General features: G+C 71.4%; 56 protein-coding genes, 1 pseudogene and 1 riboswitch (1 of these 58 running past the window's edge). Of the genes and pseudogenes, 15 read left to right on the top strand and 42 right to left on the bottom strand.

Annotated features, from left to right (window positions below):
* Positions 1-828: the 5' portion of a gamma-aminobutyraldehyde dehydrogenase gene (locus SRB17_RS36645; protein WP_153545183.1), read on the bottom strand. The gene continues 708 nt to the left of window position 1, outside the view; only the first 828 of its 1,536 coding nucleotides appear in the window; the start codon lies at positions 826-828; its stop codon lies off the left edge, out of view.
* A gap of 209 nt (positions 829-1,037) precedes the next feature.
* Between SRB17_RS36645 and SRB17_RS36650 the strand changes: the two genes are divergently transcribed.
* Entirely contained in the window at positions 1,038-1,607 is a 570-nt protein-coding gene (locus SRB17_RS36650) for an NADAR family protein (RefSeq protein ID WP_153545185.1), read from the top strand.
* 66 nt (positions 1,608-1,673) lie between these two features.
* Here SRB17_RS36650 and SRB17_RS36655 read toward each other — a convergent pair whose 3' ends face one another.
* Together SRB17_RS36655 and SRB17_RS36660 are read right to left on the bottom strand one after the other, a co-directional pair.
* Positions 1,674-2,123, bottom strand: coding sequence for a DUF4190 domain-containing protein (locus SRB17_RS36655; protein ID WP_153545187.1), 450 nt, complete (start codon positions 2,121-2,123; stop codon positions 1,674-1,676).
* A gap of 107 nt (positions 2,124-2,230) precedes the next feature.
* Positions 2,231-2,968 carry a DUF4190 domain-containing protein gene (locus tag SRB17_RS36660; RefSeq protein WP_153545189.1) on the bottom strand — a complete coding sequence of 246 codons (738 nt, stop codon included), beginning with the start codon at positions 2,966-2,968 and terminating at the stop codon, positions 2,231-2,233.
* Positions 2,969-3,191: 223 nt separating this feature from the next.
* On the opposite strand from SRB17_RS36660, the pseudogene SRB17_RS36665 reads away from it, so the two are divergent.
* Both SRB17_RS36665 and SRB17_RS36670 read left to right on the top strand, forming a co-directional pair.
* Positions 3,192-4,383 (top strand): annotated as a pseudogene (locus SRB17_RS36665) (adenosine deaminase).
* A gap of 37 nt (positions 4,384-4,420) precedes the next feature.
* Positions 4,421-5,107: a glycerophosphodiester phosphodiesterase gene (locus tag SRB17_RS36670; RefSeq protein WP_153545193.1), complete on the top strand. Its 687-nt coding sequence runs from the start codon at positions 4,421-4,423 to the stop codon at positions 5,105-5,107.
* Positions 5,108-5,358: 251 nt separating this feature from the next.
* Here the strand turns inward: SRB17_RS36670 and SRB17_RS36675 are convergent, their stop codons facing one another.
* The 3 genes from SRB17_RS36675 to SRB17_RS36690 all read right to left on the bottom strand — a co-directional run bounded on the left by SRB17_RS36675 (position 5,359) and on the right by SRB17_RS36690 (position 12,564).
* Positions 5,359-5,835, bottom strand: a complete 477-nt coding sequence (locus SRB17_RS36675) for a hypothetical protein (protein WP_228396499.1) — start codon at positions 5,833-5,835, stop codon at positions 5,359-5,361.
* 308 nt (positions 5,836-6,143) lie between these two features.
* On the bottom strand, positions 6,144-6,671 hold the full coding sequence (locus tag SRB17_RS36685; protein ID WP_153545195.1) for a hypothetical protein: 528 nt from the start codon (positions 6,669-6,671) through the stop codon (positions 6,144-6,146).
* 58 nt (positions 6,672-6,729) lie between these two features.
* Entirely contained in the window at positions 6,730-12,564 is a 5,835-nt protein-coding gene (locus SRB17_RS36690) for a TIR domain-containing protein (RefSeq protein WP_153545196.1), read from the bottom strand.
* 101 nt (positions 12,565-12,665) lie between these two features.
* Between SRB17_RS36690 and SRB17_RS36695 the strand changes: the two genes are divergently transcribed.
* The gene (locus SRB17_RS36695) at positions 12,666-13,949 is read left to right on the top strand and encodes an SLC13 family permease (RefSeq protein WP_323376905.1); all 1,284 of its coding nucleotides are present in this window, start codon (positions 12,666-12,668) and stop codon (positions 13,947-13,949) included.
* On the opposite strand, the gene SRB17_RS36700 is transcribed toward SRB17_RS36695, so the two are convergent.
* The 7 genes from SRB17_RS36700 to SRB17_RS36730 all read right to left on the bottom strand — a co-directional run bounded on the left by SRB17_RS36700 (position 13,946) and on the right by SRB17_RS36730 (position 19,558).
* On the bottom strand, positions 13,946-14,152 hold the full coding sequence (locus tag SRB17_RS36700) for a DUF397 domain-containing protein (RefSeq protein WP_153545198.1): 207 nt from the start codon (positions 14,150-14,152) through the stop codon (positions 13,946-13,948). The genes SRB17_RS36695 and SRB17_RS36700 overlap by 4 nt on opposite strands.
* Positions 14,124-14,963, bottom strand: coding sequence for a helix-turn-helix transcriptional regulator (locus SRB17_RS36705; RefSeq protein WP_323376907.1), 840 nt, complete (start codon positions 14,961-14,963; stop codon positions 14,124-14,126). Before SRB17_RS36705 ends, SRB17_RS36700 begins: the two co-directional genes overlap by 29 nt.
* A 149-nt stretch (positions 14,964-15,112) precedes the next feature.
* Positions 15,113-16,087 (bottom strand): inositol monophosphatase family protein, encoded by a 975-nt coding sequence (locus tag SRB17_RS36710; RefSeq protein WP_153545200.1) that lies wholly within the window; start codon positions 16,085-16,087, stop codon positions 15,113-15,115.
* Complete coding sequence (locus SRB17_RS36715; protein ID WP_153545202.1) at positions 16,071-16,727, bottom strand: hypothetical protein; 657 nt, start codon at positions 16,725-16,727, stop codon at positions 16,071-16,073. Before SRB17_RS36715 ends, SRB17_RS36710 begins: the two co-directional genes overlap by 17 nt.
* Before the next feature lie 52 nt (positions 16,728-16,779).
* The gene (locus SRB17_RS36720) at positions 16,780-17,736 is read right to left on the bottom strand and encodes a hypothetical protein (protein WP_323376909.1); all 957 of its coding nucleotides are present in this window, start codon (positions 17,734-17,736) and stop codon (positions 16,780-16,782) included.
* A gap of 120 nt (positions 17,737-17,856) precedes the next feature.
* Complete coding sequence (locus SRB17_RS36725; RefSeq protein WP_153545204.1) at positions 17,857-18,270, bottom strand: hypothetical protein; 414 nt, start codon at positions 18,268-18,270, stop codon at positions 17,857-17,859.
* 94 nt (positions 18,271-18,364) lie between these two features.
* On the bottom strand, positions 18,365-19,558 hold the full coding sequence (locus SRB17_RS36730; RefSeq protein ID WP_153545206.1) for an extracellular solute-binding protein: 1,194 nt from the start codon (positions 19,556-19,558) through the stop codon (positions 18,365-18,367).
* A 723-nt stretch (positions 19,559-20,281) separates the two neighbouring features.
* Between SRB17_RS36730 and SRB17_RS36735 the strand changes: the two genes are divergently transcribed.
* Positions 20,282-20,524, top strand: coding sequence for a hypothetical protein (locus SRB17_RS36735; protein ID WP_153545208.1), 243 nt, complete (start codon positions 20,282-20,284; stop codon positions 20,522-20,524).
* A gap of 123 nt (positions 20,525-20,647) precedes the next feature.
* Positions 20,648-20,878, top strand: a complete 231-nt coding sequence (locus SRB17_RS36740; protein WP_153545210.1) for a hypothetical protein — start codon at positions 20,648-20,650, stop codon at positions 20,876-20,878.
* A gap of 93 nt (positions 20,879-20,971) precedes the next feature.
* Here SRB17_RS36740 and SRB17_RS36745 read toward each other — a convergent pair whose 3' ends face one another.
* The gene (locus SRB17_RS36745) at positions 20,972-22,411 is read right to left on the bottom strand and encodes a gamma-aminobutyraldehyde dehydrogenase (protein ID WP_323376912.1); all 1,440 of its coding nucleotides are present in this window, start codon (positions 22,409-22,411) and stop codon (positions 20,972-20,974) included.
* Positions 22,412-22,581: 170 nt separating this feature from the next.
* Between SRB17_RS36745 and SRB17_RS36750 the strand changes: the two genes are divergently transcribed.
* The 7 genes from SRB17_RS36750 to SRB17_RS36780 all read left to right on the top strand — a co-directional run bounded on the left by SRB17_RS36750 (position 22,582) and on the right by SRB17_RS36780 (position 29,514).
* Entirely contained in the window at positions 22,582-23,103 is a 522-nt protein-coding gene (locus SRB17_RS36750; RefSeq protein WP_323376913.1) for an Lrp/AsnC family transcriptional regulator, read from the top strand.
* Positions 23,104-23,122: 19 nt separating this feature from the next.
* The gene (locus SRB17_RS36755) at positions 23,123-24,487 is read left to right on the top strand and encodes an aspartate aminotransferase family protein (RefSeq protein WP_323376915.1); all 1,365 of its coding nucleotides are present in this window, start codon (positions 23,123-23,125) and stop codon (positions 24,485-24,487) included.
* A gap of 190 nt (positions 24,488-24,677) precedes the next feature.
* Positions 24,678-25,418 carry an ABC transporter ATP-binding protein gene (locus SRB17_RS36760; RefSeq protein ID WP_153545214.1) on the top strand — a complete coding sequence of 247 codons (741 nt, stop codon included), beginning with the start codon at positions 24,678-24,680 and terminating at the stop codon, positions 25,416-25,418.
* Positions 25,400-26,998, top strand: a complete 1,599-nt coding sequence (locus tag SRB17_RS36765) for a hypothetical protein (RefSeq protein ID WP_323376917.1) — start codon at positions 25,400-25,402, stop codon at positions 26,996-26,998. The genes SRB17_RS36760 and SRB17_RS36765 overlap by 19 nt, the downstream gene beginning before the upstream one ends.
* A gap of 116 nt (positions 26,999-27,114) precedes the next feature.
* Positions 27,115-27,522 carry a VOC family protein gene (locus SRB17_RS36770; protein WP_153545216.1) on the top strand — a complete coding sequence of 136 codons (408 nt, stop codon included), beginning with the start codon at positions 27,115-27,117 and terminating at the stop codon, positions 27,520-27,522.
* Positions 27,523-27,538: 16 nt separating this feature from the next.
* Entirely contained in the window at positions 27,539-28,657 is a 1,119-nt protein-coding gene (locus SRB17_RS36775; RefSeq protein ID WP_323376920.1) for an LOG family protein, read from the top strand.
* A 167-nt stretch (positions 28,658-28,824) separates the two neighbouring features.
* The gene (locus SRB17_RS36780; protein ID WP_153545218.1) at positions 28,825-29,514 is read left to right on the top strand and encodes an LAETG motif-containing sortase-dependent surface protein; all 690 of its coding nucleotides are present in this window, start codon (positions 28,825-28,827) and stop codon (positions 29,512-29,514) included.
* 85 nt (positions 29,515-29,599) lie between these two features.
* Here SRB17_RS36780 and SRB17_RS36785 read toward each other — a convergent pair whose 3' ends face one another.
* From SRB17_RS36785 to rlmN, 5 genes are all read right to left on the bottom strand, one after another.
* The gene (locus SRB17_RS36785; protein WP_153545220.1) at positions 29,600-30,397 is read right to left on the bottom strand and encodes a maleylpyruvate isomerase family mycothiol-dependent enzyme; all 798 of its coding nucleotides are present in this window, start codon (positions 30,395-30,397) and stop codon (positions 29,600-29,602) included.
* Between the two features lie 25 nt (positions 30,398-30,422).
* Positions 30,423-31,442: an ABC transporter ATP-binding protein gene (locus SRB17_RS36790; RefSeq protein WP_153545222.1), complete on the bottom strand. Its 1,020-nt coding sequence runs from the start codon at positions 31,440-31,442 to the stop codon at positions 30,423-30,425.
* Positions 31,443-31,470: 28 nt separating this feature from the next.
* Positions 31,471-33,072, bottom strand: coding sequence for an ABC transporter permease (locus tag SRB17_RS36795; protein WP_153545224.1), 1,602 nt, complete (start codon positions 33,070-33,072; stop codon positions 31,471-31,473).
* A gap of 47 nt (positions 33,073-33,119) precedes the next feature.
* Complete coding sequence (locus tag SRB17_RS36800; RefSeq protein WP_323376925.1) at positions 33,120-34,196, bottom strand: thiamine ABC transporter substrate-binding protein; 1,077 nt, start codon at positions 34,194-34,196, stop codon at positions 33,120-33,122.
* An 81-nt stretch (positions 34,197-34,277) separates the two neighbouring features.
* Positions 34,278-34,386, bottom strand: a riboswitch (TPP riboswitch).
* Positions 34,387-34,421: 35 nt separating this feature from the next.
* Positions 34,422-35,528, bottom strand: coding sequence for a 23S rRNA (adenine(2503)-C(2))-methyltransferase RlmN (gene rlmN / locus SRB17_RS36805; RefSeq protein ID WP_153545228.1), 1,107 nt, complete (start codon positions 35,526-35,528; stop codon positions 34,422-34,424).
* Positions 35,529-35,682: 154 nt separating this feature from the next.
* Here rlmN and SRB17_RS36810 point away from each other — a divergent pair, with 154 nt between their 5' ends.
* Positions 35,683-36,339, top strand: coding sequence for a YceI family protein (locus SRB17_RS36810; RefSeq protein ID WP_153545230.1), 657 nt, complete (start codon positions 35,683-35,685; stop codon positions 36,337-36,339).
* 21 nt (positions 36,340-36,360) lie between these two features.
* On the opposite strand, the gene SRB17_RS36815 is transcribed toward SRB17_RS36810, so the two are convergent.
* The 6 genes from SRB17_RS36815 to rpsB form a co-directional block, all read right to left on the bottom strand.
* Positions 36,361-36,807: an SRPBCC family protein gene (locus SRB17_RS36815; protein WP_153545232.1), complete on the bottom strand. Its 447-nt coding sequence runs from the start codon at positions 36,805-36,807 to the stop codon at positions 36,361-36,363.
* A 161-nt stretch (positions 36,808-36,968) separates the two neighbouring features.
* A complete protein-coding gene (locus SRB17_RS36820; protein WP_153545234.1) occupies positions 36,969-38,132 on the bottom strand; it encodes a phosphatidate cytidylyltransferase in 1,164 nt (387 codons plus the stop codon).
* Positions 38,132-38,689, bottom strand: coding sequence for a ribosome recycling factor (frr, locus tag SRB17_RS36825; RefSeq protein ID WP_228623033.1), 558 nt, complete (start codon positions 38,687-38,689; stop codon positions 38,132-38,134). The genes SRB17_RS36820 and frr overlap by 1 nt, the downstream gene beginning before the upstream one ends.
* A 175-nt stretch (positions 38,690-38,864) precedes the next feature.
* Positions 38,865-39,623: a UMP kinase gene (gene pyrH, locus SRB17_RS36830; protein WP_153545236.1), complete on the bottom strand. Its 759-nt coding sequence runs from the start codon at positions 39,621-39,623 to the stop codon at positions 38,865-38,867.
* A 204-nt stretch (positions 39,624-39,827) separates the two neighbouring features.
* A complete protein-coding gene (gene tsf, locus SRB17_RS36835; RefSeq protein WP_153545238.1) occupies positions 39,828-40,664 on the bottom strand; it encodes a translation elongation factor Ts in 837 nt (278 codons plus the stop codon).
* Positions 40,665-40,838: 174 nt separating this feature from the next.
* A complete protein-coding gene (gene rpsB, locus SRB17_RS36840) occupies positions 40,839-41,759 on the bottom strand; it encodes a 30S ribosomal protein S2 (RefSeq protein ID WP_153545240.1) in 921 nt (306 codons plus the stop codon).
* A 275-nt stretch (positions 41,760-42,034) separates the two neighbouring features.
* Between rpsB and SRB17_RS36845 the strand changes: the two genes are divergently transcribed.
* The gene (locus tag SRB17_RS36845) at positions 42,035-42,616 is read left to right on the top strand and encodes a murein hydrolase activator EnvC family protein (protein ID WP_153545242.1); all 582 of its coding nucleotides are present in this window, start codon (positions 42,035-42,037) and stop codon (positions 42,614-42,616) included.
* 256 nt (positions 42,617-42,872) lie between these two features.
* On the opposite strand, the gene SRB17_RS36850 is transcribed toward SRB17_RS36845, so the two are convergent.
* The 17 genes from SRB17_RS36850 to SRB17_RS36930 all read right to left on the bottom strand — a co-directional run bounded on the left by SRB17_RS36850 (position 42,873) and on the right by SRB17_RS36930 (position 55,990).
* Complete coding sequence (locus tag SRB17_RS36850) at positions 42,873-43,430, bottom strand: helix-turn-helix domain-containing protein (RefSeq protein ID WP_323377088.1); 558 nt, start codon at positions 43,428-43,430, stop codon at positions 42,873-42,875.
* Between the two features lie 85 nt (positions 43,431-43,515).
* Positions 43,516-44,358 carry an RNA polymerase sigma factor WhiG gene (whiG, locus tag SRB17_RS36855; RefSeq protein WP_153545244.1) on the bottom strand — a complete coding sequence of 281 codons (843 nt, stop codon included), beginning with the start codon at positions 44,356-44,358 and terminating at the stop codon, positions 43,516-43,518.
* 322 nt (positions 44,359-44,680) lie between these two features.
* Positions 44,681-45,838, bottom strand: coding sequence for a DNA-processing protein DprA (dprA, locus tag SRB17_RS36860; protein ID WP_153545246.1), 1,158 nt, complete (start codon positions 45,836-45,838; stop codon positions 44,681-44,683).
* On the bottom strand, positions 45,835-47,460 hold the full coding sequence (locus SRB17_RS36865) for a YifB family Mg chelatase-like AAA ATPase (RefSeq protein WP_153545248.1): 1,626 nt from the start codon (positions 47,458-47,460) through the stop codon (positions 45,835-45,837). The genes dprA and SRB17_RS36865 overlap by 4 nt, the downstream gene beginning before the upstream one ends.
* Entirely contained in the window at positions 47,461-47,856 is a 396-nt protein-coding gene (locus tag SRB17_RS36870; protein WP_323376928.1) for a YraN family protein, read from the bottom strand.
* A gap of 58 nt (positions 47,857-47,914) precedes the next feature.
* Entirely contained in the window at positions 47,915-48,223 is a 309-nt protein-coding gene (locus tag SRB17_RS36875; protein WP_003965949.1) for a DUF2469 domain-containing protein, read from the bottom strand.
* 56 nt (positions 48,224-48,279) lie between these two features.
* Complete coding sequence (locus tag SRB17_RS36880; RefSeq protein ID WP_323376950.1) at positions 48,280-48,804, bottom strand: NUDIX hydrolase; 525 nt, start codon at positions 48,802-48,804, stop codon at positions 48,280-48,282.
* Positions 48,794-49,579 carry a signal peptidase I gene (lepB, locus tag SRB17_RS36885; RefSeq protein ID WP_153545252.1) on the bottom strand — a complete coding sequence of 262 codons (786 nt, stop codon included), beginning with the start codon at positions 49,577-49,579 and terminating at the stop codon, positions 48,794-48,796. Before lepB (SRB17_RS36885) ends, SRB17_RS36880 begins: the two co-directional genes overlap by 11 nt.
* A 117-nt stretch (positions 49,580-49,696) precedes the next feature.
* A complete protein-coding gene (lepB, locus tag SRB17_RS36890; protein ID WP_323376952.1) occupies positions 49,697-50,683 on the bottom strand; it encodes a signal peptidase I in 987 nt (328 codons plus the stop codon).
* The gene (lepB, locus tag SRB17_RS36895; RefSeq protein WP_153545256.1) at positions 50,571-51,662 is read right to left on the bottom strand and encodes a signal peptidase I; all 1,092 of its coding nucleotides are present in this window, start codon (positions 51,660-51,662) and stop codon (positions 50,571-50,573) included. The genes lepB (SRB17_RS36890) and lepB (SRB17_RS36895) overlap by 113 nt, the downstream gene beginning before the upstream one ends.
* Positions 51,655-52,350 (bottom strand): signal peptidase I, encoded by a 696-nt coding sequence (lepB, locus tag SRB17_RS36900; RefSeq protein WP_153545258.1) that lies wholly within the window; start codon positions 52,348-52,350, stop codon positions 51,655-51,657. The genes lepB (SRB17_RS36895) and lepB (SRB17_RS36900) overlap by 8 nt, the downstream gene beginning before the upstream one ends.
* A gap of 45 nt (positions 52,351-52,395) precedes the next feature.
* The gene (gene rplS / locus SRB17_RS36905; RefSeq protein WP_153545260.1) at positions 52,396-52,746 is read right to left on the bottom strand and encodes a 50S ribosomal protein L19; all 351 of its coding nucleotides are present in this window, start codon (positions 52,744-52,746) and stop codon (positions 52,396-52,398) included.
* Positions 52,747-52,879: 133 nt separating this feature from the next.
* Positions 52,880-53,713: a tRNA (guanosine(37)-N1)-methyltransferase TrmD gene (trmD, locus tag SRB17_RS36910; RefSeq protein ID WP_153545262.1), complete on the bottom strand. Its 834-nt coding sequence runs from the start codon at positions 53,711-53,713 to the stop codon at positions 52,880-52,882.
* Positions 53,710-54,267 carry a ribosome maturation factor RimM gene (gene rimM / locus SRB17_RS36915; RefSeq protein WP_323376954.1) on the bottom strand — a complete coding sequence of 186 codons (558 nt, stop codon included), beginning with the start codon at positions 54,265-54,267 and terminating at the stop codon, positions 53,710-53,712. The genes trmD and rimM overlap by 4 nt, the downstream gene beginning before the upstream one ends.
* A 111-nt stretch (positions 54,268-54,378) precedes the next feature.
* Entirely contained in the window at positions 54,379-54,618 is a 240-nt protein-coding gene (locus SRB17_RS36920) for an RNA-binding protein (protein ID WP_003973401.1), read from the bottom strand.
* Positions 54,619-54,623: 5 nt separating this feature from the next.
* Positions 54,624-55,043, bottom strand: a complete 420-nt coding sequence (gene rpsP, locus SRB17_RS36925; protein WP_208898581.1) for a 30S ribosomal protein S16 — start codon at positions 55,041-55,043, stop codon at positions 54,624-54,626.
* A gap of 350 nt (positions 55,044-55,393) precedes the next feature.
* The gene (locus SRB17_RS36930) at positions 55,394-55,990 is read right to left on the bottom strand and encodes a hypothetical protein (RefSeq protein WP_076091312.1); all 597 of its coding nucleotides are present in this window, start codon (positions 55,988-55,990) and stop codon (positions 55,394-55,396) included.
* Between the last annotated feature and the right edge of the window lie 78 nt (positions 55,991-56,068).

Below are 56,068 nucleotides of genomic sequence, written 5' to 3' on the forward strand. Positions count from 1 at the left end.
GAAGACGACGAAGGGCGCCTTGCCGCCGAGCTCCAGATGCAGCCGCTTGACCGTGGCGGTGGCGACCTCGGCGACGCGCTTGCCGACGGCGGTGGACCCGGTGAAGGAGGTCATGGCGACATCCGGGTGGCCGACCAGCTGCTCCCCCGCCTCCCTGCCGGTCCCGGTGACGATGTTGATCACACCGTCGGGGACACCGGCGTCGGTGGCGGCCTGGGCGAAGAGCAGCGAGGTGAGCGGGGTCAGCTCGGCGGGCTTCAGCACGATCGTGTTGCCCGCGGCGATCGCCGGGAGGATCTTCCAGGCGGCCATCTGGAGGGGGTAGTTCCACGGCGCGATCGACCCGACGACGCCGATCGGCTCGCGCCGGACGTACGACGTGTGGTCGCCGGAGTACTCACCCGCGGACTGCCCCTGCAGATGCCGGGCGGCACCCGCGAAGAAGGCGGTGTTGTCGATGGTCCCCGGCACGTCGAACTCGCGGGTGAGCTTCAGCGGCTTGCCGCACTGCAGGGACTCGGCGCGGGCGAGGTCCTCCGCGCGGTCGGCGAGGGCGGCGGCGAACCGGTGCAGGGCGTCGGAACGCTCACCCGGCGTGGCCGAGGCCCAGCCCGGGAAGGCCTCGCGCGCGGCGGCGACGGCCGCGTCGACGTCGTCGGTGCCGGCCAGCTCGTAGGTGTACACCTCCGCGCCGGTGGCGGGGTCGACCACGGCGTGGGTACGGCCCGAGGTGCCCTTCGTCAGCCGGCCGGCGATGAACTGCGCGCCCTCGGCGAATCGCTCCTGTGCGGGGAATCGTTCCGGGGTGGCGGTGCCCGGGTTGTGCATGTCGCTCTCCTCCGCCGTTCGCCCCGTCCCGGGGGGTGGGTGGCGTAGCTCCAGCTCGATTTGAGTGCCGATCCTGACAGAGCAAGAGGACGCCAACAAGTGATTCCGTTGTTGCCTTTTGGTTACGCGACGGAATCTGTCGACCAGGTGTCGAGTCGGCGAGGAAAAGGGCGGACGGAGTGTCAGTGGTGCGTGCCAGACTCGCGTGCATGGGGAAGATCGACGGGGTGGAAGCCCTGATCAGGGAGGTCCGGGCGGGCAGCCGGATCAAGTACCTCCACTTCTGGGGGCACCGGCCGAGGCCGGACGGCAGCATCGGCGCGAGCTGTCTGAGCCAGTGGTGGCCGTCGCCGTTCACGGTGGACGGCGTGCAGTACGCGACGGCCGAGCACTGGATGATGGCCGGCAAGGCGCGGCTGTTCGGGGACGCGGAGGCGGAGCGCAGGGTGCTGGCCGCAGAGCACCCCTCCCAGGCCAAGAAGGCCGGCCGGCTGGTCCGGGGTTTCGACGAGGCGGTGTGGGAGCGGGAGCGGTTCCGGATCGTGGTCGAGGGGAGCGTCCACAAGTTCGCGTCGGACGACGAACTGCGCGTGTTCCTGCTGGGGACGGGCGACCGGGTCCTGGTGGAGGCGAGCCCCGTGGACCGTATATGGGGCATCGGCCTCGCGGCGGACGACGAGGCGGCCTCTGATCCGCAGCGGTGGCGTGGACCGAACCTGCTGGGCTTCGCGCTGATGGAGGCGCGTGAGCGGTTGTCGGGGGCCGGGCCCTGGGTCTGAAGGGGGCCTGCCCGATGGCCGGCCCCCGCTGTCGGCTCCCGGCCCGTCGCGGCGCCGGGGCCGTCGTCAGAACGTGCCGGCGCTGAACATGCTGGCGAAGAACACGAAGACCAGCAGCGGCAGAAGCACGGTGGCGACGATGCCGCAGACGAGACCGGCGGTCGCCGCGCCCCTGTTGGTGGCCTCACCCCGATTGGCCTTGCCCCGGCCGATGGCCCCGAAGATGATGGCCAGGATGCCCAGGATCATCCCGAGGATCTCCATGGCGATGGTGAGGCTGCAGACCACGCCGATGATGCCCAGCACGAGTCCCGTGGTCCCCATGCCGTTGCTCGGCTGCATCGGCATCCCATAGCCGGGGCCCTGCGGATATGCCGCGGGCGGCGCGGCCGGGTACGACGGCCCCGACTGGGGGTAGCCGTACCCGGGCCCCGGCTGCTGCGGGTATCCGTATCCCGGCGGCTGCTGCGGGCCCGGCTGACCGAACCCGCCTGCTTCGGGGTTGATGTTGGACATGAAGTGGTTTCCCCTCCGTTTGTGATCAAGGCATCGTAATGGCCGCACGCAGGAGGGGGAGCGGGTTCCGGCCGACGGGTGCCGGAAAGAGCAGGGCGCTGACCGATTCAGCGGCCGCCGGCCACCGTCACCGAGACGCCGCGGGCGGAGTCGTCGTACGGGTCGGGGTTCGAGCTGTCGTGGATGGCGGCGGTGATGCCGATCGCGAGCAGGACGATCACGACGATGCCGAGCACGATGCCGATGACGCCCATGATCAGGCCCGCCTGGGCCTGGCCGTGGTTGGTGGCCTCGCCGCGATCGGCCCGCCGGCGGCCCTTGATGCCGAAGACCACCGCGAGGATGCCCAGCACCACCGAGACCACGCCGTACAGGCAGAACAGGCACAGGGAGAGGATGCCGAGCACCATCGCCGCGGTGCCCATGCCGTTCTGCGGGGCCATCGGCATGCCGGGCCAGCCGTAGCCGGCGGGGTAGCCGGGGTAGCCGTAGCCGCCGGAAGCGGGCGGTGCGGGTATACCGGGGCCCGTGGGCGCGATCGGCGGGGGCGGTACCGCCGCGCCGCCCGTCGGGGCCGTGCCGGGCACGCCGAAACCGGGGGCCGCGGGCGGAGGGAAGCCGGGTGGAGCCGCGGGCGGAGTGAGGCCTGGGGCCGGCGGGGCGAAGCCGTCGCTCGGCAGGGAGATCTGGGTCGCCTGGTCGTGCACGGACGGCGGCTGCGCGGGCGGCTGATCCTGCTGCTCGAGCGGCTTCTTCTCCAGTGAAGGCCGGTGCTCGGGCGGCGCCCACGGGTTGTAGTCGCCTCCCGAGGCTCCGCCCGGCTGCGCTCCGTCGCTCACGTGCATGTCCCCCTAGGTCGTTCGTCCCGCCATGCTACGGCCTCGACTGCGCACCCCTGCGGCCCGGTCCCAGAACTCCCGCAGGGCACGGACCGCGGGCGGATCCCGCGTGCGCATCGATCCGGAGGCGAGACCTCCGCCGCATGACCGGTCCGCCGAGCGGGCGCCGCCGCGCCGTTCTCGCCGCGCACCGCACCCTCGGGCCGGGCCCGGCGCGGGTACCTGCCGCATCGCCCCACCGCGGGCCGGCCCACACCCGTCGCCCGCCTACGATGTCGTCCGTACCACCGATCAGCCGATCACCCGCGCCGCGCCCGCTCCGGGCCGCCGGCGCCCTGCACGGGGAGGACCCCATGACCGCCCGTTCCGTACCCGCCGCCGGCACCGCCGACCGCGATCTGCGGACCTTCATCGCCGGACTGCCCAAGGCCGAGCTGCATGTCCATCACGTCGGCTCCGCCTCCCCGCGCATCGTCTCCGAACTGGCCGCCCGGCACCCCGACTCCAAGGTGCCGACGGACCCCGAGGCCCTCGCCGACTACTTCACCTTCACCGACTTCGCGCACTTCATCGACGTGTATCTGTCGGTGGTCGACCTCATCCGCACCCCGGAGGACGTCCGGCTGCTGACCTACGAGGTCGCCCGCGACCTGGCCCGGCAGCAGGTGCGCTACGCCGAGCTGACCGTCACCCCCTTCTCCTCCACCCGGCGCGGCATCGACGAGCTGGGCTTCATGGCCGCGATCGAGGACGCCCGCAAGGCCGCCGAGGCCGAGTTCGGGACCGTGCTGCGCTGGTGCTTCGACATCCCGGGAGAGGCGGGGCTGGAGTCGGCCGAGGAGACGGCACGGCTGGCCACGGACGACCGGATCCGGCCGGAGGGACTGGTGTCGTTCGGGCTCGGCGGGCCCGAGATCGGCGTGCCCCGGCCGCAGTTCAAGCCGTACTTCGACCGGGCCGTCGCCGCCGGTCTGCGCTCGGTACCGCACGCCGGCGAGACGACCGGCCCGGAGACGGTCTGGGACGCGCTGACCCATCTGCGCGCCGAGCGCATCGGCCACGGCACCAGCTCGGCGCAGGACCCGAAGCTGCTGGCCCATCTCGCCGAGCACCGCATCCCGCTGGAGGTCTGCCCGACCTCGAACATCGCCACCCGCGCGGTCCGCACCCTGGACGAGCACCCGATCAAGGAGTTCACGCGGGCGGGGGTGCTGGTGACCATCAACTCCGACGACCCGCCGATGTTCGGCACCGACCTCAACAACGAGTACGCGGTGGCCGCCCGGCTGCTCGACCTGGACGAGCGGGGCCTCGCCGACCTCGCGAAGAACGCCGTGGAGGCGTCGTTCCTGGACGCCGGCGGCAAGGCCCGGATCGCGGCGGAGATCGACACGTACACCGCCACCTGGCTCGCCTCCTGACGCGGCCCGCACGCGGGGGCACCCCACAATGGGCGTCATGCAGACCGTGACCGCCGTGGCCCATCGCGGCGACCCCTACCGTGTCCGTGAGAACACCATCGACTCGCTGCGTTCCGCGCTCGGCCGGGGCGCGGACGCGGTCGAGATCGACGTACGGCTCACCCGCGACGGCGTCCCCGTGCTGCTGCACGACGAGACGCTGGAGCGGCTGTGGGAACTCGGCCGGCCGCTGGGCGCACTGTCCGCCGAGGAGGTGCGCGGGCTGACGGCGGGCGGTGTGCCGACGCTGGCGCAGACGCTGGCCGCGACCGGCGACTGCCGGGTGATGGTGGACCTGTGCGGGCGGGTCGGGCGGCGGATGGTGGACCGGGTCATGGACGTGGTCCGGCGGAGCGGGGCCCAGGAGCGCGTCTACTACTGCGCGGGCGCCGAGGCGATGCTCGCCGTCCGCGCCGCCGACCCGGCCGCCGAGATCGCACTGACCTGGACGAGCCTCGCCCCGCCCCGGCCCGTGCTGCTGGACGCGGTCCGCCCGCGCTGGCTCAACTACCGCTTCTCCCTGGTGAGCCGGGAGCTGGCGGCCCGGGTCCACCACGACGGCTACCTGCTGTCCGTCTGGACCCCCGACACCCGCCGCTCGATGACCCGCCTGCTGGACCTGGGCGTCGACTCGATCACCACGAACCGGGTCGACGTCCTGCACGCCCTGCGCAACGGCGGCTGAGCGCTCCGCCGGCACGGCCGCGATGTGCCGTCGTTCGCGTGCGGCGCCGTCGTGGCTGCTCGCTCAGGAGCGCTACACCCGGGACCGCTGAGGGACCGTCGCCGCGTCGGCCGGGGTGGTGCGGGTGAGGCACTGCGGGACGGGCGCGGAGTCGGTGCCGGTGTCGCGGACCAGGCCGAAGCGCTCGACGCCCTGCGCGGGGCCGGTCGTGACGTCCTTCTCGACCGCGTCTCAGGTGGTCGGGATGACGCTCAGGCCGTAGTCGGCACCGCGTTCGTTCTGGGTGAGCGTGGCGCTGCCGTCGAGGTGGAAGTACTCGTTCTGCCACAACTGCTGGGTGCCGGGCGGCAGCACGTCGTAGCCGACGGTCGGATTGCCATGCCGGTGACGGCGGCGTCGGTGCCGAGGGGGTCGTCCATGCGGCGGCCGCCGCCCGAGGCCACGTGGAAGAGCTTGCCCGTCAGGCCGGTCCAGGCCGGCATGACCAGGCTGCCGGACCGGTACTGCGGCGAGATCTGCCGGCGGACCAGCACATAGCCCGTGCCGCGCGGGGTCACGCTCCCCCCACGGTGGTTCATGACGGCGTGGGCGCCGCCGCTGCTGGTGAGGCCGGTCTCGGGCCGGTGCGGCAGGGCCGCGGGCGGCGTGTCCGGATCCGGCGCCCGGTCCACGGCGTCGACGACCGTGCCGTACAGGTCGGCCGAGGGCGTCGGGGACGCGGTGGGCACGGCGCGGGGCGCCGGCGCTCGCCGTGTACACGGGTGCGGGCGTCTGCGGCATGCCCTGGTTCGCCGGCGGCGCGTCCGGCGCGGCCATGCCCGCCTTCGGTTGTCTGCTCGGCCTGGTCCTGGCCGCTGCCGTGGTCGGCGGCCCGGCGCGGCGCGGCGGCGACCACGGCCCGCTGCGCACGGCCGGTGTCGTCGTCCGCCCGGAGGGCCGGCCTCACGCCCGCCACGGAGCGGCTGTGTACGTCGTAGGTGCGTGCTCTGGGGGTCCCCCCGGCCGAGAGCTGGGGGAGGGAGTTTGCCGACAGGGCCTAGGCCGCCGCGGTGCTCGGCACGGGCTGCGTGGCCCCCAGGGCCTCAAGCCGCTTGATCTTCCTGCGTACGACATACAGCGGGACAACCCCGAACACCCCGAAGGACATGTCGATCAGGCTCCACCAGAAGGGGATGCCCCGGATCGGCCCGCAGACCAGGGCGAGCGGGATGATTCCGGCGCAGGCGATCATCGCGAACTCGATCACCCAGATGTTGCGGACGGGGTCGCGGTAGGGCCCGTAGAAGGCGACCGCGATGACGAGGTGGGCGAAGGCGAGCCAGTCGGTGCCGTAGAGCAGGAACGGGTAGTCGGCGTCAGCGGTGTCGAGACCGTCGCGGACCCGTGAGATCCAGGCCATCAGCCCCGGCAGATGGTCCGGCACGGACAGGGCGCGCAACGCGCCCTCGGTCCAGCGAAGTTCGTGCACCAAGGGGAAGGCGGTGGCCCCACTGAGGACGAGGCTCACCACGAAGAGGGCCAGCCAGACGCGAATGCCCTTGAGCAGGGCGGCTCTGTCGCTCATGACATGAGCGTACGCCTGCTTTTGAACACGTTCAAAAGAGCCCCCTCAAAAACACCCCCTACCCCAGCGGCTCGTCCAGCGGCACCTGCCACACCCCCGGCAGGTGCCCGTCCAGCTCCCCCGGCTCGAAGCGGCACATGCCGACCGCGTGCCAGAACTCGCCGGTGACGTCTCCCTCGTACTTGTAGCCGCCGGACGGGGACAGCGCCGCCCAGCCGCCGGGCATGCCGACCAGGGTGACCCGCAGGGTGGCCGGGCCGTCGGCGGGTACGTTCCACAGCCGTACGGTGCCGTCCTCGCCGCCGCTGGCCAGCAGGGAGCCGTCGGGGCTGAAGGCCACGGCGAGGATCCGCCCGGTGTGACCTGACAGAAGAGCCGTCGCCTCGCCGGTGTCCGGGTTCCACAGGCGGACGGTGCGGTCGTCGCCCGCCGTCGCCAGCAAGGGCCTCGACGGATGCACCGCCGCCGTCCAGAGCTTGCCGGTGTGGCCGATCAGCCGATGGTCGATCTCGCCGTCCTTCCAGATCACCGCAGTACCGTCCCAGGAGGCGCTGGCCAGCCAGGAGCCGTCGGGGGCGAAGGCCACGGCGTACACCCGGTCGGTGTGGCCGGCGAGCTCGGCGGTGATGCGGCGGCCGTCCATGTCCCAGATCCGCACCTTGCGGTCGTCGCAGCCGGTGGCCAGGACCGCCCCGTCGGACCGGAAGGCGATGGCACGGACCCGGCCGAAGTGCTCGGTGAGGGTGGCGACGTGCGCCCCGGTGGCCCGGTACCACAGCCGGACCGTGTCGTCGTCGTTGGCGGTGGCGAGGAGTTCGCCGTCGGCGCTGAACGCCTCCGCCCACACATGGTCGGTCTCGACGTCGAGTTCGCGCTGGTACTCGCCGGTGGCCGCGTTCCACAGGTAGAGGTCGCCGTCGCTGCTCGCGGTCGCCAGCAGCGGCCCGGCGGGGCCGAACGCCGCCGACACCAGGCGGTCGCTCTGCCCGGCCAGTTCGCGCAGACGCCGGCCGGAGTCACAGCGCCAGACGCGGACCACACCGTCGTTGCCGCCCGCCGCCAGCATCGAGCCGTCGGCGCTGAAGGACAGGGTGCCGACGCGCCGTCCGTGGCCGCGCAGGATGCGCCGGCCCTGGCCGGTGGCGGGGTCCCACAGCCGTACGACACCGTCGTTGCCGCCCGTCACCAGCAGCGCGCCGGGACCCTGGCCCGGCGTGTCGCCGTGCGGACGGAACTTGCACACCCACACCGAGCCCCGGTGCTCGGCGGGCTGCCGGTTCAGGGGTACGGCGACGGGGTCGGACCCCGGGTCGATCCGCCACAGCCGGACCACCCCGGCGCTGTCCCCGGCGGCGAGCAGGCTCCCGTCGGGGTCGAACAGCACCTGGTACACGGCCCCGCGGCAGCCGCCGAGCAGCCCGGCCGAGCGCCCGCCGGCCAGGTCCCACAGCCGTACCTCCCCCTCGGTGTCCCCGCTGACCAGCAGGGTGCCGCCGGGGTGGAAGTCCAGGGTGTAGACGCGGCCGGAGTGCCCGCTGAACTCGTGCCGCGGGGTGCCGGTTTCGAGGTCCCACACCCGTACGGTGCCACCCTCCCCCTCGTCGCCCTGGTCGCTGGTGGCCAGCACGGTGCCGTCCGGGCTGAACCGCGCCCGGTACACCGCGCCGCGATGGCCGGGCAGTTCGCCGGTCCGCCGCCCGGTGCCGAGGTCCCACAGGCGTACGGCGCCGGAGGCGTCACCGGTGACCAGGGTGGTGTCGCCCGGTGCGAAGGCCATGGTGTAGACGGGCGCGGAGTGTCCGGGCAGCCGGTGCAGCGCGGTGCCCGACGCGGTGTCCCAGACGGTGACCACGCCGTCGGCGTCGCCGGTCGCCATCAGGGTGCCGTCGGCGTCCGGCACGACCGGCCACACCCCGCTCGCGTGAATCTCCAGCCGGTGCAGACAGCGGCCGGAGACGGGGTCCCACAGGCGTACGGTGCCGTCGGAGCTGCCGGTGGCCAGGACCCGGCCGCGGAACTTGACGGCGTACACCCGGCCGGTGTGGCCCTGCAGGGTGCGCTGGGGGATGCCGGTGGCGGCCTCGCAGACCAGGACGCCGCCGTCCTCGCTGCCGACGGCGAGCAGTTCGCCGTCGGGGCTGTAGGAGATGGGTTCGGGCAGCCGGCTGGTGCGCATGTCGAAGCCGTACGGCACGCCGACCGCGGAGGGCCGGAAACCGGAGTCGACGGCCATGCCGGGCGCGATCGCGGCGGTGGCCAGCTCGGGGCTGCGGTCCAGGGGGCCGGTGGTCGCCGCGATCAGCGCCGCCCGCCGCCACCGGCCGCCGTCCACCCGGGCGCCGGTCAGATCGGAGCCGATCAGCCGGGCCCGTCCGAGGTCGGCGCCGCGCAGGTCGGCGCCGGTCAGATCGGCGCCGTCGAGCCGGGCGCCGGTCAGCCGGGCGCCGCGCAGCACCGCACCGGAGAGGTTGGCGCCGACCAGCCGGGCGTCGGTCAGGTCGGCGCGGCTGAGGTCCACGCCGGAGAAGTCGCGGTGGGACAGGTCCTCCCCGGCCAGGGCGGCGCCGCGCAGATCGGTGTGGGCCGGCACGCGGAGCCGGCTGAGGATCTTCACGGCGTTGGCGCGGGCGGCGTCCGCAGAGGCCTCCGAGGAGGAGGTGCCGGACAGCTCCCGCTCGGCCCACGCCTGGCAGATCCGGTGGTCGGTGAGGTCGCACAGGAACTCGACCGCCAGCTGGCCGAGTTGGCGCCGGAACAGCAGGCTGCCGTCGCCGCCGGTGAGCCGGCGGGCGCACTCCCGGGCGACCAGCCACTCCACCACCGAGCCGTGGATGAACCGGAACACGCCGTCGTCGCTGCGCACCAGCAGGCTGCCGGAGCCGATGGCGTGGGCGGTCTGCTGCACCGACAGCCGGGCGTCCGCGAGCCCGGTCAGGGTCTCGGCGACATCGGTCAGCTCGTCCAGGCGCAGCGAGTCCTGCCCGCTCTCCCACAGCCGCAGGGCGAGCGCGGTGACCGCGTCCCACAGCTGGTCCAGGGACAGCCCGGGCGCCCGGCCGGGGCTGCCGCTGCCGCGCCGGACCTCGAAGTTCAGCCAGCCGGTGAGCACCTCCTCGTACAGCCCGGCGGGGCTGAGGGCGCGCCCGGCGCCGGCGACGGCGCGCAGCCGGTCGTCGTCGAGGTCGGCGACGAAACCGAGCAGCCGGGGGTTGCGGCACAGGGCGAGCAGGTCGGGGACGGCGTCCAGCAGCCGCAGCCGCTGGTCGGCGGCGCGTTCGTCGCCGTCGTAGCGGTTGACCAGGTAGGCGCGGATCTGCTGCGGGCTGAACTCCCGCACGGCCAGCACCCGGCGGTGCGGGAGCAGGCCGACGCGTTCGCCGAGCGCCGTGAGCACCTGGCCCTGGGAGCGGAAGTGCTGGGTACGGCTGGACACCACGATCTTGGCGCTGTCCACGGCGGAGTCCAGCAGGACCTGCAGCCGCTCGGCGGCACGGTCGTACGTCACCTGGTTCACCAGCTCGTCGAAGCCGTCGAAGAGCAGCACGATCCGGCCCTGCTGGAGCATGTACCTGAAGGCCCGCAGATCGATGTTGTCGACGCCGTGGGCGGCGAGGTGCGCGGCGACGAGACCCTCGAACGAATAGGCCCGGTCGAGGGCGTGCAGCTCGATCAACAGCGGGACGAGGTGCGGCAGTTCACCGGGGATCCGGCGGGCCAGCTCGCGCAGCGCGAAGGTCTTGCCGTGCCCGAAGTCGCCGAGCAGCAGCAGGAAGCGCCCCTGGTCGGAGTCGAGCAGCCGCAGCATCTCGTCCACGAGCCCGTCGCGGTCCTCGGCGTCGAGGCGCTCCACCTCCCGGTACCGCTGCGGCAGGTACATGCCCGGGGGATAGCGGGGGTCGGTGCGCAACCGCTCGCTCTGCCCGGCGACATAGCCGCGCAGGTCCAGCAGCCCCTGGAACTCGGTGAAGCTGCGCACCCGGACGCCCCGCCGACGGGCCGCGTCCCGCAGTTCGCGGGCGGGCGGCGGCCCGTCGTGGACGAGTTCGGCCTCCGTCTCGGCGTCTGCGGCGTGCACCAGCTCCACGAACCGGTCGACGTCCTGCGCGGTCGGGGTGCCGATGTGGACCGCGACCCGCTGCTGCCGTACGAAGCCCGACTGGCTCCAGGTGACGAGGAGTTGCGGCACCGGTCCGTCCACCGGGCGGATCTGGGCACCTTCGTGCCGGGTGCGGCAGACCTCGGCGACCCGGGCGAGCAGGATCTCGGCAGGGGTCTGCACGGCGCGCGGCTCGGGCTCGGGTGCGCTGTCCCGATCGGCAGCGGGTACGGCGTCCGGGGTCTGCGGCCCGAAGGCCCGGTCGGCCCGCCGCCACGGGACCGCCCGCCTGCGCGGCTCCCCCGGTCCCTGCCAGACGGCCAGTCCCTCCCGGCCGACGCTCACCAGCTGGTGCCCGCCGGGCCGCCCGGCGCCGATCACCGACACCTCACCGGAGGTGGTGACCAGGTCGGGCAGCGACGCACCGGGCTCGGCGGGACCGTGCAGCAGCAGATGCAACCGTGGCCCGGTCAGCCGGGTCAGCACATCGGTGTCGCGCAGCGGCCCGGCGCCGTCCAGGGCGGCCGTACCGGCGCGCCGCACGCCGGGGGCGGCCGCGCGGGCGGCACCGGGCGAGTGCCGTACGACCCCGATCCGCAGCCACCCCTCCGTCTCGTGCGGCCGCAGCGCCTGCGCGAACCAGGCGGCCTGCTCGCGCCCGACCATCCCGTACTGGTCGTCGCGCCGATGGCTGTACGCCATGGACGAGTTGAGCCCGGCGACCACGGTGTGCAGTTCCGGCACGGGAAAGAGGGTCCAGGGCTGGTCGCTGTCGAAGACGACGTCGAGCCCCTGGTACAGCTCCTGGAACAGCCTGGCGAAGTGCCGCCACTTGGGCCAGTACGGCGGCCGGGGCGGCATCTCGTCGGCCTCGCAGGTGCTGAAGTAGGCCTGGCAGGCGGCCTGGTTGACGTCCTGACCGCCGGGGACGAGGACGACCCGGTGCGGTTCGAGCCCGAGCAGGGCCCGCAGCCCGGTGAGGAAGGCGAGGGCCTGTTCGAACTCGCGCCGGCTGCCGGAGGCGGTGAGATCCCCGGTGACGACCAGCAGATCGGGCGAGGGCGCCCCGCAGTCCGCGAGCTCCACCAGATCGCCCCAGATCGCCGCCTGCAACTCCGCCGGCTCCTGCCCCCGCCCGAAGGCGGGCCCGGCCAGCTGGAGCACGGTGACCGCCTCCCGCTCCCGCACCACCCCGGACACGCGCGGATACGACGGCGCCGCGGCCGGTCTGCGGCGCCCCGCCCACCCGGGCCCGCCCAGCGGCCGCCCGGGACTCGGTGCCGCCGGAACGGCGGTCGCCGGACGGCCGTGCGCACCGCCCGGGTACCCGGGCGGCAGGCTGGGCCGGGCCCGCCCGTCGAGCGCCTGCCGGACCCGCGCGAGCAGCAGCTCCCGGGCCGCCGCCGGATCGGCGACCGGCACCAGGTCCACGTAGGTGATGGTGGCCAGCAGCCCCTCCACGGGGATGTCCTCGACCCGTACGGTGATCAGCCGCCGCTCCGGCGCGTCCGGGTCGGCGCGCAGCGCCGCCTGCCACTCCATCCGCCCGTACCGCGAGCGCTCGTAGTTCCGCGAGAGTACGGCGATGACGGCGGCGGACTCGCTCACGCCCCGGTCCATGAAGTCGACGAAGTTCGTGCCCGGCACGAAGTCCCAGGCCTGCAGCACCGTCCGGTACCCGGCCTCCTCCAGGGTCCAGGCGATCCAGGACGCCCAGCGCTCGTCGGCCGGAGAGTAACTGATGAAGAAGTCCAATGGCCCGGTGCTGTCCCCCGGGTTGTCCTGACGAGCCACCATGTATTGATGATGCCGTGAAAAGAGAGGCCGATACCGTTCGTTTCCAGGCGTTCGACGACGCCCCGGTCACAGCAGCGCACAACTGTGCGACCCTTCCAACCGTGCGTGCCTTATTGCTGCGTCTGCATGTACTCGACCGGGTGGCGATCGGTCTGCTGGTGACCGGACTGCTGTGCGTGGCCACGGGACTGCTGCCGACGGGCTCCGCATCCGACGCGATGACCCGCATCGCCCCGCTCCTGGCCTTCCTGGGCACGGTGATCGTGCTGGCCGAACTGACCAGCAGGGCCGAGGTGTTCGACGTGGTGGCGGCGCGGGTGGCGCGGGCCGGGCGGGGCAGCTATCCGCTGCTCTTCCTGCTGTGCGTACTGTTCGCGTCGGCCACGACCATCGCCCTCAACCTGGACACGACGGCCGTCCTGCTGACTCCGGTGATGCTGGCACTCGCCTCCCGGGTGGGCATCGCACCGGTGCCGCTGGCGATGACGACGGTCTGGCTGGCCAACACCGCGAGCCTGCTGCTGCCGGTGTCCAACCTGACGAACCTGCTGGCCGCCAACCGGGTCGCGCTGTCTCCGCTGGGCCTGGCCGGCCGGATGTGGGCACCGCAACTCGCCGCGCTGGCCGTGACGATGGCTTGTTTGTGGCTGTTCTTCTGGCGGCGGGGACGGCGTGGGGTGCCGGTGGTGGACAACTCCGGCTTGATGGCGGCCGTACCGGTGTCGGGTCCGGGCGCGGCGCGTGCGGATGACGTGCGCGTGGATGCCGCCGACCGCTATGTGCCACCCGCCGTGCACCGCCCCGCCGACCCGGTGCTGTTCCGCGCCTGCGCGCTCGCCTGCGCCGGCTTTCTGCTCGCTATCCTGGTGGCCGACGTACCACTGTGGATGGCGTCCGCGACGGCCGCGCTCGTGGCCGTGACGGCGTTCGGGGTACGGCATCGGTCCGCACTCCGGCTGTCGCTCGTGCCCTGGCGGCTGCTGGTGATGGTGCCGGGCATGTTCCTGCTGGTCGAGACGTTCGACGCGCACGGGCTGCATCACCTGCTGGCCTCGGCGGTCGGCACGGGCGGCGGCACGCTCGGCCAGTTCCGCGCGGCAGCGGTCGGCGGCGGGCTGTCCAACGCCCTCAACAACCTCCCCGTCTACCTGGCCGGGGAGGCGGCCGTCCCCGTCGGCAACCACGACCAACTGCTGGCCCTGCTCGTCGGCACGAACGCCGGCCCGGTGATCACGCCGTGGGCATCTCTGGCCACGCTGCTGTGGTACGAGCGCTGCCATGCGTACGGCGTCCGGGTGCCGGTCCGCCGGTTGATGGGGACCGGCACGGTACTGGCCGCGTGCGCGGTGGCCGCGGGGGTGGCTGCGCTGGCTCTGACGCGCTAGCCGTCCGCCTTCACGGCACCGAGGAACGCCGACCAGGCGGGCGCCGAGAAGACGACGGCGGGGCCGGAGGGATTCTTGCTGTCGCGGACGGGGACGTGGGTGGGGGCGGCGGTGTCGTTGACTTCGAGGCAGTCGCCACTGCTGCCACCGCTGTACGTCGACTTGCGCCAGGTGTCAGGGAAGGTCTGCTCGCTGCGCTTCATGTTCGTAATCCTCCGCGACCGACCTGATCAGCGCCAGGGACTTACGGTGCGACAAGGCGTCGCCCAGCGCGTGATCGTAAGCCACCTGGCATTCGCGGACCACGGACGGTAGTTCCAGTATCCGGCCCGACTTCAAGCCCTCCGCATAAGCAATGGGCGGAACGTCCTCGAACCACATGAGCGAGACGAATCCCTCCAGCAGGGCGTGGTAGCCGACCGAGAAGGGCAGCACGTGCACGCGGATGCGGTGGCTCTCCCCCAAGCCCGCAATGTGACGCAGTTGCTCGCACATCACCTGCGCGCCGCCGATCTTCCGCCGCAGCACTGCCTCGTCGAGCAGCATCCACACCTTGGGTGAGTGGAAGTTGTCCAGGATGCGGGCGCGCTCAAGCCGCGTGGCAAGAAGCTCGTCACGCTCCTCGGCTGTCTTGGGGGAGGCACCCGAACTGAGCACCTCCCGGGCGTACGCCGGTGTCTGAAGGATGCCGGGCACCAGCTTGGGTGCGTACTCCCGGATCTCCATGGCCTGACCCTCGAACTCCAGTGCTTCCGCGAAATGTTCGGCCACCTTCCTGCCGTCCAACACCGGCAGAAACCGCTCGAAGAACCCGCCGGTGTTCAGCACTTTGTCCAGCCGCCGCGCATCTTCCACATCCGGCCGCCGCCGGCCCGCCTCGATATGGGCGATGTGTGTGCGGGACATCGCGACACGTTGACCCAGCTCCTCCTGCGTGAGCCCGGCCGCCTCTCTCCGCCGCCTGAGTTCCTCCCCGTACCGCACCCGCGAGATCGGGTTGTCCTCGATGGCCACCTTTCAAGTCCCCCTCGTGCTGACTCCGTCGTCACGCTCGGTCATCTTCCGAAGGTACTCGCGCCCGCATCACTCTGTGCATGGATCGCCACAGATAGTGAAAGGCGCTGGAATGCAAGACCAAGAAGACGGCTACGTCAGGGTGTTTCTCACGCTGAGGGTCTCCCGGGACGGCGGCCGGACGTGGGGGCCAAGGGTGACGTACCGGCCGCCGAAGGACGCCGCGCCGTTGGACCTGTCGGGGCGGTTCCCGCCGTGCGAGTGTCCTCGGTGCCGGGAGCGAAAGAGCTGACGAGGTCCAGCAGGTGCGGCAGGAGTTCCGGGCGCCCGGCGACGAAGGAGCGGCCGGTGTCGGGGCCGCCGTAACCGCCGCCGAACTCGGCACCGTCCAGGTGCCGTAGGGCGATGCCGGCCTCGAGGGCGAGCAGCGCGCCGGCGGGGAGGTCGATGGCTTCGGCGCGGTAGCCGACGAAGCCGTCGATGTCGCCCCGGGCCAGCATCGCCCAGGCCACCAGGGGCGCCCAGAGCTGGAGCAGGCGCCGGGAGCGGAGTTCGAGGGTGTGCCTGAGGGAGCAGGCGAAGGGGTCGTCGCGGGGGACGGCGTGGCCCTGGGTCCAGGCCAGCAACGGACCGGCGGCCGGAACCGGGCGTCCGTGCGCGGCGGCGGCGAGCCGGCCGCCCGGACCGTGGGCGCCACCGCCCCGCAGCGCGGACCACGTGCGGCCGGTCATCGGATCGTGGACGACCCCGACCACCGGCGTGTCATCGACACACAGCGCGATGCCGACGACGTACACGGCCAGCCCGATCACCACGTTGTTGCTGCCGTCGAGCGGGTCCACCAGCCAGGTGCGGCCCCCACCGTCCCCCGCCAGTTCACCGGACTCCTCCGCGAGGATCCGGTCGTGCGGGAAGCGGTCCCGGAGGCGCCCGACCACCAGCCGCTCGGCGGCGACGTCCAAGTCGGTGACCACGTCCCCGAGTTGCCCCTTGGGCCGGGCGGCGAACCCGTCGGGAAAGCGGGACCGCAGCAGCGCCCCGGCCTCCTCGGCGGCGCCCACGGCCGTACGTCGCTCGGCGTCGTAACCGGCCGGCGAGGGCCGGGGGTCAGGGTTCGGGCTCATGGATCCTCCTGAGGGCGGCCCGCGCGATCCGGGCGGTCTGGGTCGCGTCGCAGGTCCGGCGGACCATGCGGTGCCCCCGGGCGGACGGCGGGCCCAGGGAGAGGTCCACCCGGCCGGGCAGGGTCCGGCCCAGGACCAGGGTGGCGGTGGGGCGGCCGTCCGGCACCACGCTGGTGTGGAATTCACCCGCCGGGAGGGCGTAGCTCTGGCCCCGCGCGCTGGTCTGCCGCGAGCCGGGGCGGCAGCGCACCAGCCGTTCGGTGGGCCGTAGTTCGTCCACGCCGGAGGGGTCGCTGAGCACTTCGAAGACCCGGTGGGTGGGGTCGCCGGTGTCGTCGTCGATGTGCACGCGCCGGTTGTCGAGTCGCCCGTACAGCACGGTGCTGGTCAAGTCCCAGCTGTGGCAGTGCACTTGGGCCAGCGAACGGTCGGCCTCCGCCTCCGGTGTGCCGAAGACGTGGACGCAGACGCCGTCGTCCCCGTCGCGCAGGATGGGCAGGCAGACGAACCCGAGTGGGTGCCGTACCGCGTGCAGGGTGCGGCGGCCGGAGACGATCAGGTCGAGTTCCGATACGGCGTGTCGGGTCAGCTCGGCGGTGGCGTGCCGCCGGGCGGCCCGTTCCAGAGCCGGATAGTCCATGTTCCTCCCCCTCGGTCCCCCTCGGTCCCCTTGGCCGGAACACGGCGCTCGCTCACCTGCGGTACGGGTTCTCCGCGCGCAGCGCCTTGTCGATGATGTCGCCCACGTCACGGTCGGTGAAGCTCGGCGGAAGCGGCAGGCCGAGCCGGTCGAGCAGGCGTCTGACCTCGTCGACGGTCGGTTCGTCGGCGAGCGGGACGGCCTCGCGCAGATCGAGCTTGGCCGCCTGCTCGCGGCTCTGGTGCAGCTCGGTGACGTAGTAGTCGTAGAGCGGCCGGTCGCGCTCCACGCAGAGGCTGACCCGGCTGGGGTCGTCCTGGGTGATGATCAGGCAGCTGTCGGAGAGGTCGAACCGCAACGCCGGTGCCACGGAGGACAGATGGACGTCGATCTCCAGGGTGTCCAGCCGCTGCCGGTGCCAGCCGGCGGCGACCACGGTGGCGTACGCCTCCTTGCGGGTGCGCTCGACGGTCCACTCGGCGTCGCCGGGGCCGGGGCCGAAGGTGCTGCGGAACCGGGCGTAGGCGGCGCACACCTGCTCGTCGGCCGGGTTGATGATGTCGATCTTCATGCTGAGGGAGCGGCGCTGCCGCTGTGCCTCCAGCACGCACTCGGGCAGCGTGACGGCGCGCAGATAGGTGCCGGTGCCGCCCTTGAACACCCAGCGGCTGGTGGTGCGCCGGGCCCGCTCGTGCGCGAGCGCGACCTCGGCCCCGGAGAGCGTGCGCACCATCGCCAGGTCCTCGATGGCCCTGCTCGTCCCGGCGGTCGCGGTCCGGATGTCGGCCATCCGACGGCGCCGCTCGGTGAGCGAGCCGTACACCAGCGCCGCGAGCACCAGCAGGGTGGCGCCGGAGACGATGTTGGGGTCCATGTTCTGGTTCAGCACGTCCATCAGCCCGACGGCGACGGCGACGACGATGGCGACGATCCCGTCCGCGTTCCGGACCGCCCAGGCGATCGCGTCCTCCAGCCGACGCCCGGCCCCTTGCGGTGCGCTGTTCGTCACGTCCACCCTCCCCCGACGGTGGTATCCATCGTAGGAGGAAGGGGAGTTGGTGAGCCATGGGTCAATCGGCCGCGAAGTCGAGGTTGATCACGCCACCGACCTCATGGTGGGCGCACGTTCTCACGGCAGGTCGTCCCGTCCCAGCCAGGCGGGCTTGACGGGCACACCGTCGGCGTACCGCTCGACCGGCTTCCCCGGCTCCTCAGGTTCACCAGCGGTCTCGCCCGGCTCCTCCACGGGTTCCGGTACGGTGACGGGCGCGGCGGAGTCCTCCAGCAGTTCCGCCACCGTGAACCGGGTGGCGAACGACTGCCACGCCCCGTCGACGACGAGCAGAAACCCGTCACCGTCCCGAAGCAGCCGACGACGCCTGGGGCTTCTGGGATGCTCGGGCGAAAAGCTCCGAGCCCGCTGCTCCAGCTCCACGAGCGCCTCTTCACGAGACCCGGTCACATGCGCCAGCACATAGGCCTCGACGTGCTTGCGGTCCCCCGAACTCCTGGTCGTCTCGACGACCAGCCCCCATATCGTCATGGTCTCCGCCCCGTGTACGTTCCCTGTCCCGGCCAAGGATGACTGATGAACCAGTCGCCGAAGGCGCTCCCGCTGCCGGTGCATCCAACCGGCCCTAAAGACCCACGATCCTGTTCCACCGCTTCGCGAACTCCACGCGCTCCGTGGAGGTGATGTCCCGGGCGATCACGAGGCGCTCGCGCATGGCGGAGTCGGGGAAGATCAGGGGGTTGTCGGCGAGGGACGCGGTGTGCTTGTCCTTCGAGGAGGCCAGGACGTCCCGGGCGGCGGGGACGGGGCAGACGTAGTTGACCCAGGCGGCGAGTTCCGCGGCGGTCTCCGGGGCGTAGTAGTAGTCGATCAGGCGCTCGGCGTTGGCCTTGTGGCGGGCCCGGTTGGGGATCATCAGGGAGTCCGACCACAGCTCGGCGCCCTCCTCGGGGACGACGAAGCGGATGTCGGGGTTGTCGGCCTGGAGCTGGATGACGTCGCCGGAGTAGGCCTGGCAGGCCAGGACGTCCCCGCTGACCAGGTCCTTGGTGTAGTCGTTGCCGGTGAAGCGGCGGATCTGGCCGCGGTGGATCTCGCGCTCGACCTCGTCGCAGACGGTGTGGAAGTCGTCCGCCGTCCACCGGGAGATGTCCACTCCGTTGCCCTGCATGAGGAGGGCGAAGGACTCGTCCAGGCCGGACAGCAGGGTCACGCGGCCCTTGAGGTCGTTCGCCCAGAGGTCCTTGACGTGGCGGATCTCGCGGCCCAGCTTCCTGCGGTTGTAGGCGATGCCGGTGATGCCCGACTGCCACGGCACCGTGAACCGGCGGCCCTTGTCGAAGGCGGGTGAACGCAGCAGTGGGTCAAGGTACTTCGCCACGTTCGGCTGGCGGGTGCGGTCCATCTCCTGGACCCAGCCCAGCCGGACGAACCGGGCGCACATCCAGTCGCTGATGACGATCAGGTCGCGGCCGGTGGACTGATGGTTCATCAGCGCGGGGCTGATCTTGCCGAAGAACTCGTCGTTGTCGTTGATCTCCTCGACGTAGTCCACGGAGATCCCGGTGCGCCTCTCGAACGCCTCGAGCGTGGGCCGCCGGTTCGGGTCGTGGTCGTCGGTGTCGATGTACAGCGGCCAGTTCGCCCAGGTCAGCTTCTTGTCGGCCATGGACTCGTCGGCGACGGCCCGGTCTCCGGGGGCGACGTAGGCGGCGGGCACCCCGCAGCCGGCCAGCGCACCGAGCGCGGCGGTGCCGCCGAGGGCGCGCAGGAGGGAGCGGCGGGACAGCGGAGTCGTACGGGAAGAGGTCCGAGGCATCCCGGAAGCATGCCGTCAGGCACGGCGACCGGACAATCGACGCTGCGTCGAGCATGCCTCCGGCTGACCGACACCCTGTCGATCAACGGCCCGTTGCCGGAGTACGGAAAACGTGCGACCGGGTATGCGTCCCGCGTCGCGCAGTGCCTCGGCCGCTCCCCGGGAGGACGATGGCCGGGTGCTGCCACAGGGGAAGCGGCGCCGCGAGGCGCGGGAGGAATCGGCCCGCCCGCGGGGCCGGTTGACGGTGTTCGGCGAGCTGCTCGCGGGGCATCCGTTCGCCCCGGACCGTCCGGGCGTCACCCATGTGATGGCCGTCGAGTACGCCGGGGCGCTGGACGCCTATGAGCGGGCCTCACGGGTGGCCGACCGCGATCCGGCCGCAGCGAGACGGGAACTGGACGAGGGCCTCGCCGCACTGGACCGCCTCGACACCCGTCTCGTCGGCACACTGCCGGCCGACACGCCGGGATCGGCCGAGCCACCCGGGGGAGGCCGGGGACGGGGGCGGAGAAAGAGACGGGGAAGGGGACGGGGGCGGGGGCGGCGAAGGAGAGGGGGCGGTGAAGGCGGGCCCCGGCCTGCCCTCGGCGAAGGCACCGGGCCGCGCGAAGCCCCCGCCCGTCCGGAGCCAGGACAGCGACCGGCCGAGGCCCCCGCCCGTCCGGAGCCAGGGCGTCGGCATGCCGACGCCCCCGCGGTGACGTGCTCTCGCCAAACACGGTGGACAGGACCGCCGTCACGCTTGCGGACGTCTCCCGGAGCGGCGTGGCCGCTCGTCGGCTGCGGCTGACGGAGCGCTACACCACCCGGCAACTGCTGACCCGGGCCGGCCTCGTGGCCCTGCCCTGCTACTGCCTGGTCGTCGGCATTCGGGGCGGCTGGACCCCGGCGCTGGTCTGCCTCCCGCTCCTGTACTTCGGGCTCATGCCGACCGGCGGCGGAGGCGTGCTCTGCCGGGGGTGATGTCGCGGAACCGGAGCGCCGTCCGAGGCGGACGCGTCGCCGCCGAGTACCGCGGCACCGAGCGCGCCCACGGCGGCGCCGGCCCCTGGGAACAGCGCTACGTCCACACGGACGCCGCCGGTCGTGAGACGACGTACCGGCGCGGCGTGCCCGACCCCGTCCCTGGTCGCCTTGCCGGCCCGCCGCCTGTGGCTGGTCGAGGGGCAGGAGGAGCACACACTGATCACCCCGACGGAGCTGTTCCTCGCCCCGCTGTCCCTGGTCGTCTCCGTCCCCCTGCTGCTGTTCGGCGTGGGACTGGCACTGGGCGCGGTTCCCGGGATGCTGATCGCCGTGTCGACCGGCCTGTGGTGAGGGCCGCCGTACACCGGAGCGCTCGGCGGAACGGCGCGGCCCCCGGACGGGGAGGTGAACCCGTCCGAGGGCCGCGTACTGCCGTTCCGCTGCTTACTCGCCGAGGGAGGTCATCACGTGCTTGATGCGCGTGTAGTCCTCGAAGCCGTACCCCGACAGGTCCTTGCCGTAGCCGGACTTCTTGAAGCCGCCGTGCGGCATCTCCGCGACCAGCGGGATGTGGGTGTTGATCCACACACAGCCGAAGTCGAGCTTCTTGGACATGCGCATCGCGCGGGCGTGGTCCTTGGTCCACACCGAGGAGGCGAGGGCGTAGTCGACGCCGTTGGCGTACTCGACGGCCTGGTCCTCGTCGGAGAAGGTCTGGACGGTGATGACCGGGCCGAAGACCTCCTTCTGGATGATCTCGTCGTCCTGCTTGACGCCGGAGACGACGGTCGGCGCGAAGAAGTAGCCCTTGTCGCCGACGCGCTTGCCGCCGGCCTCCACGCGCGCGTGCGCGGGCAGCCGCTCGATGAAGCCCTCGACCTGCTTGAGCTGGTTGGGGTTGTTCAGCGGGCCGAAGAGCACGTCCTCGTCGTCCGGCTGGCCGGTCTTGGTGTCCGCGGCGGCCTTCGCCAGCGCGGCCACGAACTCGTCGTGGATCGACTCGTGGACGAGGACGCGGCAGGCGGCCGTACAGTCCTGGCCGGCGTTGAAGAAGCCGGCCACGGAGATGTCCTCGACGGCCTTGGCGATGTCGGTGTCCTCGAAGACGACGACCGGGGCCTTGCCGCCCAGCTCCAGGTGGACCCGCTTGAGGTCCTTCGACGCCGACTCGGCCACCGACATGCCGGCACGGACCGAGCCGGTGATGGAGGCCATCGCCGGGGTGTCGTGCTCGACCATCAGCCGGCCGGTCTCACGGTCGCCGCAGACGACGTTGAAGACGCCCTTGGGCAGGATCGAGCCGATGATGTCCGCGATGAGGACGGTCGACGCCGGGGTGGTGTCCGACGGCTTCAACACCACCGTGTTGCCGGCCGCGATCGCGGGGGCGAACTTCCATACGGCCATCATCATCGGGTAGTTCCACGGCGCGACCTGCGCGCAGACGCCGACCGGCTCACGGCGGATGATCGAGGTCATCCCCTCCATGTACTCGCCGGCCGAGCGGCCCTCCAGCATCCGCGCCGCGCCCGCGAAGAAGCGGATCTGGTCGACCATCGGCGGGATCTCCTCGGAGCGGGTGAGCCCGGTCGGCTTGCCCGTGTTCTCCACCTCGGCCGCGATCAGTTCCTCGGCGCGCTCCTCGAACGCGTCCGCGATCTTGAGGAGGGCCTTCTGGCGCTCGCCGGGGGTGGTGTCGCGCCAGGCCGGGAAGGCGCGGGCGGCGGCCTCCATCGCGGCGTCCACGTCCGCCTCGCCGGACAGCGGCGCGGTCGCGTACGCCTCGCCCGTCGCCGGGTTGACCACCTCGGTGGTCCGTCCGTCGGCGGCGTCCCGGAACTCACCGTCGATGTAGTTGCGCAGACGACGCAGCTCGGTGCTCACTGCCGGCCTCCTGATCTGGTTCTTTGCGTCCACTCACTGAGACACCCACCCTAGCCGTCAGGCCCACGTTTTCAACACCCCTACAGCCGCCACTTCTGCGAAATCCGCAAGACTGCGACTCTCAGACAACGGATTTCATCGATCGGGGCTTGCGAAACTGTCGAGACCTCGTGCACAGTGAGGTCGTGGCCAGTCGAAGCGCAGACCAGAGGGACTCCACCCGCGAGTCCAGGAACGGCGGCACCCCCCAGCTGGACGCCGTCTCCCTCGCCATCATCCAGCAGCTCCAGGAGGACGGCCGCAGGCCGTACGCCGCGATCGGCAAGGCGGTCGGGCTCTCCGAGGCGGCCGTGCGCCAGCGCGTCCAGAAGCTGCTGGACCAGGGCGTGATGCAGATCGTCGCCGTCACGGACCCGCTCACCGTGGGCTTCCGCCGGCAGGCGATGGTCGGGATCAACGCCGAGGGCGATGTCGAGAAGATCGCGGACGCGCTGACTGACATGTCGGAAGTCGAGTACGTGGTGATGACCGCGGGCTCGTTCGACATCCTCGCCGAGATCGTCTGCGAGGACGACGACCACCTGCTGGACGTCATCAACAAACGCATCCGGTCCCTGCCCGGAGTGCGCTCCACCGAGAGCTTCGTCTACCTGAAGCTGAAGAAGCAGACCTACATGTGGGGAACCCGATAACCGTGAGGACCCGATAACCGTGAGCAGCAAGGACCTCAGCCGCACCGCGTACGACCACCTGTGGATGCACTTCACCCGCATGTCCTCGTACGAGAACGCCCCCGTCCCGACCATCGTCCGGGGTGAGGGCACCTACATCTACGACGACAAGGGCAAGCGCTACCTCGACGGTCTCGCGGGTCTGTTCGTGGTCCAGGCCGGTCACGGCCGCACGGAACTCGCCGAGACCGCCTTCAAGCAGGCCCAGGAGCTGGCCTTCTTCCCGGTGTGGTCCTACGCCCACCCGAAGGCCGTCGAGCTGGCCGAGCGCCTGGCCGACTACGCCCCGGGCGACCTGAACAAGGTCTTCTTCACCACCGGCGGCGGCGAGGCCGTCGAGACCGCCTGGAAGCTCGCCAAGCAGTACTTCAAGCTGCAGGGCAAGCCGACCAAGTACAAGGTCATCTCGCGTGCGGTCGCCTACCACGGCACCCCGCAGGGCGCCCTGTCCATCACGGGTCTGCCCGGCCTGAAGGCGCCCTTCGAGCCGCTCGTCCCGGGCGCGCACAAGGTGCCGAACACCAACATCTACCGCGCCCCGCTCTTCGGTGACGACCCCGAGGCCTTCGGCCGTTGGGCCGCCGACCAGATCGAGCAGCAGATCCTCTTCGAGGGCCCGGACACCGTCGCCGCGGTCTTCCTGGAGCCGGTGCAGAACGCCGGCGGCTGCTTCCCGCCGCCGCCCGGCTACTTCCAGCGCGTGCGCGAGATCTGCGACAAGTACGACGTCCTGCTCGTGTCGGACGAGGTCATCTGCGCCTTCGGCCGCCTCGGCACGATGTTCGCCTGCGACAAGTTCGGCTACGTCCCGGACATGATCACCTGCGCCAAGGGCATGACCTCGGGCTACTCCCCGATCGGCGCCTGCATCATCTCCGACAAGCTCGCCGAGCCGTTCTACAAGGGCGACAACACCTTCCTGCACGGCTACACGTTCGGCGGCCACCCCGTGTCGGCGGCCGTGGGCCTGGCCAACCTCGACCTGTTCGAGCGCGAGGGCCTGAACCAGCACGTGCTGGACAACGAGGGCGCGTTCCTGCAGACCCTGCAGAAGCTGCACGACCTGCCGATCGTCGGCGACGTCCGCGGCAACGGCTTCTTCTACGGCATCGAGCTGGTGAAGGACAAGAACACCAAGGAGTCCTTCAACGAGGAGGAGACCGAGCGCGTCCTGTACGGCTTCCTCTCCAAGGCGCTGTACGACAACGGCCTGTACTGCCGCGCCGACGACCGTGGCGACCCGGTCGTCCAGCTCGCCCCGCCGCTGATCTCCAACCAGGAGACGTTCGACGAGATCGAGCAGATCCTGCGCGCGACGCTGTCGGAGGCGTGGACCAAGCTCTGATCATCCGACTGGATGACCGACACCGGCCCCGGTGCCGTCCGTTCGAGTGAGAACGGCGGCCCGGGGCCGTGTGCTGTCCGGCCTCCCGGCGGCGGCTGCCTAGCGTTCCAGTGACCGATCGGCCCAGCCTTCGTTCCCCCGTACGAGGGACGAGGCACGGGAAAACGGATCAGAACCGAGGTGTACGCCCATGGAGGCCCCGCCGGACAACGACGTGCTCTGGGCACGCTCCCTGCACTTCAGGCATCCCGACGGCTCCCCAGGACTGGCCGGGATCTCGCTCGGCGTGCGCGAGGGCGAGATCCTCGCCGTCACCGGCCCGCGCGGCAGCGGCAAGACGACCCTGCTGCGCTGTCTGTCCGGCCTGGTGCCGGTGCCCAGCGGCGAGGTGTGGTTCAACAGCGCGCCCATGCACACCCTGGGCCCGATGCGCCGGGAGCGGCTGCGCCGGGACCGCTTCGGCTGGATCGACCCGGAGCCGGTCCTGGTCCCCGAGCTGAACGTCTGGGAGAACGCCGCGCTCCCCCTGATGCTGCGCGGCATCGGCCGCCGCAGGGCCAAGATCAGGGCGCTGGAGTGGCTGGAACGGCTCGACGTCGGCGACCGGGTCCGCAACCGCCCGCACCAACTGCAGCAGGCCGAGCGCCAGCGCGTCGCCATCGCCCGGTCCCTGGCCACGGCCCCCACGGTCCTCTTCGCCGACGAGCCCACGGCTCCCCTGCACCGCGCCGACCGCACGCACGTGCTGCGCACGCTCACCTCGGCCGCCCGCTCGCACGGCATCACGGTCGTCCTCGCCACGCACGACCCCGACACCGCCGCCCTCGCCGACCGCACCGTGGCCCTGCTGGACGGCCGGCGCGTCAGCACCGTGCATCTGCCCGACGCCCCCGAGACGGAAGGCCGCGCCGCGTGGTCGCTCTCCGTCTGACCGGGGCGGCCCGGCCCGCCGTCCAACTGCGCCGCCTGCTGGTGGCGGCGGCCTCGGCCGGCACCGGCTTCCTCCTGCTGTCCTGCTTCGGCTACGCCCTGAACCACCCCGAGGCCGCGGACGCCGCCGCGCTGCGGCTCGCCTGGTGCACCGTGCCGCTCGCCGCCACGGTGTACTTCGCGCTCGCCGTCGCCCGCACCGACCCCGGCACCCGGCCGCGCACGGGCCTGTCCGCCGTCGGCCTGGGTCCGGCGCGCCTGATGGCGTACGCCGCGCTGACCACGGCCCTGTCCTGCACGGTGGGCTCGCTGCTCGCCCTACTGGTCTTCCTCCAGCTGCGCGGCGACCTCGCGGGCGCGCCCTTCCACGGCGCGACGACGGACTTCCTGGCCGCGGGCAGACACCTGCCCGTCCCGGCAACCCTGACCCTGCTGGGCCTGGTCCCGGCCGCCGCCTCGACCGCGGTGGCCCTCACCCTGCGCCCGAAGGACCCCCGCCCCGCCACCCCGCTCCTGCGCAGGTACGGCCGATTCGGGGCGTACGGCTACTCGGTGGCCCGGGAGACGTTCGGGACGTACGGAAGGTTCGGGGCGCGACGGCGGCCGGGGGCGGCCGGGGCCCCTCGCGACGAGCACGGCCAGGCGGACGACGGCGCACAGCCCGGGGGCCGGCCGGGGGGCGCGCGCGACGAGGGCGAACGGCCCGAGGACGCACGCGCCCACGGAGCACAGTCCGGGGGCAGCACGGGTGCCCACGGCGAACAGCCCGGCGGCACAGGTGCCTACGGCGAGCGACCCGGCCACCGGCCGGCGAGCGCACGCGACCACGGCCCGCAACGCGATCCCCACCTCGCGGGCAGCCGTGACGACGGCGCACCACCCCATCCGCATTCCGCAGGCAGTCGTGCCACCGCGGCGGCATCGGTCGGCGCGGACGGCAACCACACAGCGCCGGGCAGCGAGACCGACCCCGAGCCCCCGGCCCCGGACTGGACCGACGGCACCCTGCGACCCCCCAAAGACGCCCCCGTCGGCCTCCCTTGGGGCATCGCCCTCCTCGCCACCGGCCTCGCCGCCCAGGCCTACGCCGACCACTCGAACGCCGCCGTGCTCCTCGGCTGGCTCCTCACCGCGACCGGCCTGGTGCTGGCCGCCCCCGGCCTGACCCACCTGTGCGGCCTTCTCCTGCAGTGCTCCCGCCCGGGCGCCCTCCGCCTCCTCGCCGGCCGGGTCCTCATGACGGAGGCCACCCGCATCGGCCGCCCCCTGGGCGTGGTCTGCGCGGTCGGGTCCGCCGGCTACGCCATGACCACGCTGTACGCGGGCTCGGCACCGGCGTTCGGCCCCCTGACCACCTTCGCCGCGCTCCTCGTCACCGGCTGCACGGTCGCCACCCTCCTCACCGCGGCCGTGGAGACCCGCCAGTGCCGGGCCGACACGACCGCCGCGCTGCTCCGGCTCGGCGCCCCGGCCTCGATGCTGCGCGCCGCCGCGGCCCTGCGCGCGGCGGCCCTGCTGACGCTGTTCGGCCCGCTCACCCTGGTCGTCGCCGCCCTGGCGGCCCTCCCGAGGGACCGGTGAAAAAGATCTCCGCCGACCGATGAGTTCTCCCGTGGCCCCCGGTCTACCCACCGAACACACCGACCCCGGCGATGAACCACCACAGACCACCACGGACCACCACGGGAGAGAGACCCATGTACCAGCAGATGATCTTCGTGAACCTGCCCGTGAACGACCTCGACGCCTCGAAGAAGTTCTTCACGGAGCTCGGCTACACGATCAACCCGCAGTTCAGCGACGAGAAGGCCGCCTCCGTGGTGATCAGCGACACCATCGTCGCGATGCTGCTCACCAAGCCGTTCTACGCGACCTTCACCGACAAGGAGATCGCCGACGCCGCGAAGACCAGTGAGGTGCTGGTCGCGCTGAGCGCCGAGAGCCGCGAGAAGGTCGACGAACTGGTGGACAAGGCCCTCGCGGCGGGCGCCACCCCGAGCGGCCGGACCCAGGACCACGGCTTCATGTACGGCCGGGCCTTCGACGACCTCGACGGCCACACCTGGGAGGTCATCTGGATGGACCCCGCGGCGGTCCAGGGCTGACACCTAGCATGGGCGGGTGCATCCGACACCCGCCCAGCCTGCCGCCCACGACCGCGAGATCGAGTCCCTCGCCGAGTTCGACGAGGTCGTCGCCGAGCACGGCACACTCGCCGGATACCGCTTCCAGGCCGTCGACCTGACAGGCCGTACGGAAGCCCTGCTCACCCTCGACACCACGGGCGCCGTCTTCCTCGGCTGCCCGATGGCCCCCGAGGCCGCCGCCCACGTCCGGTCGGCCGGCGCCCTCGTCTTCCCGCCCGTACCGGGCCTCCCCTTCGACCCGTACCGCGCCTTCGCCTACACGCCCGACGAACTCTTCGAGTCGCTGGAGAACGGCTACGAGGCGACGGTGGACGCCAAGACCTACGCCTGGTTCCAGGAGACGAAGGCCGACGGCGACATATTCGCCTCCATGCTCCGCTCGATCCACGACGACGCCGCCTCCGACGCCCTCGACGAACTCCTCGTCGGCGCCCGGGTGGTGGGTGTCATGGGCGGCCACGCGATGGCCCGCGGTACCGCCGAGTACGCCGGCGCCGCGCGGCTCGGCCGCGAGCTGGCCCGCGCCGGGTTCACGGTGGCCACCGGCGGCGGGCCCGGTGCGATGGAGGCCGCGAACCTCGGCGCGTACGCCGCCCCGTTCCGCGACGAGATGCTGCACGACGCCCTACGGCTCCTGGCGAAGACCCCCTCGTTCCGGCCGTCCGTCACCGACTGGGCGCGCGCCGCGTTCGAGGTCCGCGAACGCTGGCCGGGCGGCGGTGCGTCGGTGGGCATCCCCACCTGGTTCTACGGCCACGAGCCGCCCAACGCCTTCGCCGCGCACACGGCCAAGTACTTCGCCAACGCCACCCGCGAGGACGGCCTGCTGGCCCGCTCCGACGCCGGGGTCGTCTTCCTGCCGGGCGCCGCCGGGACCGTACAGGAGATCTTCGACAACGCGACGCCGAACTACTACGGGTCGCGCGGTGAGCCGACGCCGATGGTGCTGGTCGACGAGGAGCACTGGACACGAGAGTTGCCGGCCTGGCCGCTGTTGCGGTCGTTGGCACGGGGACGGTCGATGGAGTCCCGTATCGCCCTGGTTGACCGGATCGAGCAGGCCCCGGACGCGATCAAACGTCTCGGTGGTTAATAAGCGAGCAAAGTCAACGACTGTTGGTGGCATATGCGTTGACACTGCTTATGGAACGCTTATAGACCTGTGAGCCTCTTGGGGGTGATGGGGCCTCACCTCATCCGACGCCTCAAATCCCCTTAAACCCCCCGCAGTTATGCACTCTGTAAAGGACAAACGTGTCCATGACTCGCCGCAGCGCACACCGTACCGTGCGCATCCTGGGTGTTGCCTCCGCCTCGGCCGCCGTGGTGCTGGGTCTGTCCAGCTCCGCGCTCGCGTGCCAGATCGGTGACTTCTCGGCCGAAGCCACCTGTGTCGGTGGCAAGGGCCAGATCGTCATCACCGACACCGACTCGTCCCGCACCACCGCTCACATCACCGTGTTCGAGACGAATGACGCTGTCGACACGAAGGTCGCCGAGACGGACGTCAAGGGTTCCGCCGAGGGCACGAAGACCCCGATCGACGTGGACTGGAAGGCCAAGACCACCTACCGCATCAACGTCAAGGTCGACGCCGGCCGATTCCACTTCGACCAGTTCATCACCCCGGACCTGGTCACGCCGGCCGCGGCCTGTGAGACCGACTCCCCGACCCCGCCGGCCTCCTCGACGCCGAAGCCGTCGCCGTCGACGTCCGCTCCGAGCGGGTCGGCGACCCCGACTCCGTCGGCCTCCGAGTCCAGCTCCGCCCCGGCGAGCGCCGCGCCGAGCAACGCGCCCTCCCCGGCGGCCGGTGACTCGAACCTCGCCGAGACCGGTGCCAACTCCAACACCGGCCTGATCGCCGGCATCGCGGGCGCGCTGGTCGTCGTCGGCGGTGGCGCGGTCTACTTCGGCATGCGCCGTCGTGGAGCGCGCGGCAACGGCTGACGCCTCGCCCGCCTCACCAGTACGCCACCGCGGCCCGTCCCCCTATCCCCAGGGGACGGGCCGCGGTCGTATGCGGGGGGCAGGGTCAGCCGAAGGTGGCCCGCTCCAGCCAGAACTCCAGCAACTCGCGCTCGCCCAGCACCTCGAGCCCGGGCGCGTCCAGCGGCAGCCGCCGGTAGAAGGCCAGCAGCACGGAGGTGAGCGGTCCGCGCAGGGCGACCGTGGCCTTCTCGTGGCCGCGCCGCCAGGTGACTCCGTCCTCGCCCAGTTCGATCAGCCACTCGGCGTTCAGCGCGGGGGCGGCGTCGGTGGCGTGCAGGTGGATGCTGCGACCCGGGCCGCGCAGTTCCTTCGCCGCATCGTGCGGGATGTTCCGCTGCGCCCACTCCACGATCTCCAGCCACTCGTCCACCGCGTCGGCGGCGATCTCCGGCGCCACCTCGTACGGCAGTCCGGCCGCGAGCGTCGCGTCGGCGCGGTGCACGGTGATCTCGTGGGCCATCCGGCGCGCCCAGAACCCGGAGTTCGGCACTCCGGCCCAGGTCCACACCTTGGTGTCCGGCCCGGCCTCGCGCAGCGCGCCGACGACCAGCTCGCCGGTCTCCGCCAGCCAGGCGTCCAGGGCCCCGGCGTCGCCCCGCTGCCCCGGCCCGCCAGCCAGCGTGATCCGCTCCTCCGGGATGTTCTCCTGGGCCCGGCCGCGCACCAGGGCGTCCACCCAGCGCAGGGCGCCGCCCATATGTCGTACGAGGTCCTCCAGCGACCAGTCCGGGCAGGTCGGCACGGTCGCGGACAGGTCGGCGCCCGAGGTCACCACCGACCTCAGCTGCTCGACCTGGTGGGCGATTTCGTCGCAGTAGCGCTCATGCGCGAGCAGGGTCATGGCCCCCACCCTAGGGGCGCGATGATCAGTCGAGCACGACGATTTCGGCCGCGTCGAACTCCACGCCCACCCCGTCCCCGGCCTCGGGCGCCTCCCGCAGCGGGCATGCCGCCTCCAGACGCGGACCGTCCGCGGGCTGGAGGTGGACCGCCACATGGGTGCCCCTGAAGGTGCGCGCGGTCACCGTGCACGGAAGGCCGGTGTCGGCCGCCACGAGCCGTACCCCGGCGGGCCGGACCAGGAGCGTGCGCGCGCCCTGCGGGGAGCCGTCGGGGACCGGCAGCTTGCCCCAGGGGCTGTCGGCGGCCGTACCGGCGACGGTCGCCGGTACCACGTTGTCGAAGCCGAGGAAGCGGGCCACGAACGCGTCGGCGGGCCGCTGCCACACCTGGAGCGGGGTGCCGGACTGCGCGATCCGCCCGTCCCGCATCACCACCACCCGGTCGGCCAGCGCGAACGCCTCGCCCTGGTCGTGGGTGACGGCGAGTACGGTCGTACCCAACCGGCCGAACAGTTCCCGCAGTTCGACCACGAGGCGTTCGCGCAGCGAGCGGTCGAGCTGGCCGAGCGGTTCGTCGAGCATGAGCAGCCGGGGCCGGGGCGCCAGTGCCCGGGCGAGGGCGACGCGCTGCTGCTCGCCGCCGGACAGGGAGGCCACGGCGCGCCGGGCGGACCCGGGCAGCCCGACCAGGTCCAGCAACTGCCCGACCTCCGCGTCGCGTTCACCCTTGGCGATGCCGTGCATACGCGGCCCGAACGCCACGTTCGCGCCGACGTCCCGCTGCGGGAACAGCTGGTGGTCCTGGAACATCAGCCCGACGCCGCGCCGATGCGCGGGCACGCCCGACTGGTCGCGGCCGTCGAGCAACACGCGTCCGCCGGTGAGGGGCTGGAGCCCGGCGACCGCCCGCAGCAGGGTCGACTTCCCGCTGCCGCTGGGGCCCAGCACACACACCACCTCGTGCTCGGCGACGTCGAGATCGACGGCGTCGAGCACGGCCCGCCCGCCGAAGCGCACGGTCGCGGCATCGAGGCTCAGCAGCATCGAGAACTCCCCGGTCCGGTCAGCAGCATCAGAACTCCCCCGTCCGGTCGGTGCGCAGTCGCTCCAGGATCAGCAGCGCGGCGGCGCACACCACCATCAGAATCGTCGAAAGGGCCATCGCCTGGCCGTAGTTGAGGTCACCCGGGCGGCTGAGCAGCCGGGCCACGGCGACCGGGAGCGTCGGGTTGTCGGGCCGGGCGATGAACACGGTCGCCCCGAACTCGCCGAGCGAGACGGCGAACGCGAACCCGGCCGCGACCAGCAGCGCCCGCCCCACCATCGGCAGATCGACCTCCCGCCACACCCGCCAGGGCGAGGCCCCGAGCACGGCGGCGGCCTCCCGGAGCCGTACGTCCACCGCACGCAGCACGGGCAGCATGGTCCGTACGACGAAGGGGGCGCCGACCAGCGCCTGTGCGAGCGGGACGAGGATCCAGGACTGTCTGAGGTCCAGCGGCGGCTTGTCGAGGGCGATCAGAAAGCCGAAGCCGACGGTCACGGCGGAGACGCCGAGCGGCAGCATCAGCAGCGCGTCGAAGCCCCGGACCAGTCGTCCGGCATCCCGGCGGGCAAGCGCGGCGGCCGCGAGACCTCCGATCACGACGGCGATGGCGGTGGCGGCGACGGCGTACTGCAGCGAGGTCCACACCGCGTGCACGGGCGCCACCAGGAACGTACCGCCGTCGGAGTTCGTCAGCGCCCGGTAGTAGCCGAGGCCCGGCGCGTCCAGGGAGCGGCGGACGAGGACGGCGAGGGGCAGGACGAGCAGCAGCGCGATGGTGACCAGGACGCCGGCGAGCAGGGCCCACTGCCCGGCGCCGCGCGGCCGGCGGGCGGTCGCCCTCGGGTCGACGAGCCGCAGCGCGGTCTCCCGGCGCCGTACCGTCCAGGCGTGCACGGCGAGGATCGCGCCGACGGCGACGAACTGGACGAGGGTGAGGACGGCGGCCGTGGAGAGATCGAAGACCTCGGAGGTCTGCCGGTAGATCTCCACTTCGAGGGTGGAGAAGGTGGGGCCGCCGAGGATCTGGACGATGCCGAAGGAAGTGAAGGTGAACAGGAACACCATCAGGGCGGCGGCGGCCACGGCGGGCGCGAGGGCCGCGAGGGTGACCTTCCGCCAGGCGCCGAGCGGAGAGGCGCCCAGCATGCGGGCGGCCTCCTCCTGCCGGGGGTCGAGCTGGGACCACAGCCCGCCGACGGTCCGTACGACGACCGCGTAGTTGAAGAAGACATGGGCCAGCAGGATCGCCCACACCGTGGTGTCCAGCCGTACGCCCCACAGCTCGTCCAGCAGCCCGTCGTGCCCGACGAGGGCGAGGAACGCGCTGCCGGCGACGACGGTCGGCAGCACGAACGGGACGGTGACGACGGCCCGCAGCACCTGCTTGCCCGGAAAGTCGAGACGGGCGAAGACGTACGCGGCGGGCAGCGCGAGCAGCAGGGTGAGCGCGGTGGAGGCGAGCGCCTGCCAGGTGGTGAACCACAGCACGTGCCGGATGTCCGGCTGGGCGACCACGTTCGCGATCCGCCCCAACTGCCAGGCGCCGTCCACCTTCAGCCCGCGCGCGACGATCGCGGCCACGGGCCAGGCGAAGAACAGCGCGAAGAACGCGACGGGCAGGGCCATCAGCCCGAGCCGCGCCGCGCTCCCGCGCCGGTCCCTCGTGCGGGGGGCTACTTCAGTACGAGCGAGGTCCACGACTTGACCCACTGGTCGCGGTTGGCGGCGATCTTGCCGGGAGCCATGGTCTCGGGGTGCTGGGCGGCCTTGCCGTACTCGGTGAACTCGGCGGGGACCTTCGCGCCCTGCACCACCGGGTAGACGAACATGTTCAGCGGCATGTCCTGCTGGAACTCCTTGGAGACCAGGAAGTCGATGAACGCCTTGGCGCCCTTGGGGTTCTTGGCGTTGCTGAGCAGCCCGGCGAACTCGATCTGCCGGAAGCAGGTGCCGTACGACACCCCGGTCGGGGCGGTGCTGGGCCGCTTCTTGGCGTAGATGACCTCGGCGGGCGGGGAGGAGGCGTACGACACGACGAGCGGCCGGTCGCCACCCGCCTTCTTGCCCTCCGAGGAACCGGAGAACTCCTGGTAGTAGGCCTGCTCCCAGCCGTCGACGACCTTGACGCCGTTGGCCTTGAGCTTCTTCCAGTAGCCCTGCCAGCCGGTGTCGCCGAACTGCGCGGCGCTGCCGAGCAGAAAGCCGAGGCCCGGCGAGGAGGTGGCGGCGTTCTCGGTGACGAGGAGGTTCTTGTACTGGGGCTCGGCGAGGTCGGCGAACGACTGCGGCGGGGTCAGACGGTGGTCGGCGAAGTACTTCTTGTCGTAGTTGACGCAGATGTCGCCGTAGTCGATCGGCGTGACCCGGTGCTTGTCCTTGTCGAGCTGGTAGGCGGCGCCGGTCTTGTCGAGGCCCTTGGCCGTGTACGGCTGGAAGAGGCCGTTGTCGAGGGCGCGGGACAGCAGGGTGTTGTCGACGCCGAAGAAGACGTCGCCCTGCGGGTTGTCCTTGGTCAGGATCGCCTTGTTGACGGCCTGCCCGGCGTCGCCGTCCTTGAGGACGTGGACCTTGTACCCGGTCTGCTTCTCGAAGTCCTTGAGCACGCTCTTGGACACGGCCCACGAGTCGTGGCTCACGAGCGTCACGTTCTTGGAGTCCGCGGACGACGTGGTGTGGCCGCCGGAACCGCACGCGGACAGGCTGATCAGGCCGAGCCCGACCGCCACGGCCACGAAGGTCTTGTTGTGCACTGGATGTCCTCCTGGGGTTGGCCAGGAAGAGACGCGGCCCTGCCCGGGCTCCGCTGGGGAGACCCGGGTAGGGCGCAACAGCTTGAGTGATGACCGAACTCCCTACCCAGAATGACCTGGGCGAGGTTCAGAGGGTCTGCGGCCCTGTCCGCCGCACTCTCAGCGCTGTGGCGCTCCCCTGTCGGAATATGAAGATGTGATGAGACGTAATCGAACGCAGCCAGATTACCGCTCGGTGGCCGCCAGCTGACCACAGGCCCCGTCGATCTCCTGGCCCCGGGTGTCCCGGACGGTGACGGGCACACCATGGGCGGCGATGGCCTCCACGAACGCCTTCTCGTCCTCGGGCCGCGAGGCGGTCCACTTGGACCCCGGCGTCGGGTTCAGCGGAATGAGGTTGACGTGCACGGGCTTGCCCCTGAGCAGCCGCCCGAGCCGGTCACCCCGCCATGCCTGGTCGTTGATGTCGCGGATGAGCGCGTACTCGATGGACAGCCGGCGCCCGCTCTTCTCGACGTACTCGAACCCGGCGTCCAGCACCTCGCGCACCTTCCAGCGCGTGTTCACGGGCACGAGGGTGTCGCGCAGCTCGTCGTCGGGGGCGTGCAGGGAGATCGCGAGCCGGCACTTGAAGCCCTCGTCGGCGAACCGGTGGATGGCCGGCACGAGCCCGACGGTGGACACGGTGATCCCGCGCTGGGAGAGCCCGAGCCCGTCCGGGGCGGGATCGGTGAGCGCCCGGATCGCACCCACGACCCGCTTGTAGTTGGCGAGCGGCTCACCCATGCCCATGAAGACGATGTTGGAGAGCCGGGCAGGCCCACCGGGCACCTCGCCGTCCCTCAGCGCCCGCATCCCGTCCACGATCTGGTGGACGATCTCCGCGGTGGACAGATTCCGGTCGAGGCCCGCCTGCCCGGTCGCGCAGAACGGACAGTTCATGCCACAGCCCGCCTGCGAGCTGATGCACATGGTGACCCGGTCCGGGTACCTCATCAGCACGGACTCGACGAGGGTCCCGTCGAACAGCCGCCACAGCGTCTTGCGGGTGGTCCCCTGGTCGGTCGACAGATGCCGGACGACGGTCATCAGCTCGGGGAACAGCGCTTCCTGGAGCTTGGCACGCGATCCGGCGGGGATGTCGGTCCACTGCTCCGGGTCGTGCGCGTACCGCGCGAAGTAGTGCTGCGAGAGCTGCTTGGCACGGAACGGCTTCTCACCGGTCTCGGCCACCGCGTCCTTGCGCTCGGCGGGCGTGAGATCGGCAAGATGCCGCGGCGGCTTCTTGGCTCCGCGCGGGGCGACGAAAGTGAGTTCTCCGGGTTCAGGCATGGCCATACCAGTGTCGCAGATCGAATCGGGTGGCCCGGAGGGCGTGGGCACGGGACGGTCGTCGTTGCTGCCACCTGTGAAGTTCTGCCGAGGAACGGTCGGGTTTCCTGATCGGCCCTTGTCCGGTCCCCTGCCCTGGCGTAACCACGATTCCATGAACCTTTTCGGCCGCAACTCCTTCCACCGGCGCACGCAGCAGTCCGCCGTGCCCGTGGCGACCGCCGCTCCGGCGGCCGGTGCCACCGGTACCGCCGTTCTTCCCGATCCTGGGCTGGCGGGCCTCACCGGCGAGTGGCTGATCGATCCCGCGCACAGCAGGATCGGGTTCTCCGTGCGGCACGCGATGGTGACGACGGTGCGGGGCGCGTTCACCGAGTACGAGAGCCGGCTGTACTTCGACGGTCGCGATCCGGCCCGCTCCCGGGCCGACATCGTGCTGTACACGGCAAGTGTCGACACGGGGGTCGAGCAGCGTGACGCGCACGTGATCGGCCGGCAGTTCCTGGACGCCGGGGCGCACCCACGGATGACCTTCACGAGCACGGCCGTGCGGCTCGCGGGCCAGGACGTCTACCGCATGACCGGCGATCTCACGATCAAGGACACCAGCCGCCCCGTCGACCTGGAACTCACCTACATCGGTCACGTCGTCGACGCGTTCGGGGACGAGCGGGTCGGCTTCGACGGCACCACCACCATCAACCGCTCCGACTGGGGGCTGAACTACGACGCCCGGCTGGCCCAGGGCGGGGCCATGGTGAGCGAGAAGGTCCGCCTCCAGTTCGACATCGCCGCCATCCGGGCCACCTGAGGCTTCCGGCCAGGGCACTCCCTAACCGGCGGTGTGCTCCAGCCGCTCCTTGAGCAGCCGCTCGTTCTGCGGCAGTTCCCTGCGGACCTGGGGGCGTACGACGAGCGGGATCAGCACCCTGCCGACGCCGTGGCCCTCGAAGTCCAGGTCCACGGACACGCGGGTACGGCCGTCGGGGAGCGGGATGACCTCGCCGTGCACCCGGCCCCGGACCGGGCCGTCCGTGCCCTGCATGCTCCAGGAGCGCGGCGGTTCGAACTCGGTGACCCGCATGGTCGTCGGGACGTCGCGGCGGCCGACGTGGCGGGTGATCCGGAGCCGGGAGCCGAGTCCGAAGGGGCTGTCGTCCAGCTGCTCGACCGACACCGCGCTCTTCTGCCACTCCGGCAGGTGGGCCGGGTCGCTGAGGTAGGCCCAGACTTCTCCGGGACTCCGGTCGACGTCGATCTCTTCATGGAAGGCAGACATCGCGGCCTCCTTTCCCGGACAGAACAGAGGGCTCACCTCCAGATCGTCCCACCCCAGGGCCCGTACGACCAACGCCGACGGGCCCCCGCCCTGCGCACAGGACGAGGGCCCGGAAGCCGTACGACACGACGCTCAGGCTCACGCGGAGCCCGACGCGCGGCTCACGCGGAGCCGACGAAGAGCACCAGCAGCAGCCAGACCACCGGGGCCGTCGGGAGGAGGGAGTCCAGGCGGTCCATGATGCCTCCGTGGCCGGGGAGCAGGGTGCCCATGTCCTTGATGCCCAGGTCGCGCTTGATCATGGATTCGCCGAGGTCGCCCAGCGTGGCGCTGGCCGCGACCGCGAGGCCCAGCAGCAGGCCCTGCCACCAGGTGCCGTCGTCGATCAGGAACTGCATGCACAGCGCGCCCGCGACCATCGCGAACAGCACCGCGCCCGCCAGGCCCTCGCGGGTCTTGCCGGGGCTGATGCGCGGGGCCAGCTTGTTCCTGCCGAACCGCCAGCCGACCGCGTAGGCGCCGGTGTCGCTGACGACCGTCAGGAGGAGGAAGGTGAGGACGCGCCAGGGGCCGTCGGACGCGGTCAGCATCATCGCCACGAACGTGGCCAGGAACGGCACGTAGAACGCCGCGAAGACGCCCGCCGTGACGTCCTTGAGATAGCCCTCCGGCGACTCCGTCATCCGCCAGACCAGGACGGCCAGGGCGGTCAGCGCCATGGCGACCCAGGCGCCCTCGGCGCCACGGACGTACCCGGCGACCACCATCGCGGCACCGCCCACCGCGAGCGGCACCAGCGGCGCCTTGATGTCCTTGCGCTCGCGCAGTCTGCTGGTCAGTTCCCACAGGCCGACGACGACCGCGACCGCGATCACACCGACGAAGACGGCCTTCTCGACGAACAGGGACGCGACGATCACCACACCGAGCCCGACCCCGACGCCTATGGCCGCGCTCAGGTCACGGCCCGCGCTCTTCTTCTGCGGCGCTGGGGCCGGCTGGTGGGCGTCGGGCATGGGCTCCGGATTCTGCTTCTCGGCCAAAAGGGCGCGGCCCTGCGGGGGCTCGGGGCGGAACTCGCCCTGGAATTCCTGGAACAAGGGGCCGCTCCGCCGAGCAGCCCCCCGGTCGCCGCCCTCGTCCGCGCCGTACGCGCGCTCGTCGGGCACGACGGGCATGGGGCGAGTCTGTTGCGCCTCAGGCGCATCGTATGTGGGACCCGCCGGGACGGCCCCCGGGACAGGCTGGGCGGGCCCGCCCCCGGCGGGACCCCAGTACCCGGCCTGGCCCGCCGCTGGCGGCGCCCCCCAGGAAGAGTCGCTCATCAGACTTCGAGCAGCTCCGATTCCTTGTGCTTCAGGAGCTCGTCCACCTGGGCGACGTACTTCGCCGTGGTGTCGTCGAGGTCCTTCTCCGCACGGCGGCCCTCGTCCTCGCCGATCTCGCCGTCCTTGATCAGCTTGTCGATGGCGTCCTTGGCCTTGCGGCGCACGGAGCGGATCGAGATCTTCGCGTCCTCGCCCTTGCCCTTGGCGACCTTGATGTACTCGCGGCGGCGCTCCTCGGTGAGCTCGGGGAACACCACACGGATGATGTTGCCGTCGTTGCTGGGGTTGACGCCCAGGTCGGAGTCGCGGATCGCCTGCTCGATGTTGCGCAGCGCGCTCTTGTCGAACGGGGTCACGACCGCCATGCGCGGCTCCGGCACGGAGAACGAGGCCAGCTGGTTGATCGGCGTCGGGGCACCGTAGTAGTCGGCCACGATCTTGTTGAACATCGCCGGGTGCGCACGGCCGGTGCGGATCGCGGCGAAGTCCTCCTTGGCGACCACGACGGCCTTCTCCATCTTCTCCTCGGCCTCGAGGAGGGTCTCTTCGATCACCACTTGCTCCTGCGTGTCTTGAGTAAGGCCCGGCTGCGGTTCCACTGGCGGGCGGCGGCCGGCTGCGTCGCGTCTTCTTCCTGCACGGTTCCCGACCGGCAGGACATTGTCCATCCCCCAGCCAGGGTCCGGCCCCCTTACGGGGGCGCGCGCCACCGGCCGGGTTGATGCCGGGTCAGCCCCGGCTGCCCTGGTCACCCACCAGCGTGCCGATCTTCTCACCCTTGACGGCACGGGCGATATTGCCCTCCGCGAGGAGCTCGAAGACGAGGATCGGGAGCTTGTTGTCGCGGCACAGCGTGATGGCGGTGGCGTCGGCGACCTTGAGGTCGCGGGTGATGACCTCGCCGTAGCCGAGGGCGTCGAACTTGACGGCGTCCGGGTTGCGCTTGGGGTCGGAGTCGTAGACCCCGTCCACGCCGTTCTTGCCCATCAGCAGCGCCTCGGCGTCGATCTCCAGGGCGCGCTGGGCGGCGGTGGTGTCGGTGGAGAAGTACGGCATGCCCATACCGGCGCCGAAGATGACCACACGGCCCTTCTCCAGGTGGCGCACGGCGCGCAGCGGGATGTACGGCTCGGCGACCTGGCCCATGGTGATGGCGGTCTGCACCCGGCTGTCGATGCCCTCCTTCTCCAGGAAGTCCTGGAGGGCGAGGCAGTTCATCACGGTGCCGAGCATGCCCATGTAGTCGGAGCGGGCGCGGTCCATGCCGCGCTGCTGGAGTTCGGCACCGCGGAAGAAGTTGCCGCCGCCGATGACGACCGCGATCTGCGCGCCGTCCCGGACGACGGCCGCGATCTCCCGGGCGATCTTGTGCACCACGTCCGGGTCCACGCCCAGGCCCCCGCCGCCGGAGAACGCCTCTCCGGACAGCTTCAGCAGAAACCGGCCGTGTACTTTGCCGTCGTCGCTCTTCTGGGCCTTGGTGGTCATGGGAGATCCCGCCTCTTTCACGTGTTGCACATACGAAGAAGGCCATTGCCGATGGGGTCGCTTTTCGCTCCCATGCGCGGCAATGGCCTCCTCGTCAGATCTGCTGCCGTCCGCCCCACGCCGGGGTGTGGCGGTGTGCGCGGACGACTGCTGTCGACCCTACCGAGAATCTCCCGCGGGTCGCGCGTCGATCGCGGAACGGACTCAGATGCCGACCTTGATGCGCGAGAAGCGCTTCAGGGTGACACCGGCCTCGTCCAGCACCTTCTGGACCGACTTCTTGTTGTCGAGCGCGTACGGCTGGCCGAGCAGCGTGGCGTCCTTGAAGAAGCCGTTGAGCCGACCCTCGACGATCTTGGCGATCGCGGCCTCGGGCTTGCCCTCGGCGCGGGTGGTCTCCTCGGCGATGCGGCGCTCGGACTCGACGACGTCGGCCGGCACCTCGTCCTTGGAGAGGTACTTCGGCGCGAAGGCGGCGATGTGCTGGGCGACGCCCTTGGCGACCTCGGCGTTCGGCTTGTCCAGCTCGACCAGGACACCGATCTGCGGGGGCAGGTCGGGCATGGTGCGGTGCATGTAAGCGAGCACGAAACCGTCGGCGAACTGCGCGAAGCGGTCCAGGACGATCTTCTCGCCGAGGTTGGCGTTGGCCTCGTCCACGAAGGCCTGGACGGTCTTGCCGGGCTCGATCTCGGAGGCGAGCAGGGCCTCGAGGTCCGCCGGGTTCGTCTTGGCGACGTGCTCGGCGATGGCCTGGGCCACGGCCTGGAACTTCTCGCCCTTGGCGACGAAGTCGGTCTCGCACTTCAGCTCGACCAGGACGCCGGAGGAGTTGTCGTCGGCGATGATGGAGACCACGGCGCCGTTCTCGGCGGAGCGGCCCTCACGCTTGGCGACGCCCTTCTGGCCCTTGATGCGCAGCGCCTCGACGGCCTTGTCGACGCTGCCCTCGGCCTCGTCCAGTGCCTTCTTGCAGTCCATCATGCCGGCGCCGGTGAGCTCACGGAGCTTCTTGACGTCGGCGGCGGTGTAGTTCGCCATGAGTCTGTGAGTCTTTCTCGAAGTCTGGAAGATCTTCAGGTCTGCACGGTTGCGTTCCACATGTAGCCGCGGAACGCGTACGTCGTGCCGACCTGCGGGTGAACAGCGGGGGCGGACTTCACCGCGCCGGAGGCGCTGTGGCAAGCAGCACCGCCCCCGCCGTCAACGCGTGCGTCAGGCCTGCTCGCCCTCGGCGGCCGGAGCGTCAGCAGCCGGGGCCTCGGTGGCCGGAGCGTCAGCAGCCGGAGCGTCAGCAGCCGGAGCCTCGGCAGCCGGAGCCTCGGCGGCAGCCTCGGCCGGCTTCTCGGCCTCGTCGGCCTTCTTCTCACCCTCGAGCAGGTCGCGCTCCCACTCGGCGAGCGGTTCGCCCGCGGCCTTCTCGCCCTTCTCACCGGCGGCCACGCCGGAACGGGCGATGAGACCCTCGGCGACGGCGTCGGCGATCACACGGGTGAGCAGGGTGACGGAGCGGATCGCGTCGTCGTTGCCCGGGATCTTGTAGTCGACCTCGTCGGGGTCGCAGTTGGTGTCGAGGATCGCGACGACCGGAATGTTCAGCTTCCGGGCCTCACCGACGGCGATGTGCTCCTTCTTGGTGTCCACGATCCAGACGGCGCTCGGCACCTTCTGCATCTCGCGGATACCACCGAGGGTCTTCTCCAGCTTGGCCTTCTCGCGCGAGAGCACGAGAAGCTCCTTCTTGGTCAGACCGGACGCTGCGACGTCCTCGAAGTCGATCTGCTCGAGCTCCTTGAGGCGCTGCAGACGCTTGTAGACGGTCGAGAAGTTGGTGAGCATGCCGCCCAGCCAGCGCTGGTTGACGTAGGGCATGCCGACGCGGGTGGCCTGCTCGGCGATGGCCTCCTGCGCCTGCTTCTTGGTGCCGACGAACATGACCGTGCCGCCGTGGGCGACGGTCTCCTTGACGAACTCGTAGGCGCGGTCGATGTACGACAGCGACTGGAGCAGGTCGATGATGTAGATGCCGTTGCGCTCGGTGAAGATGAAGCGCTTCATCTTCGGGTTCCAGCGACGGGTCTGGTGACCGAAGTGGACGCCGCTCTCCAGCAGCTCCCGCATCGTGACGACGGCCATGGCCGTATCTCCTTGAGTTTCTCGGTTGTGCCGCGGATGCCGGACGGCTCCCGCGCCTGACGCCCGCGACGCGCCTTGCCGCGAAGGACCGAGAGGCGCTGACACCGGAGGGGGTGACCGGACCGGTGTCGGGGCGTGCGAAGTCGACCCGGTGACCCGGATCGCCAGAAGAAGTGTACGGGACCGCCGGGGCACCGGGTGACGCCGCTGTCCACAACCGGCGGGTTGCCCACAGTCTCCGGCCATGATCGGCGGGGGTGCGGGACGGTGGTCGCATGCGAGAAGCGATGCGATGCGCGTCCCTGTGGGCGGTTCTGCCGCTGGGTCTGCTGCTGATGGTGCTCACCCCGTCGGCCTGGGCGGAGCCCCCGCCCCCGGCCCCCGCACCGCCCCCCGCGGCCCCTGTCCCGGCCATCGCCCGCAGCTGGCCGGTGGGCGTGCACCCCCTGGTGCTACGGGGCTGGGAGCCACCCGCCACGGTGTACGGCCCCGGCCACCGTGGCGTGGACCTGTCGGCGCCGGCCGGTTCAACGGTACGGGCGGTCGCCCCGGGCCGGGTGTCCTTCGCGGGACGGGTGGCGGGGCGCGGGGTCGTCTCGGTCGACCTGTCGGGAACGGATCTTCGGACGACGTACGAGCCGGTGAGTGCTTCGGTACGGAAGGGGGACGAGGTGAGGGCCGGGGAGGTGGTGGGCCGGGTGGAGGCGACCGGCTCCCACTGCCCGGCCACCTGCGTGCACTGGGGCCTACGTCGAGGCGAGACCTACCTGGACCCGCTGTCGCTGCTGCCGCCCTGGCTTCTGCACAGGGGGCCGCCGAGACTCCTGCCGGTGCTGGGGGTACCACTGCCGAGGTGACCGCGGACCGTCACCGGCGGCGGCCGCGGCCGCGGCCGCGCGGGGGCCGGCCGCACAGTTCCCCGCGCCCCTTCGGGACGCTCGTGGCTGCGGGCAGTCGTGCTTCCTCCAATGCCTTGAGGGCCTGGGGACCCCCAGGGCGGCACGGGTGGGTGCTGCGGCCCCCTGTCGGCGCCGGCTTGCGGCCCCGCCCCTGCTCGACGGCAGCACAGGGCGCCCCGCCGGCACCAGGAACGCTCCCTGGCGCCGGCGAGCCTCAGCCCTTCACACCCCGCAACGCCATGGTCACCGCCGCGTCCGTCACCACCGCGGGATCCTCCGCGGCACCGAGCTCGATGCGCCGCACCGCCGCATCCACGACCCCCTGCAGCAGCATCGCCGCCAGCCGCGGCTGCTCGTGCCCCATCTCGCCGAGCGCCTCGGCGATCATCGCGACGAGCCCGCCGTGCGCCGCCCGGATCTTCTCCCGCGCCCCGGCGTCCAGCTCACTCGCGGAGATGGCGACCACCGCCCGGTGCCGCCGGTCCCCGACCAGCGCGAGCTGCTGCCGCACATACGCCTCGACCTTGCCCTCGGCGGACTCGGCCCGCTCCATCGCGGCCGCCACCTCCGCCGCCCACAGCGGAAAGTCGGCCTCGCACAGCTCCTCGACCACGGCGGCCCGCGACCTGAAGTACTCGTACACGGACGACCGAGCCAGCCCGGTCCGCTCGGCCAGCGCGGGAAACGTCAGCGCTTCCGTCCCGCCCTCGGACAGCAACGACCGCGCCGCGTCCAGCAGGGCGGCTCGCTGCATCGACCGGTGCTCGGCCACGGAGGCCGCTCGAATCCTTGGCACGTCAACCACTTTACGGACGCCCCCACCCGAACGGGAGCCACCGGGCACCGCGCCGCCGGCCTCAGCGCCCGAAGCTCGCCAGCTTGGCCCGCAGCTGAAGCACCGACTTGGTGTGGATCTGGCTGACCCGGCTCTCGGTGACCCCGAGGACGTTGCCGATCTCGGCGAGGGTGAGCCCCTCGTAGTAGTACAGCGTGACCACGGTCTTCTCCCGCTCGGGCAGCGTGTTGATCGCCCGCGCCAGGAAGCGGCGCAGTTCCCGGTCCTCGGCCACCTCCACGGGATTGTCCGCGGCGGTGTCCTCCAGCGTGTCCATGAGGCTCAGCCGGTCCCCGCCCTCGCTGCCGACGTGCAGCAGCTCCTCCAGCGCGACCACGTTGGCCAGCGACAACTGGCTGAACACGGCGTGGAGTTCGTCGACCTCCATGTCCAGCTCTGCGGCCACCTCGACCTCGCTCGGGGTGCGCCGCAGCCGCGCCTCCAGGGTGGCGTAGGCCCGCTCCACGTTCCGCGCCTTCTGCCGTACCGACCGCGGGATCCAGTCCAGCGCCCGCAGCTCGTCGATCATGGCGCCCCGGATCCGGGTGATCGCGTACGTCTCGAACTTGATCTCCCGGTCGATGTCGAACTTCTCGATCGCGTCGATCAGCCCGAAGACTCCGGAGGAGACGAAGTCGGCCTGCTCGACGTTGGGGGGCAGGCCGACGCTCACCCGGCCCGCGACGTATTTCACGAGCGGCGAGTAGTGCAGGATCAGCTGCTCCCGCAGCCGGTCGTCCCCCGTCGCCTTGTACGACCGCCACAGCTCGTCGAGCGTCGAGGGAGCGGGCGGCCGCACGCTGCCACCGTCGCGGGCGGCTGGGGGGATCGCCGCCCGGTCGGACCCGGAGGTGTGCTGGGGCATTCGTCGCCTTGTGCCGTTCTGCCGTGAAGTGCTGTGAAGTGCTGTGAAGTGAGGCGGGGTGGGGATCGGTGGGATGAAGTGGGCTACCTGGGTGAGCTGTCGGTCTGATGTCGAGTTGGCGCGATCTGTGTCATCGCCTTCGTGAGCGTAGCGTGACTGAGGTGTCGCGGTGTGCGAACACCGAGGCTCCACCCGTGCGCGGGGCGCTCCCGCCGGTGTCGCGCGCGGGTTCCGCGGCTCGCTCTGCGTGACCGGCCGGGGCGTCAACTCCGGGAAACCTCAAGGGCGTCGGACGATCCCCCGGACGGCCGAACACGCTCGGTCAGCACGGACCGCGACCGGTACGGACCGACATCACCGCCTGGCGTGTCAACTTCCAGCCGTCGCCGTGTCGTTCGACGTAACCAAGTGCGCGGAGTTCGTACAGTCTCGCGATCGCCTCGTCCCGGGTGGTCGGCGTGCCGAGCGCGATCTCCTCGACGGTGGCCACGCGATTGCCGGGCAGGGCGGCGAGGACAGCACGGGCGGCGGGTTCCAGCAGGTCGCGCGGGAGCACGGGGCCTCTGCGGGGTGGGGCCAGCTCACCCATGTCGCCCACGAGTTCGACGACTTCCGCGGCGTCGGTGACCAGGGTGGCCTCTCCGCGCAGCAGTTCGTGCACGCCGGCGGAGAGGGCGCTGGTGACGGGGCCGGGCACGCCCATGGTGAACCGTCCGAGGCGTGCCGCCGCCCGCGCGGTGGCCAGCGAGCCGCTGCGGCAGGCGGCCTCCACGACGACGGTGCCCCTGGTCAGGGCGGCGATGACACGGTTGCGGAGGATGAACCGGCTGGGCGTCGGATGGTCGCCCGGGGGCAGCTCGCCCACGACCAGTCCCTGTTCGGCGATTCTGCCGATCAGGGCTGCATGGCCGCGGGGGTAGGGGCGGTCGACGCCGCAGGCCAGGACGGCGACGGTGGCTCCGCGGGCGGCGAGGGCGCCCCGGTGGGCGGCGCCGTCGATGCCGTACGCGCCACCCGACACCACCACCCAGCCCCGTTCGGCGAGGCCACCGGCCAGGGTGGCGGCGACGTGGGTGCCGTACTCGGTGCAGGCACGTGCGCCCACCACGGCGACGGAGCGGAGCGCCCACATCCGCAGACTCGGGCGCCCGCGCACCCACAGCCCGATCGGCCGGGCGTCTCCGAGGTCATCGAGCTGCCCGGGCCACTCGGTGTCCCCGGGCCCCACGAACCGGGCCCCGGCCTCGCCGGCCACCGCGAGGTCCCGCTCCGGCTCGGCCCGCCGAGCCCGCGCGACCAGCCCGGCCCACCGCGCCTCACTCACCCCCGGCAAGGCCGCCGCCTCCCGCAACCGCCGCACCACCTCCCCCACCCCGAACTCCCGAACCCACCGCCCGCCGACCTCGTCCCCCGGTTCGATCACCCGGCAGAGAAGGACCCGTCCGAGCAGTTCGTCGTCGAGGTCCTCGCCCATGGTCATGTCAGTGCCCCGATGGCCATCGGCACCCCTCGCGGCACTCCGGTGCGCAGTTGCAGGGCCAGGGCGACGTCGGTGGCGTCCGGGCGGTCGTGTCCGATGAGGTCGGCGACCGACCAGGCGACGCGCAGGACGCGGTCGATTCCCCGGGCGGTGAGCACACCCCGTTCGAGGTTGCGCTCGGCCTCGTCCATCGAGCCTGCGACGGGGTGGTAGCGGCTGCGCAGTTCACGGCCGGGGACTTCGCTGTTGGTGCGCCAGGGGGTTCCGGCGAGGCGGGCCGCCGCTCGTTCGCGGGCCTGCCGTACCCGCTCGGCCACGGTCGCCGTGGACTCGCCCCGGGCGCCCGGTTCGGTCAGCTGGGCCCGGGTGACCGGATCGACCTCGACGCGCAGGTCCACCCGGTCCAGCAGCGGACCGGAGAGCCGGGACTGGTAGCGGCGGATCGCCGACGGCGGGCACTCGCACAGGGAGTCGCGTTGCGAGAAACGTCCACAGGGGCAGGGGTTGGCCGCCAGCACCATGAGGAAGCGTGCCGGGAACCGGACGACGCCCGCGCTGCGTGCGATCACGACGTGCCCCGACTCCAGCGGCTGTCGCAGGGCGTCCAGGGTCTGGCCGTGGAACTCGGGCGCCTCGTCCAGGAACAGCACGCCACGGTGGGCGAGGGAGACCGCACCGGGGCGTGCGACGCCCGGGCCACCGCCGACGAGCGACTGCATCGTGGCCGAGTGGTGCGGGGCGCAGTAGGGGGCGACGTCGATGAGCGGTTTGCCCGGCGGCAGTAGCCCGGCCACCGAGTGCACCGCCGTGACCTCCAGCGATTCCTCCCTGATGAGCCGCGGCAGGACGGCGGGCAGCCGCTCGGCGAGCATGGTCTTGCCGGCGCCGGGCGGGCCCTCGAGGAACAGATGGTGCCCACCGGCGGCGGCCACCTCCACGGCCGTACGGGCCGAGGTCTGGCCCACGACGTCCGCCAGGTCGTGATCGTGTTCGTGCTGTGCGGCGCCGATACTGTGCATGCCGGTGGCGGCACCCGTGCCCGGCACGCGCAGACCGGCCAGGAGGGGGTCGGGGCGGCCTTGCTCGTCCGGTTCCTCCTCGGGGACGGGCTCCTCGGTGAGCACCGCGATGAGCTGCCGCAGGCTGCGGACGCCGAGCACGGAGACGCCAGGGACCAGCGAGGCCTCGGCGGCGGCGCACTCGGGCACGACCACTTGCTCGTAGCCGGCGTCGGCCGCGGCGAGGACGGCCGGGAGGATGCCCCGGACCGGTCGGACCCGGCCGTCCAGTCCCAGCTCCCCGATCATGACGATGTCCGCGAGGACACGCGGATCGATCCGCTCGGCGGCACCGAGCACCGCGCAGGCGACGGCCAGGTCGAAGCCGGAGCCGGCTTTGGGTACCGAGGCCGGGCTGAGTCCGACGGTGAGCTTCTTCTGCGGCCACTCGCCGCCCGAGTTCACCACCGCCGCCCGGACCCGGTCCCTGCTCTCCGTCAGGCTCTTGTCCGGGAGGCCGACCAGGGTGAAGGCGGCGACGCCGGGTTCCAGGTCGGCCTGGACCTCGACGACCACGCCCTCGACGCCGACCAGGGCCACCGAGCAGGTGCGGGCGAATCCCATTCAGGCCACCCCCCGTGCGTGCTCGACGGTCGGGGCGCCGCGGTGGGGCAGCAGGACGCCGATCAGGTCGATGCGGACGCCGCCCGGTGGTGCCCCGCCGTGGGTCTGGATCCAGTGTTCGGCGAGGGAGCGCAGCCGGGCCGCCTTCTCCGGGGTCACCGCGGCCATCGGGTGTTCGTAGTCACCACCCCTGCGGGTCTTCACCTCGCAGACCACCAGCGCGTCACCGTCCCGCGCGATGATGTCGAGCTCACCGGAACGGCCGCAGCGCCAGTTGCGCTCCAGGATCGTCATTCCGGTCGCGGCGAGCCGCCGGGCGGCCAGGTCCTCGCCGTACTTGCCGAGTGCACTGCGTGCGTGGTTCATGTCGGCACCACCTCCGGCGCCAACCGTCACGCATCCCGCCCCAAGATGTTGATCTTGGTGGACAACTCAGCGGTTGTGGAAAACCCCGTCACCCGCCCGGCAGCTCGAGGTCGCTCTTGTTCAGCTCCTCGATGTTCACGTCCTTGAATGTGAGAACCCGTACCTGCTTCACGAAGCGTGCCGGCCGGTACATGTCCCAGACCCAGGCATCGGCCATCGACACCTCGAAGAACACCTCGCCCTGTACCGAGTGCACCTGCATCTCGTAGTCATTGGTGAGATAGAAACGCCGCTCGGTCTCGATCACGTATTTGAACAGACCGACGACATCTCGATACTCCCGGTAGAGCTTCAGCTCCATCTCGGTCTCGTACTTCTCGAGGTCCTCGGCGCTCATGGCATGTTCCCCTTCAGCCGTGCGATCCCCCCATTGTGCGCCAGTCCGACGGGCCCTCAGACGATTTCCGCATCGAGGGTCACAGGACCGGCCGGGGGACCTTCGTCGAGCAGCGTGCGCAGCAGCTCGGCGAGTCTGGTCGGATACACCGTCTCATGTGCCCGGGTCAGTTCCTGACACGTCCACCAACGCGCCCCGGCGACACTGCGCCGCTCCAGTTCCGTCAGCCCCTGCGCCGCGGTGGCCGTCTGCGTCGTACGGGCCAGGTAGTACCACTCGTCCTGGTCCCAGCGGCGGCCCGCGAACGGGAAGGAACACATGCGGCGCCACAGCACCGGGCCGAGTTCGACGTCGGTGATACCGGTCTCCTCGGCGAGTTCCCTGAGCGCGGCCTCCTCGCGCGTCTCGGCGCCCTCCAGACCGCCGCCGGGGGTGAACCACCAGTCGTCGGCCGGATCGTCCGGCTCATGGCCGTGCAGGAGCAGGATGCGGTCCTCCGGGTCGAGGAGGACCACCCGGGCCACCTTGCGCAGCCCGCCCTCGTACGAGTCCGCGCCGGTCCGCGTGGTCTCAGCGGACACCGGCCGCCTCCGGCCGGGCGGTACGCCCGCGGGAGCGGCCCATGCGCTTGGCGATGGGCCCGTAGGCGCCACCGACCAGCACCAGCACGGCCCCGGCGACGATCAGCAGCTCGATCGTGGGCAGTGGACCGGGCTGCGAGAGAGTGCCCAGGGCCTCGAAGCCCGTGGGGCGCATCAGCGAGCCCTTCCAGGGCCAGACGACGGCGTCCACCCGGGCGGTCACGGCGTCGCGGGAGACGGTGCCCTTGGCCGCGTCGGTGAGGTGGGCCGTGGAGTCCAGGGAGCCCTGGCGCTCGTCACCGAGGAGGAACAGACGGCCCTCGGGGACGGTCACCGTGGGGAAGTTCGTGATCTCGGCCAGGCTGCCCTTGGGGAGATAGGGCTCGTCGATCTGCTTGCCGTTGACGGTCAGCTTGCCGTTCGTGCAGCAGGAGACGGTGTCGCCACCGACCGCGACCACCCGCTTGACCACCTTGGCGTTCGAGACCCAGCTCTTGTCCTCGAAGACGACGACGTCACCGCGCTCGACCTGACCGCCGTCGACCTTCTCCGCGAGCACCCGGTCGCCGGCGTCGATCGTGGGCGTCATGGAGCTGGTGGGCACCGTGTACGGCCGGTAGGTCACCGCCGCCCAGGCGAATCCGCCCAGGAACAGCACCAGACCCAGTGCCACGGCCACCCCGGACAGCCGCTGTCCGAGCCGGCTGCCGCCGGGCCGTGCCGTGCTTGTCCCGCCGCTGTGCGGGGCCGTACGCGTCATGCTCTCGCCACCCATGGACCCGCACCCTACCCGGCAGTACCGGACAGGGGCAGCCCCCTGTTCCCGGGGCTCCGCCCCCAGACCCCGCCAGAGGCTCGGCTCCTGGACCCCCAGGGCGTACCGCAGGGTCTCTCAGCCTCGCTTCGCCTTCACCGCACGCCGCCGTCGCCACACCGCCACCGGCAGGACGGCGGCGACGGCCACGCCCTGCGGGGCCACCGACAGGGCGGCGGACGCCGAGGTCTGCTGGTTGATGCCGGGCTGGTCGAAGGTGTCCGGGATCGGCAGGGTGCCCCAGCGGTTGATCGGCCAGGCCTTGACGATCGCGCGGCCCACCACGTCCTTGACCGGGACCATGCCGTGGTTCTTGTCGGACTGGTTGTAGCGCGAGTCGCGGGAGTTCTGGCGGTGGTCGCCCATCACCCAGATGTAGCCCTTGGGGACCGTCACCTTGAACTGGCCGCCCAGCTCGTCGTCGGTGCACGGCGTGTTGCCGGGGTAGACGTACGGCTCGTTCAGCGCGTGGCCGTTGACCAGCAGCGGGCCGGTGCCCTTGCACTGGACCGTGTCGCCGCCGACGCCGATCACGCGCTTGATGAGGTCCTTCTCGTTGGCGGACGGCATCAGGCCGATCCAGCTGAGGACCTTCTGCACGGCGTTCGGGGTCGGTGCCGGTTCACCCGCCAGCCAGTCGGCCGGGTCGTGGAAGACCACGACCTCGCCGCGCTCGGGCTGGGAGCCGAACCACGGGGTGAGCTTGTCGACCAGGACGCGGTCACCCACCTGGAGGGTGTCCTGCATCGAGGCGGACGGGATCGAGAACGCCTGCACCAGGAACGTCTTGATCAGCAGCGCCAGGACCAGAGCGATGACGACGAGGATCGGCAGCTCCTTCCAGAAGGAGCGTGGCTGCTTCCTCGGCCGGTCCGCGGCCTCGCCCGCACCCGCGCCCTCGGTCCTCGGCCGCCGCTGTCCGTCGTCCGGCATGCCCTCGTCACCCGCCGCGTCATTCCCGGAGGTCATGGCGCCGTCCGGCACGGGGGCGTTCGCTTCCACGGGGTGCCCGCGGTGCTCCTCGCCGTCGTGCCCCGACCGTGCGCCAACCGCCACATCCCCCACGCCAACTCCTCACTCTGTGCCGCCGCCTGCCCCAGATACGACGCAGGCCCACCACTCCCATAACGAGCGGGAGTTCCGCAGGGGTCGGGAGCTGGGTCATTCCGTTCGGATTCTCGGGGGCAACCCTATGCGACAGCGGGGTACCGGCGGTCGCACCCGACGCGGAGTCGGCGACGCTTGCGAAGGTTTTAGGTTCCTGCAGGCGTGTCCAGTGGCCGACCGGCCAGCCGATCGCGACGGCCCGGCCGACCACGGATTTCTCCGACACCGTTCCGCCGTACGGGGTGTTCTGGTGGAAACGGGAGTCCGCGGAGTTGCCCCGGTGGTCGCCCATGACCCACAGCCGGCCCTCGGGGACGGTGATGTCGAAGGGCTGCGCGGACGGCGCGTCACCCGGATAGATGTAATCCCCTTCGGTGAGCGGTACGCCGTTGACGGTGACCCGGCCCTGCGCGTCGCAGCACTTGACGTGGTCGCCGCCGACCCCGATGACCCGCTTGATCAGGTCCTTCTCGTTGTCGGAGGGCAGCAGGCCGATGAAGGTGAGGCCTTCTTTGAGCTGCTTGACGACGATCGGGTCGTGCTTCTTGGCCGTCTGCTCGTCGGCCAGCCAGCCGCCCGGGTCGTGGAAGACGACGACGTCCCCGCGCTGCGGCTTGGAGCCGAACCACGGGGTGAACTTGTCGACCAGGACCCGGTCGCCGATCCGGATCGTCTGCTCCATCGAGCCGGACGGGATCACGAACGCCTGGACGAGGAAGGTCTTCAGGACGAGTGCTATGAGGACGGCGACACCGACCAGAAGAGGGATCTCCCGAACGGCTGAACGCCGGCGCTTGCGCTTGACCTTGCGCTGGAGTTTCCGCCGCTCCGCGCGCGTGCGGCCGCCGCCGGGCGCGGAGGCGCGGCGCGATCCGGTGGGCAGCAGATCGTCAGCGGGGCTGCTGGGCGCCCCGCGCGGTTTGCCGCGGCTACCCATGCGCGCCCTCCGGGGTGGGCACGCGCGCGTAGGCGGCGGGACGCGTCAGGTGCGTCCAGTGGTCGTACGGCCACAGGATCCAGTCGGCGCGGCCGATGACGTCGCCGACCGGGATCATGCCGCCGCCGGGCGAGCCGAGATGGTCGCGGGAGTCGCTGGAGTCGCTGCGGTGGTCGCCGAGGACGAACACCCGGCCGGCGGGTACGGCGACGTCGAAGGGCACGCTGGAGGCGCTGTCCCCGGGATAGAGGAACGCCGACTCGTCGACGGCGCGGCCGTTCACCTCGATCCTCCCCTGCTTGTCGCAGCAGACCACATGGTCTCCCCCCACACCGACCACGCGTTTGATGTAGTCGGCGTCCCCGAAATACCCCGTGCCGTCGAACACGATCACGTCGCCGCGGCGCGGCTGAGCACCGAAACGGTACGCCAACTTATTTACGAGAACGCGGTCCCCGATCCTCAAGCCCTGTTCCATGGATCCGCTCGGAATCTGGAACGGTTGCACCACGAAAGAGTTGAGGACGAGCAAAAACGCCAGGCAGAGGAAGAGTGTGAGGGTGATCCGGCCGCCGGGCAGCCAGTCGGCGATCCGCGCCACCAACGCGAAACGCGACCGTCCCTCCGGCCCCGGGGAATCCGGATGGGAGGAGCGGTCGCGTTCCGTCGGCTGTGCTTCGGTGTCCATCGGGGCGAGATGCTATCCCGCCCGACCATGGGCTCCGGAGAGCGCTCAGCTCTCGCGCTTCTCCTTGATCTTCGCGGCCTTGCCGCGCAGGTCACGGAGGTAGTACAGCTTGGCGCGACGCACGTCACCGCGGGTGACCAGCTCGATCTTCTCGACGATCGGGGTGTGCACCGGGAAGGTGCGCTCGACGCCGACGGAGAACGAGACCTTGCGGACCGTGAAGGTCTCGCGGACACCGGAGCCCTGGCGGCGGATCACAACGCCCTTGAACTGCTGCACACGGGAGCGGTTGCCCTCGATGACGCGGACGTGGACGTTGACGGTGTCACCCGAGCGGAAGGCCGGGATGTCGCTGCGCAGCGACGCGGCGTCGACGGAGTCGAGCAGGTGAGACATTTCGTCTGCTTTCTTCGCTGATGCCACAGGTCATCAACGGAAACTAGGTTCAACAGGAGTGCCGTGCGGGTCGGGACGGGCGTCGTCTCCCCCTGTGGCAGGGGCGCACGCCGGACGGACGCACAACAGCGGTCTATTCTTCCATGCCCCCGGCCCGCCGCCAAAATCGGCCGTACGGGTGGCCTTCCGGGTCCGGTTCCCAGCCCAGGATGGAGAGCATCTCGCGGTCCTTCTTGTCGAAGGCCTTGGGGTCGCAGCGCTCTATCAGGTCGGGCCGATTGGCGGTCGTACGCCTGAGGGCCTCGTCGCGGCGCCAGCGGGCGATCCGGCCGTGGTGGCCACTGAGCAGCACGTCCGGGATGTCCCGGCCGCGCCAGACGGGCGGCTTGGTGTAGACGGGGCCCTCCAGGAGGCTCGCCATCGCGCCGGGCGCGAAGGAGTCGTCGCGGTGGGACTCGGCGTTGCCGAGGACGCCGGGCAGCAGCCGGGCGACGGCCTCCGTGATGACCAGGACGGCCGCCTCGCCGCCGGCCAGCACGTAGTCGCCGATGGAGACCTCGTAGACGGGCACGCGCGTGGCGTACTCGTCCATGACACGCCGGTCGATGCCCTCGTAGCGGGCCGGCGTGAAGATCAGCCAGGGGCGCTCGGAGAGCTCCACGGCGAGCTCCTGGGTGAAGGGGCGGCCGCTGGGGGTGGGGACGATCAGCGCGGGCGCCTGGGCGCCGGTCTCGTAGCCGTCGGCGAGGACCGTGTCCAGGGCGTCACCCCAGGGCTCGGTCTTCATGACCATGCCGGGGCCGCCGCCGTACGGGGTGTCGTCGACGGTGTTGTGGCGGTCGTACGTCCACGAGCGCAGATCGTGCACATGCACATCGAGCCGGCCACGCGCGCGTGCCTTGCCGACGAGGGAGACGTGCAGCGGGTCCAGGTACTCGGGGAAGATCGTGACGACGTCGAGCCTCATGCGCTGTCTTCCCCGGTCTCTTCCCTGGACGACGCGATCTCGGCGCGGTCGTCGATCAGACCCGGCGGCGGGGCGATGACCGCCTTCTGCTCCTCCAGGTCGATCTCGGTGACGATCTCCTCGACGAACGGGATCATCACCTCGGTCCCGTCCGGGCGCTCCACGATGAACAGGTCCTGGGAGGGCAGGTGCGAGATCTCGGTGATCCGGCCGACCTCCGCCCCGTCCTCGGTGACCACGTCGAGGTCGATGAGCTGGTGGTCGTAGTATTCGTCCTCGCCCTCCGGCAGCTCCTCCGGGTCGATCTCGGCGATCAGGAGGGTGTTGCGCAGGGCCTCGGCCCCGTTGCGGTCGGTGACGCCCTCGAAGCGCAGCAGGAGGCGTCCGCTGTGGACGCGCCCCGTCTCGATGGTCAGCGGCCCCGTGGAGGCGGGGTCCGTGGCGAGGACGGCGCCGGGCGCGAGCCTGAGTTCCGGCTCGTCGGTACGTACCTCGACGGTGACCTCGCCCTTGATGCCGTGGGCACGGCCGATCCGTGCGACTACCAGCTGCACGTGTCCAATTCTCCTGTCATCTCCTGTGCTCCCGCCAGCTCCTGCTCATACGACTGCGGGCCGGGGACGGCCGAGTGGCCCTCCCCGGCCCGAGCCGGTTGCGATGAAGCGTCAGCGGACGTGGTCCACGTCGACGAGGTCGACGCGGACACCGCGACCGCCGATGGCGCCCACGACGGTGCGCAGGGCACGCGCGGTGCGGCCGTTGCGGCCGATCACCTTGCCGAGGTCGTCCGGGTGAACCCGGACCTCGAGCACGCGCCCGCGGCGCAGGTTGCGCGAGGCGACCTGCACATCGTCAGGGTTGTCGACGATGCCCTTCACGAGGTGCTCAAGCGCCTCTTCGAGCATGCTGCTCAGGCCTCGGTCGACTCGGACTCGGCAGCGGCCTCGTCCTTCTTCTCAGCCTTCTTCTTCTGGGTGATCGCCTCACCCTTGCCCTCGTCGTCACCGCCGAGAGCCTCGAACGACGGACGGGCCGGCTTCGGCTCGGCGGTGAGCAGCGGCGCGGGAGCCGGCTCGCCCTTGAACTTCTGCCAGTCGCCGGTCTTCTTCAGGATGGCGAGAACCGGCTCGGTCGGCTGCGCGCCGACACCCAGCCAGTACGCCACGCGCTCGGCGTCCACCTCGATGACCGACGGGTTGTAGGTCGGGTGGTACTTGCCGATCTCCTCGATGGCCCGGCCGTCACGGCGGGTACGGGAGTCGGCGACGACGATGCGGTAGTGAGGCGAACGGATCTTGCCCAGACGCTTCAGCTTGATCTTGACTGCCACGGGAGTGGGTTCTCCTGGATTTGACGTGGTTGGGCACGGCGAAGCTGCCGCGTGGGGTTGCGGTACCCGAGTGCCCGATGGACGCGTCAGCCGGAGGAGAGAGGGGTCCTGTGCGGCTGTCGAGTACAGCTAGCCATTGTGCCATAACCTGCGGGTCGCTTTTGGCCGAGGGTGGGTGGGCTGCGCTCGGGCATGCCGGTGAGGCACCCGGCGTGGAGGTGAGGTCACGTCGGGTGCGCTGTCCGCGGACGGACGGCACGGTGCGGCCCGTCGTCTGCCGTCCGTCTTCGTCCACGGTCCGTCGCGTCCACGACCCGGCACCCACGAGATGCCGGTTCTCGCGGACCGCGTTACGCCGCCCCCGCGACCTCCGGGATCCGGAACGGCTTGCCGCAGCCGCCGCAGACGATGGGGGCCTGGGCGAGGACCGAGGGGACCACGCGGACGTTGCGGCCGCAGTCGCAGACCGCCTTGACCCGGACACCGCCGCCGGAGGAGCCGTGCCGGGCGGCCGGGCCGCGGAAGGTGCGGGTGGTGTCCGAGGAGGTCGCCGCCGTGTGGGCCTTCAGCGCGCGTTGCAGCCGCTCGATGGTCGGGCGGTAGCGCCGCTTGGCCTCGGGGTTCAGCGTGACCAGCGAGAAACCGCTGCTCGGGTGCGGCTCCTCGGGGTGGTCGAGGCCCAGTTCCTCGGCGATCGCGAGGAAACGGCGGTTGTGGTAGCGGCCGGCGCGGGAGGTGTCGCGGATCCCACGGGCGGCGGCGATGCCGTGGACTGCCTCATGGAGCAGTCGCTCGAAGGAGAGCTCGTGTCCGCAGGCGGACGACGACTCTCCGATCAGGGATTCTGGCGCGGCGAGGTCCGGCAGCTCGGGGTGGTACCGCTGAATGTCGGCCCACGCCTGCGCCAGCTCTGCGGCGAGAACAGGTGGTGTCTGTGTCGTGCTCACGTAATGACAACGAGCGGGGACTCGAATGTGTTCCTATTCCGGGGCATCCCAAATAATTTGCACGTACCCGTCAGTTGC

Origin of the sequence: Streptomyces sp. RB17 (assembly GCF_009604455.1) — a bacterium.
Taxonomy (GTDB): domain Bacteria; phylum Actinomycetota; class Actinomycetes; order Streptomycetales; family Streptomycetaceae; genus Streptomyces.

What these genes read in the sequence shown, in the direction of transcription:
- trmD (WP_153545262.1), bottom strand. Translation starts at nt 53,713, where the DNA reads ATGAGGCTCGACGTCGTCACGATCTTCCCCGAGTACCTGGACCCGCTG.
- SRB17_RS36810 (WP_153545230.1), top strand. Translation starts at nt 35,683, where the DNA reads ATGAACCTTTTCGGCCGCAACTCCTTCCACCGGCGCACGCAGCAGTCC.
- lepB (WP_153545252.1), bottom strand. Translation starts at nt 49,579, where the DNA reads ATGGGTGGCGAGAGCATGACGCGTACGGCCCCGCACAGCGGCGGGACA.
- SRB17_RS36865 (WP_153545248.1), bottom strand. Translation starts at nt 47,460, where the DNA reads ATGGGATTCGCCCGCACCTGCTCGGTGGCCCTGGTCGGCGTCGAGGGC.
- SRB17_RS36700 (WP_153545198.1), bottom strand. Translation starts at nt 14,152, where the DNA reads ATGAAGCGCAGCGAGCAGACCTTCCCTGACACCTGGCGCAAGTCGACG.
- pyrH (WP_153545236.1), bottom strand. Translation starts at nt 39,623, where the DNA reads ATGACCACCAAGGCCCAGAAGAGCGACGACGGCAAAGTACACGGCCGG.
- SRB17_RS36660 (WP_153545189.1), bottom strand. Translation starts at nt 2,968, where the DNA reads ATGCACGTGAGCGACGGAGCGCAGCCGGGCGGAGCCTCGGGAGGCGAC.
- SRB17_RS36655 (WP_153545187.1), bottom strand. Translation starts at nt 2,123, where the DNA reads ATGTCCAACATCAACCCCGAAGCAGGCGGGTTCGGTCAGCCGGGCCCG.
- rlmN (WP_153545228.1), bottom strand. Translation starts at nt 35,528, where the DNA reads ATGCCTGAACCCGGAGAACTCACTTTCGTCGCCCCGCGCGGAGCCAAG.
- SRB17_RS36715 (WP_153545202.1), bottom strand. Translation starts at nt 16,727, where the DNA reads ATGGACTATCCGGCTCTGGAACGGGCCGCCCGGCGGCACGCCACCGCC.
- SRB17_RS36770 (WP_153545216.1), top strand. Translation starts at nt 27,115, where the DNA reads ATGTACCAGCAGATGATCTTCGTGAACCTGCCCGTGAACGACCTCGAC.
- tsf (WP_153545238.1), bottom strand. Translation starts at nt 40,664, where the DNA reads ATGGCGAACTACACCGCCGCCGACGTCAAGAAGCTCCGTGAGCTCACC.
- SRB17_RS36820 (WP_153545234.1), bottom strand. Translation starts at nt 38,132, where the DNA reads ATGAGCGACTCTTCCTGGGGGGCGCCGCCAGCGGCGGGCCAGGCCGGG.
- SRB17_RS36875 (WP_003965949.1), bottom strand. Translation starts at nt 48,223, where the DNA reads ATGAGCGCCGAGGACCTCGAGAAGTACGAGACCGAGATGGAGCTGAAG.
- SRB17_RS36780 (WP_153545218.1), top strand. Translation starts at nt 28,825, where the DNA reads ATGACTCGCCGCAGCGCACACCGTACCGTGCGCATCCTGGGTGTTGCC.
- rpsB (WP_153545240.1), bottom strand. Translation starts at nt 41,759, where the DNA reads ATGGCCGTCGTCACGATGCGGGAGCTGCTGGAGAGCGGCGTCCACTTC.
- lepB (WP_153545256.1), bottom strand. Translation starts at nt 51,662, where the DNA reads ATGGGTAGCCGCGGCAAACCGCGCGGGGCGCCCAGCAGCCCCGCTGAC.
- dprA (WP_153545246.1), bottom strand. Translation starts at nt 45,838, where the DNA reads ATGACCATGGGCGAGGACCTCGACGACGAACTGCTCGGACGGGTCCTT.
- SRB17_RS36685 (WP_153545195.1), bottom strand. Translation starts at nt 6,671, where the DNA reads ATGAGCGACAGAGCCGCCCTGCTCAAGGGCATTCGCGTCTGGCTGGCC.
- SRB17_RS36785 (WP_153545220.1), bottom strand. Translation starts at nt 30,397, where the DNA reads ATGACCCTGCTCGCGCATGAGCGCTACTGCGACGAAATCGCCCACCAG.
- whiG (WP_153545244.1), bottom strand. Translation starts at nt 44,358, where the DNA reads ATGCCCCAGCACACCTCCGGGTCCGACCGGGCGGCGATCCCCCCAGCC.
- SRB17_RS36730 (WP_153545206.1), bottom strand. Translation starts at nt 19,558, where the DNA reads ATGCCTCGGACCTCTTCCCGTACGACTCCGCTGTCCCGCCGCTCCCTC.
- SRB17_RS36815 (WP_153545232.1), bottom strand. Translation starts at nt 36,807, where the DNA reads ATGTCTGCCTTCCATGAAGAGATCGACGTCGACCGGAGTCCCGGAGAA.
- SRB17_RS36670 (WP_153545193.1), top strand. Translation starts at nt 4,421, where the DNA reads ATGCAGACCGTGACCGCCGTGGCCCATCGCGGCGACCCCTACCGTGTC.
- SRB17_RS36795 (WP_153545224.1), bottom strand. Translation starts at nt 33,072, where the DNA reads ATGGCCCTGCCCGTCGCGTTCTTCGCGCTGTTCTTCGCCTGGCCCGTG.
- SRB17_RS36845 (WP_153545242.1), top strand. Translation starts at nt 42,035, where the DNA reads ATGCGAGAAGCGATGCGATGCGCGTCCCTGTGGGCGGTTCTGCCGCTG.
- SRB17_RS36725 (WP_153545204.1), bottom strand. Translation starts at nt 18,270, where the DNA reads ATGACGATATGGGGGCTGGTCGTCGAGACGACCAGGAGTTCGGGGGAC.
- SRB17_RS36650 (WP_153545185.1), top strand. Translation starts at nt 1,038, where the DNA reads ATGGGGAAGATCGACGGGGTGGAAGCCCTGATCAGGGAGGTCCGGGCG.
- SRB17_RS36920 (WP_003973401.1), bottom strand. Translation starts at nt 54,618, where the DNA reads ATGCTCGAAGAGGCGCTTGAGCACCTCGTGAAGGGCATCGTCGACAAC.
- SRB17_RS36790 (WP_153545222.1), bottom strand. Translation starts at nt 31,442, where the DNA reads ATGCTGCTGAGCCTCGATGCCGCGACCGTGCGCTTCGGCGGGCGGGCC.
- SRB17_RS36710 (WP_153545200.1), bottom strand. Translation starts at nt 16,087, where the DNA reads ATGAGCCCGAACCCTGACCCCCGGCCCTCGCCGGCCGGTTACGACGCC.
- SRB17_RS36690 (WP_153545196.1), bottom strand. Translation starts at nt 12,564, where the DNA reads ATGGTGGCTCGTCAGGACAACCCGGGGGACAGCACCGGGCCATTGGAC.
- lepB (WP_153545258.1), bottom strand. Translation starts at nt 52,350, where the DNA reads ATGGACACCGAAGCACAGCCGACGGAACGCGACCGCTCCTCCCATCCG.
- SRB17_RS36760 (WP_153545214.1), top strand. Translation starts at nt 24,678, where the DNA reads ATGGAGGCCCCGCCGGACAACGACGTGCTCTGGGCACGCTCCCTGCAC.
- rplS (WP_153545260.1), bottom strand. Translation starts at nt 52,746, where the DNA reads ATGTCTCACCTGCTCGACTCCGTCGACGCCGCGTCGCTGCGCAGCGAC.